Annotated in this window: 45 protein-coding genes and 1 tRNA gene; 27 read left to right on the forward strand and 19 right to left on the reverse strand. The window is 64.5% G+C overall.

The window, feature by feature from the left end:
* The 4 genes from WEB61_RS16345 to WEB61_RS16360 form a co-directional block, all read left to right on the forward strand.
* Positions 1–810 (forward strand): sensor histidine kinase (locus WEB61_RS16345; protein ID WP_368065405.1); only part of this gene is annotated, 810 nt, incomplete at its 5' end.
* A gap of 117 nt (positions 811–927) precedes the next feature.
* On the forward strand, positions 928–2,637 hold the full coding sequence (locus tag WEB61_RS16350; protein WP_368065406.1) for a phosphoethanolamine transferase: 1,710 nt from the start codon (positions 928–930) through the stop codon (positions 2,635–2,637).
* A complete protein-coding gene (locus WEB61_RS16355; protein WP_368065407.1) occupies positions 2,634–3,365 on the forward strand; it encodes a phosphatase PAP2 family protein in 732 nt (243 codons plus the stop codon). The genes WEB61_RS16350 and WEB61_RS16355 overlap by 4 nt, the downstream gene beginning before the upstream one ends.
* Before the next feature lie 134 nt (positions 3,366–3,499).
* Positions 3,500–4,381: a diacylglycerol kinase family protein gene (locus tag WEB61_RS16360; RefSeq protein WP_368065408.1), complete on the forward strand. Its 882-nt coding sequence runs from the start codon at positions 3,500–3,502 to the stop codon at positions 4,379–4,381.
* Here WEB61_RS16360 and WEB61_RS16365 read toward each other — a convergent pair.
* From WEB61_RS16365 to WEB61_RS16375, 3 genes are all read right to left on the reverse strand, one after another.
* Positions 4,378–5,967 carry an FMN-binding glutamate synthase family protein gene (locus WEB61_RS16365; RefSeq protein ID WP_368065409.1) on the reverse strand — a complete coding sequence of 530 codons (1,590 nt, stop codon included), beginning with the start codon at positions 5,965–5,967 and terminating at the stop codon, positions 4,378–4,380. The two genes, WEB61_RS16360 and WEB61_RS16365, sit on opposite strands and share 4 nt — an antisense overlap.
* 38 nt (positions 5,968–6,005) lie before the next feature.
* Entirely contained in the window at positions 6,006–6,962 is a 957-nt protein-coding gene (locus tag WEB61_RS16370) for a hypothetical protein (protein WP_368065410.1), read from the reverse strand.
* Positions 6,963–7,377: 415 nt separating this feature from the next.
* Positions 7,378–8,328 (reverse strand): N-formylglutamate amidohydrolase, encoded by a 951-nt coding sequence (locus WEB61_RS16375; protein ID WP_368065411.1) that lies wholly within the window; start codon positions 8,326–8,328, stop codon positions 7,378–7,380.
* A 269-nt stretch (positions 8,329–8,597) separates the two neighbouring features.
* On the opposite strand from WEB61_RS16375, the gene cpdR reads away from it, so the two are divergent.
* From cpdR to WEB61_RS16395, 4 genes are all read left to right on the forward strand, one after another.
* Positions 8,598–8,960, forward strand: a complete 363-nt coding sequence (gene cpdR, locus WEB61_RS16380; RefSeq protein WP_368065412.1) for a cell cycle two-component system response regulator CpdR — start codon at positions 8,598–8,600, stop codon at positions 8,958–8,960.
* Between the two features lie 129 nt (positions 8,961–9,089).
* Positions 9,090–9,164: transfer RNA gene (locus WEB61_RS16385), tRNA-Val, on the forward strand.
* Positions 9,165–9,346: 182 nt separating this feature from the next.
* A complete protein-coding gene (locus WEB61_RS16390) occupies positions 9,347–10,468 on the forward strand; it encodes an efflux RND transporter periplasmic adaptor subunit (protein ID WP_368065413.1) in 1,122 nt (373 codons plus the stop codon).
* 14 nt (positions 10,469–10,482) lie between these two features.
* Positions 10,483–13,557: an efflux RND transporter permease subunit gene (locus WEB61_RS16395; protein ID WP_368065414.1), complete on the forward strand. Its 3,075-nt coding sequence runs from the start codon at positions 10,483–10,485 to the stop codon at positions 13,555–13,557.
* 284 nt (positions 13,558–13,841) lie between these two features.
* On the opposite strand, the gene WEB61_RS16400 is transcribed toward WEB61_RS16395, so the two are convergent.
* The 3 genes from WEB61_RS16400 to WEB61_RS16410 all read right to left on the reverse strand — a co-directional run bounded on the left by WEB61_RS16400 (position 13,842) and on the right by WEB61_RS16410 (position 17,735).
* Positions 13,842–14,687: a TauD/TfdA dioxygenase family protein gene (locus WEB61_RS16400; RefSeq protein ID WP_368065415.1), complete on the reverse strand. Its 846-nt coding sequence runs from the start codon at positions 14,685–14,687 to the stop codon at positions 13,842–13,844.
* Positions 14,688–14,710: 23 nt separating this feature from the next.
* Positions 14,711–15,322 carry a glutathione S-transferase family protein gene (locus WEB61_RS16405; protein WP_368065416.1) on the reverse strand — a complete coding sequence of 204 codons (612 nt, stop codon included), beginning with the start codon at positions 15,320–15,322 and terminating at the stop codon, positions 14,711–14,713.
* 76 nt (positions 15,323–15,398) lie between these two features.
* A complete protein-coding gene (locus WEB61_RS16410; protein ID WP_368065417.1) occupies positions 15,399–17,735 on the reverse strand; it encodes an RND family transporter in 2,337 nt (778 codons plus the stop codon).
* A 158-nt stretch (positions 17,736–17,893) separates the two neighbouring features.
* Here WEB61_RS16410 and WEB61_RS16415 point away from each other — a divergent pair, with 158 nt between their 5' ends.
* Positions 17,894–19,276 (forward strand): DUF1329 domain-containing protein, encoded by a 1,383-nt coding sequence (locus tag WEB61_RS16415; RefSeq protein ID WP_368065418.1) that lies wholly within the window; start codon positions 17,894–17,896, stop codon positions 19,274–19,276.
* Between the two features lie 290 nt (positions 19,277–19,566).
* Here WEB61_RS16415 and WEB61_RS16420 read toward each other — a convergent pair whose 3' ends face one another.
* From WEB61_RS16420 to WEB61_RS16430, 3 genes are read right to left on the reverse strand one after another with little or no spacing between them, the layout of a single operon-like run.
* Positions 19,567–20,253, reverse strand: coding sequence for a VOC family protein (locus WEB61_RS16420; protein ID WP_368065419.1), 687 nt, complete (start codon positions 20,251–20,253; stop codon positions 19,567–19,569).
* Between the two features lie 15 nt (positions 20,254–20,268).
* Complete coding sequence (locus tag WEB61_RS16425; protein WP_368065420.1) at positions 20,269–21,411, reverse strand: thiolase; 1,143 nt, start codon at positions 21,409–21,411, stop codon at positions 20,269–20,271.
* Between the two features lie 12 nt (positions 21,412–21,423).
* A complete protein-coding gene (locus tag WEB61_RS16430) occupies positions 21,424–21,840 on the reverse strand; it encodes a Zn-ribbon domain-containing OB-fold protein (protein WP_368065421.1) in 417 nt (138 codons plus the stop codon).
* 156 nt (positions 21,841–21,996) lie between these two features.
* On the opposite strand from WEB61_RS16430, the gene WEB61_RS16435 reads away from it, so the two are divergent.
* Positions 21,997–22,311: a hypothetical protein gene (locus tag WEB61_RS16435; RefSeq protein ID WP_368065422.1), complete on the forward strand. Its 315-nt coding sequence runs from the start codon at positions 21,997–21,999 to the stop codon at positions 22,309–22,311.
* A 2-nt stretch (positions 22,312–22,313) separates the two neighbouring features.
* Here WEB61_RS16435 and WEB61_RS16440 read toward each other — a convergent pair whose 3' ends face one another.
* Complete coding sequence (locus WEB61_RS16440) at positions 22,314–22,985, reverse strand: nitroreductase (RefSeq protein WP_368065423.1); 672 nt, start codon at positions 22,983–22,985, stop codon at positions 22,314–22,316.
* 125 nt (positions 22,986–23,110) lie between these two features.
* Here WEB61_RS16440 and WEB61_RS16445 point away from each other — a divergent pair, with 125 nt between their 5' ends.
* On the forward strand, positions 23,111–24,883 hold the full coding sequence (locus WEB61_RS16445) for an arylsulfatase (protein ID WP_368065424.1): 1,773 nt from the start codon (positions 23,111–23,113) through the stop codon (positions 24,881–24,883).
* Positions 24,884–24,890: 7 nt separating this feature from the next.
* Here the strand turns inward: WEB61_RS16445 and WEB61_RS16450 are convergent, their stop codons facing one another.
* Positions 24,891–26,126: an acyl-CoA dehydrogenase family protein gene (locus WEB61_RS16450; protein ID WP_368065425.1), complete on the reverse strand. Its 1,236-nt coding sequence runs from the start codon at positions 26,124–26,126 to the stop codon at positions 24,891–24,893.
* A gap of 184 nt (positions 26,127–26,310) precedes the next feature.
* Here WEB61_RS16450 and WEB61_RS16455 point away from each other — a divergent pair, with 184 nt between their 5' ends.
* A complete protein-coding gene (locus tag WEB61_RS16455; RefSeq protein ID WP_368065426.1) occupies positions 26,311–27,615 on the forward strand; it encodes an MFS transporter in 1,305 nt (434 codons plus the stop codon).
* Positions 27,616–27,644: 29 nt separating this feature from the next.
* On the opposite strand, the gene WEB61_RS16460 is transcribed toward WEB61_RS16455, so the two are convergent.
* Genes WEB61_RS16460 through WEB61_RS16470 form a run of 3 tightly spaced genes read right to left on the reverse strand, consistent with a single transcriptional unit; the run spans position 27,645 to position 29,711 of the window.
* Positions 27,645–28,412: a CPBP family glutamic-type intramembrane protease gene (locus tag WEB61_RS16460; protein WP_368065427.1), complete on the reverse strand. Its 768-nt coding sequence runs from the start codon at positions 28,410–28,412 to the stop codon at positions 27,645–27,647.
* 33 nt (positions 28,413–28,445) lie between these two features.
* Entirely contained in the window at positions 28,446–28,673 is a 228-nt protein-coding gene (locus WEB61_RS16465; RefSeq protein ID WP_368065428.1) for a hypothetical protein, read from the reverse strand.
* 9 nt (positions 28,674–28,682) lie between these two features.
* Complete coding sequence (locus WEB61_RS16470; protein ID WP_368065429.1) at positions 28,683–29,711, reverse strand: alpha/beta fold hydrolase; 1,029 nt, start codon at positions 29,709–29,711, stop codon at positions 28,683–28,685.
* A gap of 277 nt (positions 29,712–29,988) precedes the next feature.
* On the opposite strand from WEB61_RS16470, the gene ykgO reads away from it, so the two are divergent.
* From ykgO to WEB61_RS16495, 5 genes are all read left to right on the forward strand, one after another.
* The gene (gene ykgO, locus WEB61_RS16475) at positions 29,989–30,114 is read left to right on the forward strand and encodes a type B 50S ribosomal protein L36 (RefSeq protein WP_293507940.1); all 126 of its coding nucleotides are present in this window, start codon (positions 29,989–29,991) and stop codon (positions 30,112–30,114) included.
* A 78-nt stretch (positions 30,115–30,192) separates the two neighbouring features.
* Positions 30,193–30,810: an HAD family hydrolase gene (locus WEB61_RS16480; protein ID WP_368065430.1), complete on the forward strand. Its 618-nt coding sequence runs from the start codon at positions 30,193–30,195 to the stop codon at positions 30,808–30,810.
* A 76-nt stretch (positions 30,811–30,886) separates the two neighbouring features.
* Positions 30,887–31,942, forward strand: coding sequence for a trans-acting enoyl reductase family protein (locus tag WEB61_RS16485; protein WP_368065431.1), 1,056 nt, complete (start codon positions 30,887–30,889; stop codon positions 31,940–31,942).
* An 11-nt stretch (positions 31,943–31,953) separates the two neighbouring features.
* Positions 31,954–32,568: a tetratricopeptide repeat protein gene (locus WEB61_RS16490; RefSeq protein ID WP_368065432.1), complete on the forward strand. Its 615-nt coding sequence runs from the start codon at positions 31,954–31,956 to the stop codon at positions 32,566–32,568.
* Positions 32,569–32,570: 2 nt separating this feature from the next.
* Complete coding sequence (locus tag WEB61_RS16495) at positions 32,571–33,608, forward strand: alpha/beta fold hydrolase (RefSeq protein WP_368065433.1); 1,038 nt, start codon at positions 32,571–32,573, stop codon at positions 33,606–33,608.
* Here WEB61_RS16495 and pyk read toward each other — a convergent pair.
* Together pyk and WEB61_RS16505 are read right to left on the reverse strand one after the other, a co-directional pair.
* Complete coding sequence (gene pyk, locus WEB61_RS16500; protein ID WP_368065434.1) at positions 33,593–35,023, reverse strand: pyruvate kinase; 1,431 nt, start codon at positions 35,021–35,023, stop codon at positions 33,593–33,595. The two genes, WEB61_RS16495 and pyk, sit on opposite strands and share 16 nt — an antisense overlap.
* Positions 35,020–36,351, reverse strand: coding sequence for a glycerate kinase (locus tag WEB61_RS16505; protein ID WP_368065435.1), 1,332 nt, complete (start codon positions 36,349–36,351; stop codon positions 35,020–35,022). The genes pyk and WEB61_RS16505 overlap by 4 nt, the downstream gene beginning before the upstream one ends.
* 62 nt (positions 36,352–36,413) lie before the next feature.
* On the opposite strand from WEB61_RS16505, the gene WEB61_RS16510 reads away from it, so the two are divergent.
* From WEB61_RS16510 to WEB61_RS16520, 3 genes are all read left to right on the forward strand, one after another.
* Positions 36,414–37,244: an N-formylglutamate amidohydrolase gene (locus tag WEB61_RS16510; protein ID WP_368065448.1), complete on the forward strand. Its 831-nt coding sequence runs from the start codon at positions 36,414–36,416 to the stop codon at positions 37,242–37,244.
* Positions 37,245–37,264: 20 nt separating this feature from the next.
* Complete coding sequence (locus tag WEB61_RS16515; protein WP_368065436.1) at positions 37,265–37,567, forward strand: DUF1244 domain-containing protein; 303 nt, start codon at positions 37,265–37,267, stop codon at positions 37,565–37,567.
* Between the two features lie 114 nt (positions 37,568–37,681).
* Positions 37,682–37,945 carry a DUF2312 domain-containing protein gene (locus WEB61_RS16520; protein WP_368065437.1) on the forward strand — a complete coding sequence of 88 codons (264 nt, stop codon included), beginning with the start codon at positions 37,682–37,684 and terminating at the stop codon, positions 37,943–37,945.
* Between the two features lie 16 nt (positions 37,946–37,961).
* Here WEB61_RS16520 and WEB61_RS16525 read toward each other — a convergent pair whose 3' ends face one another.
* On the reverse strand, positions 37,962–38,948 hold the full coding sequence (locus WEB61_RS16525; RefSeq protein ID WP_368065438.1) for an alcohol dehydrogenase catalytic domain-containing protein: 987 nt from the start codon (positions 38,946–38,948) through the stop codon (positions 37,962–37,964).
* Positions 38,949–39,103: 155 nt separating this feature from the next.
* Between WEB61_RS16525 and WEB61_RS16530 the strand changes: the two genes are divergently transcribed.
* Both WEB61_RS16530 and WEB61_RS16535 read left to right on the forward strand, forming a co-directional pair.
* On the forward strand, positions 39,104–39,664 hold the full coding sequence (locus tag WEB61_RS16530; RefSeq protein ID WP_368065439.1) for a TetR/AcrR family transcriptional regulator: 561 nt from the start codon (positions 39,104–39,106) through the stop codon (positions 39,662–39,664).
* Between the two features lie 50 nt (positions 39,665–39,714).
* Positions 39,715–40,350, forward strand: a complete 636-nt coding sequence (locus tag WEB61_RS16535; protein ID WP_368065440.1) for a GNAT family N-acetyltransferase — start codon at positions 39,715–39,717, stop codon at positions 40,348–40,350.
* A 21-nt stretch (positions 40,351–40,371) separates the two neighbouring features.
* Here WEB61_RS16535 and WEB61_RS16540 read toward each other — a convergent pair whose 3' ends face one another.
* Positions 40,372–41,697, reverse strand: a complete 1,326-nt coding sequence (locus WEB61_RS16540) for a hypothetical protein (RefSeq protein ID WP_368065441.1) — start codon at positions 41,695–41,697, stop codon at positions 40,372–40,374.
* Between the two features lie 186 nt (positions 41,698–41,883).
* On the opposite strand from WEB61_RS16540, the gene WEB61_RS16545 reads away from it, so the two are divergent.
* Together WEB61_RS16545 and WEB61_RS16550 are read left to right on the forward strand one after the other, a co-directional pair.
* The gene (locus tag WEB61_RS16545; protein WP_368065442.1) at positions 41,884–42,912 is read left to right on the forward strand and encodes an alpha/beta hydrolase; all 1,029 of its coding nucleotides are present in this window, start codon (positions 41,884–41,886) and stop codon (positions 42,910–42,912) included.
* A complete protein-coding gene (locus tag WEB61_RS16550) occupies positions 42,909–43,334 on the forward strand; it encodes a helix-turn-helix transcriptional regulator (protein WP_368065443.1) in 426 nt (141 codons plus the stop codon). Before WEB61_RS16545 ends, WEB61_RS16550 begins: the two co-directional genes overlap by 4 nt.
* A 27-nt stretch (positions 43,335–43,361) precedes the next feature.
* Here the strand turns inward: WEB61_RS16550 and WEB61_RS16555 are convergent, their stop codons facing one another.
* Complete coding sequence (locus WEB61_RS16555) at positions 43,362–43,508, reverse strand: hypothetical protein (protein ID WP_368065444.1); 147 nt, start codon at positions 43,506–43,508, stop codon at positions 43,362–43,364.
* A 162-nt stretch (positions 43,509–43,670) separates the two neighbouring features.
* Here WEB61_RS16555 and WEB61_RS16560 point away from each other — a divergent pair, with 162 nt between their 5' ends.
* From WEB61_RS16560 to WEB61_RS16570, 3 genes are all read left to right on the forward strand, one after another.
* Complete coding sequence (locus WEB61_RS16560) at positions 43,671–44,969, forward strand: hypothetical protein (RefSeq protein ID WP_368065445.1); 1,299 nt, start codon at positions 43,671–43,673, stop codon at positions 44,967–44,969.
* Entirely contained in the window at positions 44,966–45,310 is a 345-nt protein-coding gene (locus WEB61_RS16565; protein WP_368065446.1) for an ArsR/SmtB family transcription factor, read from the forward strand. The genes WEB61_RS16560 and WEB61_RS16565 overlap by 4 nt, the downstream gene beginning before the upstream one ends.
* A gap of 85 nt (positions 45,311–45,395) precedes the next feature.
* On the forward strand, positions 45,396–46,421 hold the full coding sequence (locus WEB61_RS16570) for a permease (RefSeq protein WP_368065447.1): 1,026 nt from the start codon (positions 45,396–45,398) through the stop codon (positions 46,419–46,421).
* Positions 46,422–46,803 lie beyond the last annotated feature (382 nt).

The raw sequence follows: 46,803 nt of genomic DNA on the forward strand, positions 1-46,803 counted from the left end.
TGGACGGTCCGCCGGGCGCTGGCGCCGCTGACGCGGCTTTCGGCGCTGGCGCGGCGCATCGGACCGGGTACGCTCGATCGCCGTTTGCCCGAAAACGGATTGCCGGAGGAAGTGCTGCCGCTGGTCGGCGCGGTCAACGCAGCGCTCGCCCGGATCGAGCAGGGCTATGCGCGCGAACGCGAATTCACGGCCAATGCCGCGCATGAGCTTCGGACGCCGCTGGCCGTGCTCAAGGTGCATGTGGAAACGCTTTCGACCCTCGACGAGGTGCCGCAACTCATCGAGGAACTGGATGGCATCGAGCGTCTCGTCTCGCAGCTTCTCCAGCTGGCCCAGGCCGATGCTCTGGAGCTGCAACCAGACGACACGGCCGATTTGCGCGAGGTGACGCACGCGGTGACGCGGCTGCTGGCCCCTGTGGCGGTCCGCGCGGGCAAGTCGATCGAACTCAACGGTGCCGATGCCGCGCCGCTCCCGGTGTGCGGCAATGCCGGCTTTCTGGCGCTGGCGCTGCGCAATCTTGTCGAGAACGCTCTTGCGCATACGCCGCGTGGCGGCTCGGTCGAGGTCCGGTTGCATGATGTCGGGCGCGTTGACGTCATCGACGAAGGCTCCGGCGTAGCGCCCGGCGACGAGAAACGAATCTTCGAGCGCTTCGTTCGCCTTCAGCCGCACACCTATGGCGGCGCCGGGCTCGGACTTTCGATCGCTGCCCGCATCGCCGCAGCATATGGCGGCCGCATCGAGGTTGCGCGCGCGCCCGGCCGGGGTGCGGCATTTTCACTGATCCTGCCATTGCGCGCTGCCTGACACCGTGCTGTAAGGCGCCTGTAAGCAAACTCCGGTGAATTCCCTGAAACCGTGCTCGAAAAGCCACAACGGCCTGTGCCGGAAGCGGCTGCACGCCGCCAGGGATTTCCGGGTCAGATGGACCTCTACCGATCGTTTCGCCGCGTTTTGGCCGCCATGCCGCGTCTGCCGGCCCTTCATCCGGTCTGGCTGACGCTGCTGGTCTCGGCGGCGCTGGTTCTTTTCTACAACGGCCAGCTCTGGTCGCTGGTTTTCGACGTCTGGCCCGGCCGTTCGTTTCACGATCTTGCCTTCATCGCCTCCATCGCCGTCTTTCTGACCGTCGTCTTCAATCTCGTTCTGCAGATGGTGGCGATTCCGCGTGTTCTGAAACCGGTTCTCGCTCTGCTCTTTCTGACGGCGGCGGCGATCTCCTATTTCGCCTCAAGCTACGGTGCGATGATCGACAAGACGATGATCGCCAATGTGATCGAAACCGATGCGCGCGAGATCGGAGACCTGTTGTCGCTCCGTCTCGTCGCGCAGGTTGTTTTGTTTGGTATTGTTCCGGCACTTCTGCTGTGGCGGGTGCCGCTTGCGCTTCGTTCCTGGCGGCAGGAAATTCTTGTCCGCGGTGGCATTGTCCTTGGCAGCTTTGTGCTTGTCGGCCTCATTGCCGCAATGTTCTTTCAGGATTATGCGTCGCTGCTGCGCAATCACCGTGAAGTGCGCTTCATGATCAATCCGTCGGCGGCGATCTATGCCACCGCGCGTTATGCGACGGCCGTTCCCTCGGCGATGGCGGCGACCTATACGCAGATCGCCGAGCGCGTTGTGCGTGGGCCGGTGCCCGATACGCAGACGGGAAAGAAGACGCTGGTCGTTGTCGTTGTCGGCGAGACCGCGCGGGCCGATCATTTCTCGCTCAACGGCTATCAACGGCAAACCAATCCCGAATTGTCGAAGCTCGATATCGTCAATTTCGGTGAGGTCCGCTCTTGCGGCACGTCGACCGCCGAATCGGTGCCTTGCATGTTTTCCGATCTCGGCCGCGACGATTATTCCGAAGCAAGGGCGTCGATGCGCGAAAACCTTCTCGACATAATCGTCCGCGCCGGTATCGACGTGCTCTGGCTCGAAAACAATTCGAGCTGCAAGGGCGTTTGCGCGCGCATTCCGAGCCAAACGACATGGAGCCTCGGCGACACCGCTTATTGCGACGGCGGCGATTGCCGCGATGATCTTCTGGTTCGGCAGCTCGGCGCGGCGCTTGCCACGGCGGACAATGACCTGGTCGTGGTGATGCACCAGATCGGCAGCCACGGGCCGTCCTACTTCAAGCGCTTCACCGACGCTTTCCGGGTCTTCACGCCAACCTGCGATACCAATCAGCTTCAAACCTGTACGCGGGAAGAGATCGTCAACAGCTACGACAACAGCATTCTCTATACCGACAAGATACTCGCCGAGACGATCGGTGTCCTTGAGGGTGTTTCCGATCGGTTTGACACCGCCATGATCTATGTCTCCGATCACGGCGAGTCGCTCGGCGAGAACGGCATCTATCTTCACGGCATGCCCTACATGTTCGCGCCCGACGCGCAGAAACACGTGCCCATGGTCGTCTGGGCTTCGGCGGGTTACCGCAGGAAGACGATGCTCGACATGGCCTGTCTGGCGCTGGAGGCCGATGCGGCCGTCAGCCACGACAATCTCTTCCATTCCGTTCTCGGCATGCTCGATGTGCGCAGCGATGTCTATCGGCAGGAACTCGATTTTTTCGCGCCCTGCCACCGGCCCGCAGCCGTTGCACGGGTCGTGGATGACAGCGGTACCGCGCATCCATGAGCAATTTCACGGTTGCCGCCGGGCGGCCGGCGGGCTTGCGCGTCGAGACGGAAATCGTCTTCTGCCTTGCCGTTATCGCGCTGCTCAGCCTGTGGCCCTCGGTCCATCTGCTCGACCTCGCGGTTCAACCCTTCTTCTTCGATGCGGGCGCCGGGCGCTGGCTGATTCCGCCCGATGATCGTGGTCCGCAGTTCCTGGTTTTCTACAAGGGCGTAAAAATTGCCTTCGGCATTGCCGGCGGCGGCGCGGTTCTCTGGTTGATCGTCCGCGCCGCGCGGCGGCGCTGGAGCCTTCGCGATACGCGCCTTGCCGCCGCGCTATGCGTGCTCGCCCTGACGCCGCTGATCGTCGGTCTGCTGAAGAAAATGACCGGCGTGTCCTGTCCGGCGCAGGAACTTGTCTTCGGCGGTCCCTATGCGCATACGGCCATCTGGGATCGCCTGATCTTCCTCGTTCCCGGCAATGTGCATTTCCGGTGCTGGCCGGCCGGTCATGCCTCGGCCGGTTTCGGTCTGATGGGACTGCGTCTGCTGGCGCCGGCGGCGCAACGTTTCGGTATCCATTGGCTGCCGGCCCTCGGCGCGGGTTGGGGCATGGGCCTCTATCAGATGGCGCGCGGTCAGCATTACCTCTCCCACACCATCGTCACCATGATGCTGGCGATCCTGCTGTCGGGTCTGGCGCTGGTGATTCTCGAGCGGACGATAGTTCGCGTTGACCGGGGATAAGTTTTCCCGGCTAATTCGCTTGTTCAAAATCCGGGGCATTGCCGGTTTGCGGTCGCGAAGCGAATTCGGGTTTGTGACAGTTTTTTGACAGTTCCGTGACAGAGCGCTCGGAAAAGCTAACGAACGGACGAAAATTGGCCCTTCGCCGCAGCTTCCACATCATCCTCAATCCCACTGCCGGCCGTCGCAATCCAGCCTTGCTCGATCGCGTCGTGGCGCGGCTTCGTGCGTGCGGCGCGGACGTCACTGTCGACCTCACGCGCGCGGCCGGACACGCGACGGAGCTTGCGCGCGCGGCCGCGCGGCACGGCGAGGCGGATGTGATCGTCGCGGCCGGTGGCGACGGCACCATCAACGAAGTGGCGCGGGGCCTGATCGGGCAGGGGGTTCCGCTCGGTATCATCCCGCTCGGTACTGCAAATGTGCTTGCCGTCGAGATCGGTCTTCGTCCGCATGCGGAAGAGATTGTGTCGATGCTGCTCGGCGGTCCGGCCGAGCTGATCGGTACCGGATTGGTCGATGGCGAGATTTTTCTGATGATGGCGGGCATCGGCTTCGATGGCGAAATCGTTCATAATATCGATCCGCGCCTGAAACGCCTGTGGGGCAAGGGCGCGTTCATCTGGTCCGGTCTCAGGACCTGGGCAGGAGGTCCGGGCCGCGACATCCGTCTCGTCGTCGATGGCCGCGAAAAGCGCGCCGCATGGGCGATCGTCACCAATGCGCGGCACTATGCGGGACCCTTCGTTCTCGCGCCGCAAGCCGAGATCGTGTCGCCGGGGCTGACGCTTTTCCTGCTTCACGACGGAAGCCGCTTCGGCTTTGTCCGCTTTCTGGTGGCGCTGGCGTTTGGTTGCGTCGAGAAGTTGCGCAGCGTGGAGGCTTTTCCGGCGCGGCACATCGACGTAACGGGCCCCGCCGGTCTTGCCGTCGAAGTCGATGGCGATGCACGCGGATACCTGCCGCAAACGATCGAGCAGGGCACGCAGTTCCTGCGGCTGGTGATGCCGGCTTAAGCGGCGTCGGCACCGAAGCGCGGACGGCTGATGCCATTGCGCGAGGGGAGCGCGGCCGCATCGGCCCAGCGGCCGTAATAGTCGGCGAGCGATACCGACACCCCGTCCGGCCCCATGATGCGCGCATGTTCACGGTTCAGGCGGCGCGGTTCGGTGACGCCGCAGGAATGCGCGATCACGCAGACTTCCTGTGTTACGCGCTCGGCGTAGCGACGCACGCGTTCGCCCTTGTCGGTCACGTCTAGGCCGCGCTGCAGGCGCTTGTTGTGTGTGGTGATGCCGGTCGGGCAGGTGTTCTTGTTGCATTGAAGCGCCTGGATGCAACCCAACGAAAACATGAAGCCGCGCGCCGAACAGACAAAATCGGCGCCGACGCAGAGCGCCCAGGCGACTTCTGCCGGCGTGATCAGCTTGCCGCTCGCCGTCACGCGAATGCGCGACTTGAGCTTGTGCCGCTCCAGCGTGTCGCAAAGCACCGGCAGGCTTTCCCAGATCGGAAGGCCGACATAGTCGATCAGCGGCATCGGCGCTGCGCCCGTGCCGCCGTCCGCACTGTCGAGCGAAATGAAATCGGGCGCGTTCTCGATGCCGCGGCGGTTGATTTCCGCGCATAGCTCGTCGAGCCAGTCATAGGCGCCGAGCACCAGCTTGAAGCCGGTCGGTTTTCCGGTGATCTCGCGCACATGGCTGACGAAGTCCAGCAACTCGCCGATGCTGTCGACTTCCGGATGCCGGTTCGGACTGATCGAGTCGTGACCAGCGGGAATGCCGCGAATGGCCGCTATTTCCGGCGTTACTTTCGAACCCGGCAAAATGCCGCCCTTGCCGGGTTTTGCGCCCTGGCTCAGCTTGATCTCGAACATGCGGATCTGTTCGTGGGCGGCGAGTGCGGCGAGCTTTTCATCCGACAAGATTCCGTTGTCGTCGCGGCAGCCGTATTTCGCCGTGCCGATCTGGAAGACGATATCGGCGCCGCCTTCGAGGTGGAACGGCGACAGGCCGCCTTCGCCGGTGTTGAGCCAGATGCCGGCCATGCGCGCGCCTTTCGACAGCGCCAGCACAGCGGGCTTTGAAATCGCACCGTAGCTCATGCCCGAAATATTGTAGACGGAGGCCGTGCGATAGGGTTTTCGCGCGTACGGGCCGACTTCGATCAGCGCCGTCTCGGCGGCGTTCCGATCGAGTGTCGGAAACGGGCAATTGGCGAAGGTGACGGTGCCGGCCGGCCGGAGATCGCGTGTCGAGCCAAAGGCGACCGTCGTGTCGACGCCCTTGGCCGCGCGATAAACCCAGGCGCGCTGGGCGCGGTTGAAGGGCAGTTCCTCGCGATCCATCGCAAAGAAATATTGCCTGAAATATTCGCCGAGCGATTCGAAGAGATAGCGGAAGCGGCCAATGACCGGGTAATTGCGCCGGACCGCATGTTTCGTCTGTGTGCTGTCGATGACGAAGAGGACGACGACCGAAAGGACGGCACAACCGATGCCGACGATGAAGAGCGCCGACATGATGTCGACGATCTGCCAGATGACGGAATCGTTCAGCATGTCCGCCAGATTCTTCATCGCCCCGCCGAACGCGCTCATGCCCGCTGCCCCCGAATGTATGATTTCCTGCGCCCGATCTAGGCGCCGGGTATGTCCGCGCCGGCAACGCGCGTCGGCCTCTCCGGTGTCACCGGGTCGAGGACGCGCGGTGGTTCGCGATATGCGGCTTTGCTCGCGACTTCGAACTCGCCGTTGGCGATCGACAAGCGCAAGCCGACGGCCGCGACGGCCGCCTCGCGGACGTTCTGACCCGGTGTCGGATCGAGCACCTTCGGGGCCGGTCGTGCAATACTCGCGGTCGCGATGTCGCCAGCCGGATGTCTCTCCACGGGCCTCTCCGCGGGGTGCTCCGACGACGGCGCGATGGCTGGCTTCAGTTCGCCCGACAGGTCGATCCGCGCCGCGCGATACGGTGCCGGCGTGACATAAGATGCGCTGGCGATGCGGGTGCGTTCGTTTTCCCAGATGCGGACGACGCGGGCGAAATAGTGGCCACCACGCGCGGCTGTCTGCGAATGGTAATGTGCGACGGCCTTCGGCCAGCTTCCCGTTTGTGCGTGAAGACGTTTCAGGAAGTCGGCGCTGTAGGCGACATTGGTCATCGGATCGAAACCGTCTTCGAGGCTCGCGAAGGCGTCGGGGTGATAGCGGAGGTTGATTTGCATGCAACCGATATCGATCGAACGCATGCCGCTGTCGAGCAGGCGCTGCGTTGTGCGCACCGCTTCTTCCTTGGTCTTGAAATAGTAGCCGCGGCCTTCCGCATTGATCGTCCACGGCCAGGCACGCGATTGCCGTGTCCTGGCGTCGAAGCGACCGGATTCGGCGAGGGAGACCGCCGTCAGCAACGCGCGGGGCAGCGCGTTCTCCGTTTCGTGATGAAAAGTGGCGCTTTCGCAGAGTGCGGCCGGGTCGAGCGCGCTATCTGCGTCGCTTGCCTGTGCGGCATCGACCAGCAGAAACGAAATCGACAGTGCCGCCGCGCCAGCGGCGCCGCGTGTTCCGTATTTGAAAAGGCGCGCCCAAGCGGCCATCCGTCCCACCCCTTGCCTCGAGATCGCAAGACCGGCGGCCATGCGACAATTCATCGGTCATCATGGGACAGGGGCGTTAAGGAACGTTTGCAATGCCGTCCGGTGTGGGTCTGCGCCGCCTCGGGGGAGGCATGACTGCAGATTGCGCTGCGCTGCACATAGTTTCGCGAGGGCCAAAAAAGAGCTTTTTTTCCGAGAAATTTGGCAGTCTTCGGCGACTTATCGGGCAAAAAGATTTTGTCCCGGGCTCTTGATTTGTGTGCAGTGCAATGTCATCTTGTGCATTGCGGCATCGGTTGAGCTTTCTCCCGTTGCCGCAGCCCTTCCTGGGCGTTTCCTCCCTAAACTTGGGCCCTGGTTCGCCAGGGCCCCTTTTTTTGGGCGAAGGGGCTGGAGGCAGGCGCTTTTGGTTCGCTCAGAAAGCGGCGCCGCGTGCGCCAAGCGTCAGGGTCGACCAGTCCCAGGCTGCCAGCTCGTCGACGAAGGCGGTCATGTCCTTCTGCATCTGTACAAAGCCCGGTACCGGCTCCAGCCGTGCCTCGTCCATATAGAGGGCCCGATTGACCTCGATCTGCAAGGCATGGAGGCCGTTTCGCGGGCGGCCGTAATGTTCGGTATTGAAGCCGCCGGCATAAGGGTTGTTGCGGATGACGCTGTAGCCCAGGCGCCGCAAGATCCGTTCCGCCTCAGCCGTGATGGTGCCGGCGCAGGAGGTGCCGTAACGGTCGCCAAGAACGATGTCCGGGCGGTCAGCGCCGCTATCGTCGTCGGTCGGACCGCCGACCGACGGCATCGAGTGGCAGTCGATCAGGATGGCGCAACCGAAGCTCTTCAAAGTGCTTTCGAGAAGGTCCCGCAGCGCCTCGTGGAAGGGCATATAGAGGCGCCGGATGCGTTCCTCGGCTTCGGCATAGGACAAGGGCGCGCGATAAATCTCGGTCGAATCGGAAACCACGCGCGCGATGGTTCCGAGACCACCCGCGACGCGCAGCGAGCGCGTATTTACGTGCGGCGGCAGGGGTTCGGTGAACATAGAGGGATCGAGTTCGTAAGGCTCGCGATTCGCATCGAGATAGGCGCGCGGGAAGCGGGCCTGAAGAAGGGGCGCTCCCAGTTCGACCGCGCCGGCAAAAAGCTTCTCCACAAAGCTGTCTTCGCTTCGGCGCAGGGTCAATGCGTCGAGGTTCGAAGCGGCGACGAAAGACGCCGGATAGTGCCGCCCGCTGTGAGGGGAGCTGAAAACAAAGGGAATCCGCTGATTTTCCGGGTTTTCGACGATGATTGGGCGTTCGAACAGGCCGGCCTCGGTCACGTCCGGGCCATCGATGCCCAGCGCGGTGATCATTGTTTCGGGAGACAGGTCCATTTGCAGGTGCGCCGAAATGCCTGTTTTACCTCTGCGGATGGTGGGTGCCGAAACCCATTTTTTCAAGTTTAGCATGACCTTCTTGCGAAGAGCGACCCGCGCGGGCGCCGGGGCAAAATCGCGGGGCGATGCGAATAAAAGGCCTGGCTTCATATCCTGTTTACTATTGAAATCCTAAAGTGGCACCGACAAGGGAAGGGGGCTGGCCGCAAGGTTCCGCACCCGCTTCAGTGTCGAGGGGCAATCAAGGGACGGATCGGGCTGGGCCTATGGCACGCATTCTGCTCGCGGAAGACGACGAATCCATGCGCCGCTTTCTGGCCAAGGCGCTGGAAAATGCCGGCCATGAAGTCGTTTCCTATGGTCAGGGCGACGAGGCCCATCGACGCCTGAAGAACGATGTTTTCGACATTCTGCTGACGGACATCGTGATGCCCGAGATGGACGGTATCGAACTTGCCCGGCTTGCCGCGGAGCTCGATCCGACGCTGAAGATCATGTTCATTACCGGTTTTGCGGCCGTTGCGCTCAATCCCGAAGTGGCAACCCCCAAGGACGCCAAGGTGCTTTCCAAGCCCTTTCATCTGCGCGACCTTGTGGCCGAAGTCGAACGGCTGATGATCGCCGCCTGAGCCTCCCGTCGCCAGCGGTGCGGACCGCGTTTCCGGCTTGTCTTTGAAGGGTATCCTCGTTATAGGAACGGCCTTCGGCGTCGGATCGGCGCCCTGCCGGCGCGTGCCGCCGGCGACCGGAATGGCAACGGGCGTGTAGCTCAGCGGGAGAGCACTTCGTTGACATCGAAGGGGTCACAGGTTCAATCCCTGTCACGCCCACCATTGCCCCTCCGGCGACTCGCAGCGTCCATATTGTGGGCCGATGCTGGCAAATTGCCATTTTCCTGCCCATGTAAATGACCTATTCCAGAACGCCTGAGTCGGCGCGCGCAGCGAGCCGCCGGGCTCTATGTCTGTCGACATGGCGCGTCCCGTTTTCCGGGCGGCCCAACAAGCGATGTTTCATGCGGTCTCTTAAACAGCTTTTTCCGAAACAGCTTACGCCGCGCACGATCGTCATCGGCATTCTTGTCGCGTTCGCTGTCTTGCTGGCCGTGCTCTTTCTCTACCGGCTTTACGATCGCTTCGCGGGACAGCAATCCGGCGGCTTTCCACCGCCGGTCGTCGAGGTGGTCGAGGTGCGCAAGGCGCCGGTCGAAGTTCGCGTTGCGGCGCTCGGCACCTTGCAGGCCGATCAATCGATTGTGCTGACGCCGGAAATTCAGGGCATCGTCACCAGTATCGACTTTACCGACGGGCAACGGATCGAGGCGGGCGAGGTCGTACTTCGGCTCAACGACGACGATCTCAAGGCGCGGCTGGCGCAGGCTGAAGCGCGGCTGACGCTGACGCGCGCCAATTATCAGCGCGCGGAGCAACTCGTGCGGCAGGGGTCGGGAACGGCGCGGGCACGCGACGAAGCCCTCAACGATTTCAAGTCGGCGGAGGCCGAACTTGCCGCCGCTCAGACGGCACTCGACAAGGGGACGATCAAGGCGCCTTTCTCCGGCATCGTCGGCTTGCGGCAAGTGAGCCTCGGACAATATCTCACGGCCGGCGAGCCCATCGCGACACTTGCGGATGTCGACAATCTGCGGATCGATTTCCGCGTGTCCGAGGTCTTCCTGACCCGGATTCGCAAAGGTCAGAAGATCAGCATCACCTTCGACGCGTTGCCGGACAGAACCTATGAGGGCGTGGTCAGCGCGGTCGATCCGGTGGTCAGCATCGAGGGACGGGCGCTCAGCGTTCGCGCGCTGCTCGCAAATGACGGCGGCGAATTGCGCCCCGGACTTTTCGGGCGCGTCGACATCGTGACCGAGACGCGCGAATCGATCCTGCTGCCCGAATCCGCGATCGTCACCGATCAGACCGGCGACCGTGCCGTCTTCGTCGTCGTCGACGGAAAGGCCGCCATGCGCAAGGTGGAGACAGGCGAACGCCGGCCGGGCCAGGTCGAGATCGCATCCGGTGTCGAGCCGGGTGACATGGTGATCGTTGCCGGTCAACTCAAGGTACAGGACGGTGCGCCGGTCGAGCCGGTTCCGGCGGCCGACGATCAGTCCCGTTCCGATCCGGCCCTGTAGCGGAAGGCCGGCGCATGCATATTTCCGAACTGTTCATTCGCCGCCCGGTCTTTGCCACCGTCGTCAGTCTCATCCTGATGCTGATCGGGATCGTTTCCTATGATCGCCTGTCGGTGCGCGAATATCCGGAAATCGACGAGCCGGTGGTGACGGTGACCACGGTCTATCGCGGTGCAAGTGCGGCGGTCGTCGAGCGCGAGGTCACGCAGGCGCTCGAGGACTCGATGGCCGGCATCGAAGGCATCGAGGTGCTGTCGTCGGCGAGCCGTCCTGAAGAGAGCCAGGTGACGGCGCGCTTCACGCTGACGACGGATCCGGACGTCGCGGCGAGCGACGTGCGCGACCGCGTCGGTCGCGCGCGCGGGCTGCTGCCGGACGATGTCGAAGAGCCGATCATCGCCAAGGTCGAGGCCGACGCGCAGCCGATCATGTATATCGCCTTCAAGAGCGATCGCATGAATTCGCTGGAGATCACCGACTATCTGGACCGCATCGTCAGCGACCGGTTGCAGAACCAGCCCGGCGTCGCGCAGGTCAGCATTTTCGGCGGCCGCGAATATTCGATGCGCATCTGGGTCGACCGGGCGCGGCTTGCCGCCTACAACCTCACGGTGCAGGACGTCGAAAACGCCGTCAGGGCGCAGAACGCCGAGATTCCGTCGGGTCGCATCGAGAGCCTCGACCGCGAATTCACGGTGCTCGCAAAGACGGCGCTGCAAACGCCGGAAGAATTCGAAAACATCGTCGTCAAGGAGACGGACGGTTTCCAGGTGCGGCTCGCGCAGGTGGCGCGGGTGGAGGTCGCCGCCGCCGACGTCAGACGGTCGGCGACCTATAACGGCGAGACGTCGATCTCGCTCGGTGTCGTCAAGCAGGCGACGGCCAATCCGCTCGAAGTCGCGGCGGCAGTGCGCAAGACGCTCGACGACCTCGCGCCGACGTTGCCGGAAGGCATGGGTTCGTTTGTCGGTTACGATACGTCGGTGTTCATCGCCGAATCCATCCGGTCGGTCTATGAGACGATTCTCGAAGCCATCGCGCTCGTCGTGCTGGTGATCTTCGTCTTCCTGCGAACCGTGCGCGCGTCTTTCATTCCCGTCGTCACCATTCCGATCGCGCTGATTACGAGTTTCGCGATCATGCTGATGTTCGGCTTCAGCATCAACACGCTGACGCTTCTTGCGATGGTGCTGGCGATCGGTCTGGTCGTCGACGACGCCATCGTGATGCTGGAAAACATCTACCGGCACATCGAGATGGGAAAGACACCCTTCCAGGCGGCAATCGACGGATCGCGCGAGATTACCTTCGCCGTCATCGCCATGACGCTGACGCTTGTCGCCGTTTATGCGCCTGTCAGTTTCGCCGAGGGGCGCACGGGCAAACTCTTTCTGGAATTCGCGCTGACGCTGGCGGGCGCCGTTGCGGTCTCCGGTTTCGTGGCGCTGACGCTGACGCCGATGCTCTGTTCGAAGCTTTTGCGGCACGAGACGAGCCAGGGCCGCCTGCAACGCTGGCTCGGCGACAAGCTCGACGAACTCGATGCCGGCTACAAGAAGCTGTTGCGGCGCGCCCTCGAGCGCCAGCGCGCCGTGGTGGCGCTCGCCGTGATCGTCGGCGTTTCGTGCGCGGGCTTCATGATGCTGCTGCAACGCGAACTGGCGCCGCTCGAAGATCGCGGCACGCTGCTCGTCGTCGGGCAGGCACCGCAAGGCGCGACGCTCGAATTTTCGGCGCGCTATGCAAAGCAGATCGAGAAGATCTATATCGATATTCCCGAAGTCGCCGGCTATCTCGTCGTCTCGGGTTTTCCGCAGATTACCGATCTTGTCTCATTCTCGCGCCTCATTCACTGGAGCGACCGCAGCCGCACGCAGCAGGAAATCGTCAGCGAGATGCAGCCGAAGCTCGGCCGCATTCCCGGCATTCTCGCCTTCGCGATCAATCCGCCGTCGCTCGGACAGAGCGGTCGCTCGCTGCCGGTCGAATATGTGGTGCAGGCATCCGGCACGTATGAGGATCTGGACCGGTATGTGAACCTGATGATGAACGAGATCCGCCAGAACCCCGGTTTCGTCAATCCGGACACCAACCTCAAGCTGCAGAAGCCGCAGCTCGACATCGCCGTCAATCGCGACAAGGTCGTCGATGCAGGCATCGACGTGTCGACGGTCGGGCGGACGCTCGAAACGCTGCTCGGCGGGCGAAAGGTCACGCGTTACGAGCAGGGCGGCAAGCAATACGATGTGATCGTGCAAGTTGCCGACGACGAACGCCAGACGCCGAACGACATCAGCAACATCTATGTGCGCGGCGGGCAGGGCGAAATGGTCCAGCTCTCCAATCTCGTATCGGTGACAGAAACCGTCGCGCCCAACGCGCTCAACCGTTTCAACCAGCTCCGCGCCGCGACGATCTCGGCCAACCTGACGCCCGGATATTCGATGGGCGAGGCGCAGGATTTTCTCGACGAGCTGGCGCTCCGGGTGCTGCCCGCGACCGCGCAGACCGATGTCGATGGACAGCTTCGCGAATTCGTCAAATCGTCCAACACCATCGCGATTACCTTCGTGCTGGCGCTGCTTTTCATCTACCTCGTTCTCTCGGCGCAGTTCGAAAGTTTTCTCGACCCGCTCGTCATTCTGGTCAGCGTGCCGCTGTCGATCGCGGGTGCGCTGCTGCTGCTTTTCCTGACAGGCACGACGCTCAACATCTACAGCCAGGTCGGATTGATCACGCTTGTCGGCCTTATCAGCAAGCACGGGATTCTGATCGTCGAATTTTCCAATCAGTTGCGCGAGCGCGGCAGTTCCGTTTACGACGCGGTGGTGGAAGCGGCGGGCCTCCGGCTACGGCCGATCCTGATGACGACGGGCGCGATGGTGCTGGGTGCAATGCCGCTGGCGCTTGCCGGCGGCGCGGGCGCGGAGAGCCGGCGCTCCATCGGTCTCGTGATTGTCGGCGGGATCAGTTTCGGCACCGTGTTGACGCTGTTCGTGGTGCCCACCGTCTATCTCCTTCTGGCCGGCTGGCAGGAGCGGCGCGTCGCCGCGAAGGCCGGACGGGGCGTCCGCGCGCCGGCGGAATGATCGATCCGTATACGGACGAACATGACGGATATCACCGGTTTTGGACCTCAAAACCGGGCTGAAACACCCCCCTCTGTCACGAAACTGTCAAAAAACTGTCACAATCGGCTTCCGGGCCGGTTTTTACCGCCGTCCGGTGACGAATTCGGAGCCGATTTCGGTGCTTTCAAAAGCACGCAAACGGACGCTTTTGCCTTTTCCTTCGCAGCTGCATGAGGAAGTAAGGCGTGACGCCGCAGCGCATGAAACTTATCCCCGCCTTCCCTTGACGCCGCGACCCGATCTCAGAACGGACGGTCGCCGTCGACCGTCACGCGCTCCATGTGGCGGCGGTGACCGTGATAGTCGTTCAGCGCGAAATGCTGCGCGGCGCGGTTGTCCCAGAAGGCGATGGCGTTTTTGCTCCAGCGGAAGCGGCAGGTGAAGGGTTCCTGCGTGCAATGCTCGAAGAGGAAGTTCAGAAGCGGACGGCTTTCGCGGCGCGACCAGCCGACGAATTTTTCGGTGAAGGCCGGATTGACGTAAAGCGCCTTGCGGCCGGTTTCGGGATGGGTGCGGACGACGGGATGCTCGAAAGACGGCGTATCGTCGCCCGCGACGGCCACTTCCATTCCCTTGCGCGCCTGCGCCGACTGGCCGCGTTCGCTGTATTCGCCCTTTGCGGTGTGGATGGCTTTCAGGCCTTCGAGCGTTTTCTTCATGCCGTCCGAAAGTGTTTCGTAAGCGAGATACTGGTTCGCCCACAATGTATCGCCGCCATAAGGCGGCACTTCCTTCGCATAGAGGATCGAGCCGAGGGCCGGTTCTTCGAGAAACGACATGTCGGAATGCCAGCCGCCGCCGAAATTGACGCGGTCTTCCGGTTCCTTGACGATCCGCATGATCTCGGGATGGCCGTCCATGCCCTTGACGTAAGGGTGAATGTTCAGCGTGCCGAAACGGCGGCCAAAGGCCTTGTGCTGGTCATGCGTGATGTGCTGATCGCGAAAGAAGATCACCACATGATCGAGAAAGGCCTGGTGGATGGCGTCGAAAACCTCGTTCGAGATATCCTTCGACAGGTCCACGCCTTCGATCTCGGCGCCGAGCGCGCCCGATATCGGTTTGATGTCGATTGCTTTGCCGGGCATTCGCTTATCCTCCCTTCGTGCGGTCAGGCCGTTGCCTTCTGGAATGCGGGCCGCCCGCTCAGCCGCGCGAAATAAGCCGAGACGTTCGGGTGGCCGTCCTTCAGGACGCCGAACAGTTTGCAGAGCAGCAGGCTGTAGCCGAGCATGATGTCGGCGGCCGAAAATTCCGCCCCGCCGATATAGTCCTTGCCCTGAAGTTCCTTGTCGAGGATGCCAAGCATCCGCGTGGCGCCTTGCCGCCCTTCCTCGGCGACCTGCGGAACGCGCTGATCCTCGGGGCGCACGAAGGCATGTTGCGCGATATTGCCGAGTGGCCCCATGAAAGTCGCCTCGGCGAAGTGGAACCATTGCAGGTACTTCGCGTGTTCGGGCGAGCCCGGATTGGCCGGTTCGAGCCGGCCCTTGCCATGTTTGGCGAGAAGGTACTGCATGATGGCGCCCGACTCGTAGAGGACCAGCCCGTCATCGTCGATCGAGGGCACCTTGCCGAGCGGGTGGATGGCGAGATAGGCCTCCGACTGAAGCTCGGCGGGCGTGAAATTGAGCCTCTCCAGCTCGTAGGGAATGCCGAGCTCCTCGCAGAGCCAGACAATGCGGATCGAGCGCGTGTTTTTCGCGTGGTAGATTTTCAGCATGACGTCTCCTCATGGACGCCTTTGCCGGCGCCGCTGTTTTCCGTTGGCGGCAGTCTAGCGAAACGGGCGGGCGTGGTCACCGTCCTCTTTGGCGCGGGAAGAGGCGTTCGAGGGTGGCGGCGAAGGCGGGGAGGAAGACGATGGCGGCGATCATGTTGGCGAGGAACATGAAGGACAGGAGAATGCCCATGTCGGCCTGGAGCTTGAGGCCCGAAAAGGCCCAGGTCGAGACGCCGACCGAGAGCGTCAGCCCGGTGAAGATGACGGCGACGCCGATCTGTTTCAGCGCCAGCGGATAGGCCTCGCCGATCGGCATGCCCTCGTCGAGGAAGAGCTGCAGGCGGCTGTAGATGTAGAAGGCGTAGTCGACGCCGATGCCGGTCGCCAGCACCAGCACCGGCAGGGTCGAGACCTTGAGGCCGATGCCGAGCGCGGTCATCAGCCAGTAACCGAGGAAGGTCGCCATCAGCAGCGGCATGCAGCAACAGACGATCGCGCGCCAGTCGCGATAGGCGAAATAGACCAGCGCCACGATGACCGCATAGATCCAGGCCAGCATCGGCAATTCATTGGCCTCGATCACATCGTTGGTCGCGGCCATGACGCCGACGCCGCCCATGCCGAGGCGGAAGTTGACGTCCGTGCGCGAGAGTGCCTCGCTGTCCGTCGAGCGAAAGTTCACGACCGCCGCGATCACGTCCTCGATGGTGCCGGCCTTGTGATCGTCGAGATAGACGATCACCGGCAGGATCGTGCAGGCCTCGTTCAGGAGGCCGCTCGACGGCTCGTAGAGCGACGTCGTGCGGATCAGGTCGGCTTCGGTGCGCGGCAGGGCGACCCATTTGAGATTACCCTCGCGCCAGATCGCCGACGTCTCGCGCGCCGAAAGCGCCAGGGACTGCACCGAATTGACGCCCGGCACGTTGCGCATGACCCAGGAAAAGCGGTCGACCAGCCGCATCGTCGGATAGTCGATGCAGGCATCGGCCGGCGTTTCGACCACAATGATCAGCGCGTCGGCCGAAATCGAGAAGCGGCCGACGATTTCGGCGATGTCGCGGTTGTAGCGCGAGGAGGGCCAGAGTTCGGCGAAGCCTTCCGTCAGGTCGCCGATATGGCGGTTGCGCGTTTCCATGACGGCGGCGGCGAGCAGACCTGCGAAGACGATCAGCGCCGCCGTTGCGGGAACGGGCCGGGCGATGGTGCCGATGACGCCCATGATGCGCTCGCGCGAGCGGCGCAGACGGGTATAGGTCTCGGCGAAGCCGGCGCGCACCGGCAGATAAGAGGCGAGCAGCGGCAGCATGATCAGGTTGGTGACGATTTTCAGCGCGACACCGAGCGCCGCCATCACGGCAAGGTCCTGAATGACCTCGATCGGGATCAGGTAAAGCGTGCCGAAGCCGACAAGATCGGTGAGGAGCGCCAGCGAGCCCGGGACGAGCAGCCGGCGGAAGGTGGTGCGCGCGGCTTCCTCTGCGGATTTTCCGTCGCTGATTTCGGCGGCGATCAGGTTGATCTGCTGCACGCCATGGCTGACGCCGATGGCATAGACCAGAAACGGCACCAGTACCGCCAGCGGATCGAGGCTGCGGTCCATCATGTGCAGGAGGCCGAACTGCCAGACCAGAGAAACCAGCGAACAGAAAACCGCCAGAAAGGTCAGTTGCAGCGAGCGCGAATAGACAAAGACGGCAAGCGTCGTCAGTGCGAAGGCAAGAACGAAGAAGACGATCACGTCGCTGGCGCCGTCGGCGATGTCGCCGACGAATTTGGCGAAGCCGACGATCTGAATTTCGGTATCCGCGTCTTCGTAACGGTCGCGCAACTGGGTTTCGAGGCGTTCGGCGAGGTCGAGATAGTCGAGCTTTTCGCGCGTCAGCGGATCGATTTCCTGAAGCTCGGCGATGACGAGCGCCGCGCGATGATCGTTGGAGACGAGGAAGCCCTTGTGTTTGCCGTTGAGCGCCCGGTCGCGGATCGTTTCGACATCGGCTTCGGAAATATTGCCCGCGGTGACGCCGTTCGGGATTACCGGATAGGCGTTGATGCCTTCCTCGGTGTTTTCCGTCACGCGCGTTGTCGGCGACCAGAGCGAGCGCACGGTGGAGCGGCGCACGCCGGGCAGAAACGTGACTTCCTCGGCGACTTCGTGGAGACGGCGCAGAAAGGGTGCGCTCCAGACGGTGCCCTCACGTGCCTTGACGGCGACGAGGATGAGATTGGCGCCCGGCACCTCGTTTTCATATTCGAGGAAGGTCTGGACGTATTCGTGCCCGGTCGGCACCTGCTTCAGGAAGCCTGCTTCCATGCGGAGCTGGACGGCATAAAAGCCCGTCAGCAGCGTGAAAGCCGCCAGCAGGACAAGGATCAGCGCCCTTGCCTTGAACACAATGAACTCAACGAATTTCACGCCAAACTCCCCCCACACGGCCCTTTATGCAGGCCCGCGCCGTTCCCCTCCAGCCGTCTCTCCCCATCATCCTACGTTGCTGTCGTCAAAAGGGTGGCTTCGGCCCGCCTTTTGAGTCAGGATTAGTAAAACGACGTTATCATTTGGGGGGATTTTCGATGCGTTTGTCAAAGTGTTTCCGGGCGGCGGCCTCTGTCGGGCTGGTGCTTGCCGGCCCGGCGGCGGCCGGGGTGCCGGCAGAGCAGGCGGCGCGGCTTGGGCGCGACCTGACACCGCTCGGCGCGGAACGGGCCGGCAATGCGGACGGTTCGATTCCGGCCTGGGATGGCGGCCTGACCACGGCGCCAGCCGGGCTCGGCTATACGGGCGGCCATTATCCCGACCCCTTTGCCGGCGACGCCGTGCTCTTCACCATCGACAAATCCAACATGGACGCGCATGCGGCGGCGCTGACGCCGGGCCAGCGGGCCATGCTCGCGACCTATCCCGGATACAAGCTCAACGTCTATCCGTCGCGGCGGAGCTGCGCGCAGCCGGAAAGCATCTACGAGGCGACGCGGCAAAACGCCGTCAAGGGGTCGCTCGGCGGCAATGGCGACAGTCTGGCGGACGTGCTGAAAGGCATTCCGTTCGCGATTCCCTCCAATGCCTATGAGATCGTGTGGAACCACAATCTCCGGTATCGTGGCTACAAGGTGCGCCGCACCTTCGTGTCGGCGGCGCCGACGCGGGAGGGGACGTTCACGCCGGTCCGGGTGCGCGACGAGCTGGTGTTCGACTATTCGTCGCCGCTCGTCACGTCGTTCGACCAGCTCAACAACACGTCCTTCCGCTACCTGCAGGAAACGACATCGCCGGCGCGGCGGGCGGGCCAGCTTCTGCTGGTGCATGAGGTCGTCGATCCCGCCAAGGGCGACCGCCGGTCATGGCAGTACACGGTCGGGCAAAGCGCTACGGCGCCGCGCGTGCAGCGCACCAGCGCGATCGCCTATGACACGCCGCAGATTTATTCCGACGCGATGTCGACGGCCGACAGCTTCGACGTTTTCAGCGGCCCGCTCGACCGTTTCGACTGGACCGTGAGCGGCCGGGAGGAGCGCTATGTCGCCTACAATTCCTACAGGCTGAGTTCGCCCTCGCTCACCTATGCCGAGATCATCAAGCCCGGCCATATCGACCAGGAACTGGTGCGCTACGAAAAGCATCGCGTCTGGGCGGTCGAGGCGGTGTTGAAGCCCAACCAGCGCCATATCTATCAACGCCGCACCGCCTATTTCGACGAGGACGGCTACAACATGGTTGCGGGCGAACTCTATGATGCGCGCGGCGGGTTGTGGCGCGTGCAGGAAGCGCATCTGATGCAGTATTACGACGTGCCGACCTGTTTCAACGCATCGGACGTCGTTTACGATCTCGTGGAAGGCCGTTACGTGATCCAGAACCTCAAGAACGAGGAAGACGGGATCGACTTCAACGCCAGCGACATCAGCGACAACACCTTCCTGCCGGAGGAAATGCGCCGCCGCGTCGTCAGGCGGTAAGGGGGCCGCAACTTTCCTTCCACCCTCCCCCTGTGGGAGGGTCAAACAGCCCATTTGCAGCTTGTCTGCAAATGGGCTGTTTGGGGAGGGGGACTCCGCTCTACGCGAACGCAGGTGTGCCGATTATGCGCTGACGTTCCATGCTTACCCCTCCCCGAAATTTACCTCGCTTGCGCTCGGCAAATTTCGACCCTCCCACAGGGGGAGGGTGGGAAGAACGGGCTGGCTGCATATGAAATATATACTGCCGCAGGGTCCGGAGAGGCGCTTGACCGGAAAATGCGGCGGGTTCAGTCCAGCGCGCCGGTCAGGGAGGCGCGCTGCGACATCTCGATCCAGTTGCCGTCGGGATCGCACACGAAAGAGATGCGCGCGACCTTGCCGAGCGTTTGCGGGGCGCGGCCTTCCATGCCGCCACGCGCGAGAATGCGCGTGTGCTCCTCGTCCACGTTTCGTATCTGGATGGTGATGTAGCGGAAGCCCTTGCCCTCAAGCGGCGGGCCGCCTTCAACGCCGGGCGCTTCGTCGAACAGGATCACGCTGTCGCCGCAGAGAAAGCTCAGACCGCCGCGTTCGGGCAGGTCGGGCAGGCCGAGCGCCACCGCATAGAAGCGGCGATGCGCGGCCACGTCGCGGACGGCGAGGCGGATGCCGATGCGCTCGATGCCGTGGGCGCCTGGCGGCACCAGCGTGACGCGGTTGCCGTCGGGATCGGTCAGGCGCTTCGGCCCAAGCAATCCCTCGCGCGCGATCAGGAGTTCGCGATAGCCCGATGGCGGCTCCTCGGGCAGCGGGTTTTTCGCGTGGTTGATCTTCAGGACCGAGCCCAGAAGCTCGTGGCGGTGCTGCCGCATGCCGCCGCCGAGCGGCAGAAGATGATCGAAGGGGAGGCCCACCTCGTTCTGCCAGAAATCGAGCATCGGCTCGAGGTCGTTGGTGAAGAGGCCGATGTCGATACGCGGTTTCGCGAGGTCCATCGGCCTCTCCTTTTTTCAGGGCGCTTCGTTGGAAAAGACGATGGTGCCCGACGCCGCGAACATGCCGCCGACGCCGTGGGCGATCGAGATTTTCGCGCCCGGCACCTGCGCGGGCGCGATGCCCCGCATCTGGCGCACGCTTTCCTGCAGCGCATACATGCCGTACATGCCCGAATGCATGTAGGAAAGGCCGCCGCCATTGGTGTTCAAGGGCAGCTTGCCGCCGGGCCGCGTGTTGCCTTCGCGGATGAAAGCCGCGCCTTCGCCCTTGTCGCAGAAGCCGAGATCCTCGAGGCCGTAGACCGGCAGATGCGCGAAGGCGTCGTAGATCATCAGATGATCGACATCGGAATGTTTGATGCCGGCTTCGTCGAAGGCTTTTTTGCCTGAGACGCGGAAGGCCTTCGACGTCGTGAAGTCTTCCATCTGGCTGATCACCGGCGTTTCGCAGCTTTCGCCGGTGCCGAGGATATAGACCGGCTTTTGCGGGAAGTCCTTCGCGCGCTCCGCACTCGTCAGAATCAGCGCGCCGCCGCCATCCGTCACAAGGCAGCACATCAGCATGCGGAAGGGCCAGGCGATCATCTTCGAGTTCAGCACGTCATCGACCGTGATCGGATCGCGGAAGGAGGCGCGCGGGTTTCTGCCTGCCCATTCGCGCTGGACGACGGCGACATGGGCGAGGTCTTCCTCGGTGACGCCATATTGCTTCATGTAGCGCAGCGCGGGAATCGTGAACATGGTGGGCGGGCTGGTGATGCCGAAGGGAACCTCAAACTGGCCGGACTGGCTTGCCGGATCGCGGGAGAAGCGCCGCGCGCCGACGCGCGAGCGGCCACTTTCGGCATGGGTGATCAGGACGGTGTTGCAGAGGCCTTCATTGATCGCGGCGGCCGCATGACGGACATGCAGCATGAAGGAGCAGCCGCCGACGCTGGTGCCGTCGACCCATGTCGGCGTGATGCCGAGATAATGCGCGACCTCGACCGGGCTGTCGCCTGCGGTGGCGATGCCGTCGATGTCTTTTGCGGTGAGGCCGGCATCCTTCAGCGCGTTCAAGGCGGCATCGGCATGCAGCATCAGTTGCGAGGTGTTCGGGATCTTTCCCATTTCCGTCGTTTCGGCGGCGCCGATAACGGCGACTGATTTCCGTTTCATCGCGTTATCCCTTTATGCCTTTGGCGCCGGCCTGAACTTCGGCAGGCTGATTTCGTCGCTCGCCTTTTCGAAGGTCACATGGAGCGGCATGTCGAGGGTGAGCGCCTCCGGCGTTTGCGGGCAGCCGACAATGTTGGTCATCATGCGCGGGCCTTCGGCGAGTTCGACCACCGCGATCGAATGCGGCTCGGTGCCGAAATCGGGACGGGGACGGTGATTGATGATGTAGCTGTAGAGCGTCGCCTTGCCGCTCGCCTTGTAGATCTCGACGCTGCGCGAGCCGCAGGCCGGGCAGAAGGGGCGGGGCGGGAAATAGGTTTCCTTGCAGGCCGTGCAGCGCTGCAGCCTCAATTCGCCGTTCCGGGCGCCCTCCCAGAAATGCTGCGTTTCGGGCGTGGGCAGGGGCAGCGGGCGATTGTAGTCCGCCATGAAACTCTCCTCGTTCGCGTGGATTCGATTTCGGTGGCGGCGAGGATAGCGGCGCGCCGGGCTTTGGCAAAGCGGCAGAATTCCTCAGGTTTTACGTGTTGATTCCGCGACGTCAGCTTCCTATGTTTCAATATGGGACAACCATTCGGAATACCGATGACCGCGCTTCGCTTGATGCCTGCACTGCTGATCGTCGCTCTTGCCGGGCCGGCGATGGCGGGCGAGCGTGTGCAGTGGATCGACCCTTGGGCGGTCGGCGCGCCGGCGGACGAGGCGGGCAACGGCGCGGCGGCGGACGGGCGGATCGAGATTACGGGCGAGCTGCAGACATTCGGCTTCACCGGCGGCGTCGAGCGCCAATTCGCCTTCGTCCCCGCGGCGGCGCCCTTCGCGTTTCGCAGCTTTCCGGCGGGGCAGCGCCCCGTCACGGGCGACAGCGTGCGGATGGTCCGGCCGCGGCCGCGGTTTTAATTTCATTCAAAGCCGTGAAAAGTCGCGAAGCTTTCGAGCGGTTCGCGCTCGGAGACCAGCGTGTTGACCGGCGCGGTTTCGTCGGCATAGCCGAGCGACATGCCGCAGATGATATATTCGTCGTCGGGCACGGCGAGCACGCGGCGCGTCACCGACCAGAAATTGTTCCAGGCGCCTTGCGAGCAGGTGTCGAGGCCGCGCGCTTTCGCCGCCAGCATGATCGACTGCATGAAGATGCCGATGTCGATGAAGCTCATCGCATCGAGATCCTTGTCGATGGTGAAGATGAGGCCGACCGGCGCGTCGAAGAACCGGTAGTTGCGGCCCCATTGCGCCCAGTTCGCCGCCTGGTCGCCCTTCGGAATGCCGATGAGCCCGTACATTTCCTTGCCGAGTGTGCGCATGCGCGTCGTGTAGGGCTCCTTGCGCTTGGATGTACGCGGAAACTCGGCGGCCTTGTCGGCGGGGTCGGTCTCGCGATGCGCCAGCACCTCGGCCTCGAGGCGCGCCCGCACCTCGCCCGCCGCCACATGGACCTTCCAGGGCTGGATGTTGGTGCCGGACGGCGAGAGGCGCGCGACTTCGAGGATTTCGGCCACCAGCGAAAGCGGCACGGGATCGGCTTTGAAGGCGCGCACGGATTTCCGCGCCTTGATCGCATCGTCGACTTGCATGAAGGTCGCTCCGGAGAAGATGATTTCGATGGCCGGAGTGGTAGCACAAGGGCTTGCCGGGCGCGACGGGGCCAGTATATTGGCATATATAATGTCATAACAGAGCGGGCGGGAGCGTAATTCGAATGAGGGTGTTGCAAGTCGTGAAGACGGCGCTGGTGCTGTGGCTCGCCGCCCTGTTGCCGGCGGCCGCGCAGGAGGCGCGCCCCAACATCGTGCTTATTCTCGCCGACGATGTCGGCTTCAGCGATTTCGGCGCCTATGGCAGCGAGATTTCGACGCCGAATATCGATGCGCTGGCGGCGCGGGGTACGCTCTTTTCCAATTTTCACGCTTCGCCGATCTGCGCGCCGTCGCGCGCGATGCTGATGACGGGGGTCGACAGCCATCTGGCGGGGATCGGCAATCTGCCGGAATCGGCGCCGCCCGAACATCGCGGGCAGCCGGGCTATCTCGGGCGTCTTGCCGACGATGTGGTGACGGTCGCAAGCCGGCTCGGCGCCGCCGGCTACCGGACCACCATGACCGGCAAGTGGCATCTCGGCCATGACGAGACGTCGCTGCCGCCGGCGCATGGCTTTGCGCGGTCCTTCGCGCTCGATGCGTCGGGCGCCGACAATTGGGAAAAGAAAACCTATCTGCCGATCTATGACGACGCGCCCTGGTATGAGGACGGCAAGCCCGCCAATCTGCCCGACGATTTCTATTCCTCCCGATTTCTCGTCGACAAGACGATCGAATATCTGGAAGAGAGCAAGGACCAGGGCCGTCCGTTCTTTTCCTATGTCGCCTTTCAGGCCGTGCATATTCCGGTGCAGGCGCCGCGCGAATTCATCGAGAAGTATGAAGGCGTCTATGACGAGGGTTGGGATGCGCTGCGCGAGGCGCGCTTTCTCGCCGTCATCGAGCGCGGGCTGCTGCCCGACGGCATGGCGCTCGGGGCGATGCCGGAAGGGCTTCGCGACTGGAACGAACGGAGCGAAGAGGAGAAGCGCTTTCTCGCCAAGAGCATGGCCGTCAATGCCGCGATGCTCGAGGCCATGGATTTTCATATCGGCCGATTGGTCGATTATCTGAAAGAGACCGGACAATACGACAACACGGTCTTCATCGTGCTGTCGGATAACGGGCCCGAACCCGGCGATCCGACGGCGACGCCCGGGTTCTCGCAATGGCTGTGGTGGACGGGCTATGCGCGCGACTACGAGACGCTGGGCGAGAAGGGTTCCTATGCGTTCATCGGGCCGGAATTTGCGAGCGCGGCCGCTTCGCCCGGCGCCTTCTTCAAGATGCAGGCGGGGGAAGGCGGTTTGCGCGTGCCGCTGATCGTCGCCGGGCGCGGCATCGCGCGCGAAGGGACGACGAGCGCCTTCAGCTACATCACCGACATCGCGCCGACCATTCTCGATCTGGCGGGCGTCGCGGCCACGCCCGATTTCGGCGGCGCGCCCGTGCGGGAGATGACGGGGCGTTCGCTGGCGGCGCTGCTGCGCGGCGATGCCGGCCGTGTTCGCGGTGAAACGGAGGCTGTCGGCATCGAGGCGGCGGGTAATGCGGCGCTTTTCCGCGGCGACCACAAGCTGGTGCGCAATGCGCGGCCCTATGGCGATGGGCAATGGTATCTCCACGATCTCGCGCGCGATCCCGGCGAGACCAGGGATCTGTCAGAGGCCGAGCCGGCGCTCCTTGCCGAGATGATGGCGGAATACGAGGCCTATGCCGCGCGGGTCGGGGCGCTGGAAGTGCCCGACGGCTATGACCAGACGGCGCAGCTCACGACCAACCGTGTTAACGATCAGCTTGCGGAAAAATGGCCGGTCCTCGTGCTGATCGTTCTCGCACTTGGCGGTCTTGTCTGGGCGGGCATCCGGTTCGGCCCGCGTCTCTGGCGCGGCTGAACCGTTTTCACAGCCCCAGCACGGCCTTGGCCATGATGTTGCGCTGGATCTCGTTGGTGCCGGCATAGATCGAACCGGCGCGGTCGTTGAGATATTTCGCCGCGACGGGCCATGAATAATCGGGGCCGACGGGCTTTTCGTTGCCGCTCGGCTTCGGCACGCCGGGCACGGGGCCGCCGGGCCGCGTCGCATGCGGCTGGAAGGGCAGGGCGTAGTATGCGACCGCATCGAGGGCGAGTTCGGTCAGGTGCTGGCTCACTTCGGTGCCGCGCGTTTTCAGAAGCGACGATTCGGCACCCGGCGCCTCGCCGTTGCTCAAGGCCGACATGATGCGGTGCTCGGTATATTCGAGCGCGGTGATTTCGACCGAGGCGGCCGCAAGCTTTGCCGCAAAGCCGGCATCGTCGGCAAGCCTGGCGCCGTCGCCGCCGCGTTCCTCGGCGGCCATGCGGGCGATGCGCGCCAGCCGGTTGTGCAGACCCGGCGCATAGGCGTGGCCGCCGCGTTCGAACTGCATCAGATATTTCGCCACCGTCCAGCCCTCGCCGACCTTGCCGACGACATTTTTTTTCGGCACGCGCGCATCGGTGAAGAAAATCTGGTTCTGGATGTGCTCGCCCGACAGCATCACCAGCGGTTCCACTTTCACGCCGGGCGTGTCCATGTCGATCAGGATGAAGGTGATGCCGCGCTGGGGAATGTCTTCCTTCGAGGTACGCACCAGATTGAAAATCCGGTTGGCGTAGTTCGCATGCGTCGTCCAGATTTTCTGGCCGTTGCAGATGAAGTCGTCGCCGTCCTCGACCGCGCTCATCTGCAGGCTGGCGAGATCGGACCCCGAGCCCGGTTCCGAATAGCCCTGGCACCAGAAATCCGCGCCATTGAGAATGCGCGGCAGGTAATGGGCTTTCTGTTCCGGCGTGCCGTAGCCGATCAGCACCGGTCCGCACATGCCGAGCCCCATCGGCGAGAGCGAGGGCGCGCCGGCGGCGGCAAGCTCGCTGGAAAAGATGTAATGCTGCGTCACCGTCCAGTCGCAGCCGCCATACTCGACCGGCCAGGCGGGCGCGACCCAGCCCTTTTCGAAGAGCGCCTTGTGCCAGGTCATGGTGGTTTCGTAGTCGGCATAGACGCTGGTCATCAGCTTGCCGGTCTCGCGCAGTTCCGGCGTCAGCTTTTCATCCAGAAAAAGCCGTACCTCGTCCCTGAAGGCCGCGTCCTTCGCGCTCAGTCCCAGTTCCATCCCGTTTCTCTCCCCGCGTTCTTCAATGGTTGTTGCGTGAAGTAGGCGCCGGGCGGCCCGGACCTGTCAAATTTTCGAGAGCATTTGCGGCGGCGGGCATTGGCGGCGGCGCCTGTTTGACGTAAAGGAAGGGCCGCCCCCCGCGCCCGCCAAGCGGCGCCTGCATCCCGGAAGGCCTTTCCCGATGTCCGACAACGGCGCGCCGACAACGCCCGAAGCCAACCGCCGGACGACGCCGAAGGAACGCCAGCGCGCTTTCGGCATTCTCTTCGTCTGCCTGCTTTCGGTCGGCATGGGGCAGACGCTGGTCTTCGCGGTGCTGCCGCCGATCGCCGCCGATCTCGGCATGAGCGAGTTCGAGACGACGATGATCTTCTCGCTCTCGGCGGCCTTGTGGATTCTCACCAGCACCTTCTGGGGCAAGCGCAGCGACTTCATGGGGCGCAAGCCCGTCATCCTGATCGGCGTGTTCGGCTTTGCGATTTCGACTTCGCTTGTCGGCGTCGTGCTGCTGGCCGGCTACCAGGCCTGGATTTCGATGGCGCTGATGTTCCCGCTGGTGATGGGCGCGCGGGCGATTTTCGGCATATTCGGGTCGGGCTCGATGCCCGCCTCGCAGGCTTATGTCGCCGACCGGACGACGCGAGCCGAACGCGCCGGCTCGATCGCGCAGATCGGCGCCGCGTTCGGCCTCGGCACGGTGGTGGGGCCGGGCGTCGCGGCGGCCTTTGCCGAAATCCACATCCTCGCGCCCTTTTTCGCGGTTGGCGCGCTCGCCTTTGTCAGCGGCGTCGCGATCTGGATCCTGCTGCCCGAACGCACGCGGCCGAAAAAGATGCTCGGCGAGAAGCAGGAAAAGCGCGCCGAGCTCAAATGGTCGAGCGCCAATGTCCGGCCGTGGCTGGTGATGGGCGTCATTCTGAGCCTCAGCCAGTCGATCATGATGCAGCTTTTCGCCTTCTATCTGATGGCCGAGCTCGACATGAAGGGATCGGCGGCGACGCAGCTCGTCTCGGTCGGCATGATGGCGATGGCGATGGCGACGCTCATCGCCCAGCTCGGCCTGATCCAGCGCTTCGACTTGTCGGTGCAGTTCCTGCTGCGCTGGGGCGCCGTCACGATGATCGTTTCCTTCGGCATGCTGATCTTCGGCGGCTCCTACGGCGTGCTCGTCTCGGCGCTGGCGCTGGCGGGTCTCGGTTTCGGCTTCCTGCGTTCGGGGCTTTCGGCGGGCGCGTCGCTGTCGGTTTCGCTCAAGGACCAGGGTGCGATGGCGGGGCTGATCGGTTCGACGGCGGCGACCGGCCATATTCTCAATCCGGCGATCGGTATTCCGCTGTTCTATCTGATGCATTCGGCGCCGTTCATGCTGGGCGCCGCGCTTTCGGCGCTGGTGCTCCTCTTTGCGGTCTTTCATCCGGTGCTGAAGAACTTGCGCGCGACCGATGGCGGCTTCGACGAGGAAGACGAAGAGATCGGGTTGCACTAGAGCCGTTTCGCTTTTCGCCTGAAAACGCTCTAGCTCCGCGCGAAGCGGAAGCGGGCGAGCGTTTGCGGCCCCCAGAGAAAGACGATCGCGGCGACAGCGATGCCCAGAACGAAAAAGGCGATCGCCGGATCGTAATGCGATCCGTAAACGGGATAGAGGAAGAAGGCGACGTTGCTCATCGCGTGGAACAGTGCCGCGATGAAGACGCTGCGGCCGCCATTGACATAGAGCCAGACCGTCACGACCCGCAGCAGGATGGTGACCATGCAGTGCCAGACGACCCAGGCGGTATCGTGGCCGGTCTGGAAATAGGGAACGATGTGCCAGACCATCCAGACGGTGGCGATGATCAGTGCCGTCTCGAGGGCACTGCCTTTCATGCGGTCCCAGGCATAGCCCTGCCAGCCGATTTCCTCGCCGAGCCCGGCCGCGAAGAACATCGCGAAAAAGACCGGGATTGCCAGAAGATCGATGCGGAGTTCGGGAAGTTCAACGCCGATCAATTTCTGGACCGCATAGGCGATGGCGAGTGCGGCCGGCATGAAGAGGACCGCCGGCAGATACCAGAGCTTGTTGCCGGTTCGGCGCCAGTCGAAAGAACGGGCGAGGAGGTGTTTCGCCGCGCTCGCGCCGCCCTCGCGCCAGACGAATATCAACGCCAGTACCGCCGGCACGAAAGCCATCAGCGCGCTCACGGGCAGCGCGATCGGCAGAAGCGGAACGGCGTCGATGAAATAGCCGGCGATCCAGAGGGGCACCGAAGCCACGATCACGAGCGCGAAATAGCGGTAAACCAATCGGGCCTCCTCTCACTTGTCCGCAGGTTGCGATCAGAAAGGCCGCCGCCCGCCCGTCGGATCGGCGCCCATCAGCGTCAGCAGATGCACGATCATCACGACGGCGACGATCAGTGCAATGAAGATCAGCGGCGTGGTGGGGAAGAAGCGTATCCGGCCGGGGGTTACCGGACGTTTTTCGAGCCAGACAAGCCCGGCCGCGCCGGCAAGGCTTGCGGCCAGCACGATCAGCGTCACGGTGAGCGAGAGCCCTTGTCCCATTGTTGTATCTTACTCGAACACGCCCTCGGCGCGCCATTGGGCCATCAGGGTGCCGACAGCGGCGGCGAAGGCATGGGGCTGATCAAGCATGATGTGATGCTGCGCGCCGGGGATCGTGAAGACCGGCTTTTCGGGCGAAAGACCGCGCAGGAAGGCGAGGCTCGCGGGCTCGTAATCCTTGCTTTCGATGCCGAACATCGTCGCGCCGCGGCAGGCGAGGTTTGCATAGATGTCGGCGTGGTCGCTGCCCATGCGCAGGCCGTCGAAGATCGAATGATCGAATTTCCAGGTCCAGCCGCTTTCCTCGAAGCTGCGCTTGCCGCGCGTCTCGCCCTTCGACACCTCGCGCAGGCTCAAGGCGCCGATGTAATCGAGAATGAAGCCGTTGGCGCAGGGTTGCAGCGGCGCCAGACGGAAGCGCGCCTTCGCCGTTTCCAGATCGGGATAGATGCGCGTCGGCTTGCGTTCGGGGCCGTCGAGGAACCATTCGCGGACTTCCTCGGGCGGACGCACCGTGAAATCGCAAAGGATCAGCCCACCGAGCCGGTCGCCATAGTGCTTCGCGGCGATCAGCGAGACGAAACCGCCGAAGGAATGGCCGACCACGACGGGCTTCGGGCCGAGGCCGGCGGCGAGCGCCACCTCGCCGATCTCGCGGGCAAAACTGTCGCGCGAATAGGAAAGGCGCCAGTCGCTGTCGCCCATGCCGCCAAGATCCATCGAGGCGACGTTGTAATGCTGGCTGAGCAGCGGCGCGATGAAGGCGAACCAATAGGCATGGGCGCCATTGCCATGAACGAACAGGATGCCCGGCCGGGCCGGGTCGTCGTTCTGGTTCACTGGGCCCCAGCGCAGATAGTGGATTTCGGCGCCATCCACCGTCAGGCGGCGGCTTTCGGGGGCGACCGCCAATGCCTCGCGGAACCATTGCGGCCGATGACGGATCACATCTGCGTCGGGGATCGTCCGCGACGCCGGTTCCTTCAAATAATCGGCTTTTTCCGCCGAATTGTTCTCTTGAGGCTTGTCATACGCCATGAAACTGTCCGCCAAACTCGGGATTTCGGGCCAAAAATGACGCCTGCGCCATGTTCCGGCCGGGCCATGGTCTAGCCCGATTTGGGCCAAGTGAAAAGGCGGGTGAAAAGACGGCCGAAAAGAGAGCCGGAAAGGGGCGGTCTGGTGGGGCCTCGCCGGTTGACAGGCCCGGCTCCGCCGCTTAGGTTCCGCGCCAACTTAAGGGCATTTTCCGGCATCGGGCCGGAGGCGGGGCGGCGATCGTCGCCCGCCGGAGAGCCCGGTCCGAGGTAGAACCATGAAAGTCCGCAATTCCCTGAGGTCGCTCCGTGGCCGTCACCGCGACAATCGTCTGGTGCGCCGCAAGGGCCGCGTCTACATCATCAACAAGACCAACCGCCGCTTCAAGGCGCGCCAGGGCTGAACCCCGGCACATGCGCTTCGGCGATGAATATCCAAGGCCGCGCTTCACCAGCGCGGCCTTTTCAATTGGGGCAGGCCGATGAACCGCATCGACACCGTCGTTTTCGACATCGGCAATGTGCTGATCCAGTGGGACCCGCGGCACCTCTACCGCAGCGTTTTCGCCGACGCGGCCGAGATGGAGCATTTCCTCGCCCATGTCTGCACGATGGAGTGGCATGTCGAGCATGACCGGGGCCTTTCCTTCGCCGACAATGCGGCGCGGCTGAAGGCGGTTCACCCCGATCATGCCGATCTGATCGACATCTGGGGCGCGCGCTATCCCGAGATGACGCCTGATCGCGTGCCGGGTACGGCGGCGCTGCTGCGCGGGCTGAAGGAGGCCGGCCATGCCGTTCACGGTCTCACCAACATGCCGCCGGATTTCTTCCCGGTGCTTTCGGAGCTCTATCCGGAGCTTCATTTGCTCGACGAGACGGTTATTTCCGGCGATGAGGGCATCATCAAGCCCGATCCGAGAATCTACGAAATCCTGATCGGCCGCACCGGGCTCGATCCGGCGCGTACCCTCTTTGTCGACGATTCAAGGTCCAATGTGGAAGCGGCGGCGCGGCTCGGATTTGCCGTTCATCGCTTTGAGCACGCCGAAGGCCTTGGCTGTGAATTGCGCCGGTTCGGCCTTATTTCTCTCGAATGAAGCCGGCTGGCGGGTTTCGGCGCCTCGCCGTGCGCTATAGTGTGCAGGCGGATGAGGCCACGCGGAGGCAGGCGGCATGAGCGACCGGTTTATGATCTACGGCGCGACGGGCTATACGGGCAAGCTCGTGGCGCGGACGGCGAAGGCGCTGGGGATGAAGCCGCTTCTCGCCGGCCGCAACGAAGCCCGGCTGAAATCGATAGCCGCACAACACGGTTTCGAGTACCAGGCCATTTCGCTCGATGACGAGGCGGCGCTCGACGCCGGCCTCGCGCAGGTCGATGTCGTTCTCCACATCGCCGGACCTTTCTCGCAGACGTCGCGGCCGATGGTCGATGCCTGCATCCGCACGGGCGCGCATTATCTCGACATTACCGGCGAGATCGACGTCTTCGAGGCTTGCGCCGCGCGCGACGAAGAGGCGAAAGAAGCCGGCATCATGTTAATGCCCGGCGTCGGCTTCGACGTGGTGCCGAGCGACTGTCTTGCCGCTCACATGAAGCGCCGGCTGTCCGACGCGACCGAACTCACGCTCGGCATTTCGGGTCTCGGCCAGATGTCGCACGGCACGGCGAAGACCGGTGTCGAGAGCATCGGCAAGGGGACGCGGGTTCGCCGCGAAGGGCACATCGTCTCCTTGCGAAAAGCCCCCCGCCGCGAGATCGATTTCGGCGGCGGCGCGAAAAGCGCTATCGCCATCGGCTGGGGCGATGTCGCGACTGCCTGGCATTCGACGCATATTCCCGACATCACCGTCTATTTCGAAGCAAGCCCGCAGCTCGAACAGATGGCCGGCATGGGCGGTTTCATGCGCTGGCTGATGAGCCTCGGGCCGGCGCAGCGCGCCTTGAAAAAGCGTGTCGAGCAAATGCCCGAAGGGCCGACCGATGCGCAGCGCCATGAAGGCTATTCGGTGCTCTACGGCGAGGCGGTCAATGCGGCGGGCGAAAAGGCGGTGTCGCGTCTGAGAACGCCGGAAGGCTACTCGCTGACCGCCATGACCGGTCTTGAAATCGTGCGCCGCGTGCTGGCGGGCGATGCGAAGCCGGGCTTCCAGACGCCGTCATCGCTCTTCGGCGCCGACTTCATCACCGAATTCGATGGCTGTGTGCGGACCGATATCAACAGTTGAGATCGTCGCCCATGAGGTTCTTTCCGCTCACGACTCTGGTCGCCGTTGCGCTGTTTGCGGCGATTGCCGCACGCGCCGGAACCGAACTGCGAAGCTACGATCTTCCGAACGGGGATGCCGAGAGCGATGTCGCGCCGGCGGGGCGCGAGGAGGTGCTCGACATGTTGTTCGAGCGGCTGGCGGAGGCGGACAACGAGGCCGAAAGCCGGGCCTTCGAGGAAGCGATCCGCGAAATCTGGCTCGATTCCGGAAGTCCCAGCATCGATCTCCTGATGGAGCGCGGTTTCGATGCGCTGCGCGAGGAGAATTACGACCGCGCCTATTTCTATTTCGATGAAGTGGTGACGCTGGCACCGGGTTTCGCCGAAGGCTGGGACAAGCGTGCCGCGGTCCATTATATCCGCGAAGACTATGCCGAGGCGTTGCGCGACATCGAACAGGTGTTGCGTCTGGAACCGCGCCACTATCAGGCGATGGCGGGCCTCGGTATCATTCTTGAAGAGCTTGGCGACAAGAAAGGGGCGCTGGACGCCTTCCGGCGCGCGCTTGCGCTCAATCCGTGGCTTGACAGCATCGACGAGCGCATAGCCCCGCTCGAACTCGAGGTCGAGGGGCGCGGCATCTGACGATGGTCCTGTTTCTTCTTCTCGCGTTTTTCATTGCGGGCCTTGCGCTCTGGTCGGCCGTCGCTGCGGCGCGGGCCGCGCGGGCCTTTCCGCCGCTTGGCGGCTTTGTCGAGCTCGATGTTCCTTTCGCACCCGCCCGGCTTCACTATATCGATCGCGGCGCCGCGGCGGCCGGCGTCGCGCCGGTCGTTCTCATTCACGGCGCCAGCGGCAATCTGCGCGACATGACGGCGAGCCTCGTGCCAGCGCTCGAAGGCCACACGCGCGTTGTCGCCGTCGACAGGCCCGGACATGGCTGGAGTACGCGCGGGGGACATCCTGAAATTTCGGATCCGGCGGCGCAGGCGCGCGCCATTCATGCGGCCTTGTGCCGGCTCGGCGTCGAGCGCCCGGTCGTGCTCGGGCACAGCTGGGGCGCCTCGGTCGCGGCGGCTTATGCGCTCGAATTTCCGGATGAGGTTTCAGGCGTGCTGCTGCTCTCCGGCGCGCTCTATCCCTGGCCCGGCGATATCGCCTGGTATCACAAGGTTGTCGGCACGCCGCTCGCCGGTCCGCTTTTCCTCCGTACCCTGACGGTTCCGGGCGGGTCGCTGCTCGCGGACGCCGGCATCAAGGGAAATTTCCACCCCGATTCCGCGCCCGCGAACTATGCCGGTGCCATCGGTCTGCCGCTTCTTTTCCGTCCGTCGCATTTTCGCGCCAACAGCGCCGACACGGCGGGGCTGAAGGCCCGGCTGGCGGTGCAGAGCCGCCGCTACGGCGGGATTTCCGTTCCGGTCATCGTTGTCACCGGCAATGCGGACTACACCGTCTCGCCGAAAATCCACTCCTATGCCTTCCACAATGCGGTCAGGGGATCCGAACTGATCAAGCTCAGGGGCGCGGGCCATATGCCGCATCATTCACGGCACGAAATCGTCGTCGATGCGGTGCTGCGCCTTGCGCGCGGCGAAGCGCCCTTCGATGGCATGGTGACGGTTTTCGAGGACGGCCGGGTCGAGCGGCAGGCGGCCGGGGTGCGCGCTCAGTCGCCGCGCTGACGCCCGACAAAGGAGACGCGCAGCATGTTGGTCGCACCCGGTGTGCCGAGCGGTACGCCCGCGGTCACGACGATGCGCTGGCCCGGTTGCGCGAAGCCTTCTTGAAAAGCGATGCGGCCCGCCCGATCCGTCAGGTCGTCGAGGTCACGGGCATCTTCCGTCAGGACGCAATGCAGGCCCCAGACCAGGGCGAGGCGGCGTGCCGTCGCCGTGATCGGGGTCAGGACGACGATCGGCAAGAGCGGCCGCTCGCGCGCGGCGCGCAGGCCCGTCGAGCCCGAATTGGTCCAGCAGACGATCGCGGCGGCTTTCAACGTGTCGGCGACCGAATGGGCGGCGGCGCTGATCGCGTCGGCGCCGGTCGCTTCGGGTTCGGTGCGTTGTGCATAGATGATGCCGGGATAGGTCGGATCGGCCTCCACCGATTGCGCGACGCGGTTCATCATGCGCACGGCCTCGACCGGGAATTGTCCGGCGGCCGATTCCGCCGAGAGCATGATCGCATCGGCGCCTTCGAAGACAGCGGTGGCGACGTCGGAGACTTCGGCGCGGGTCGGCACCGGCGAGGAAATCATCGATTCCAGCATTTGTGTTGCGACGACGACAGGCTTGCCCGCGCGCCGCGCCGTGCGGATCAACCGCTTTTGCCAGCCCGGCACCTGTTCGAGCGGCAGCTCGACGCCGAGATCGCCGCGGGCCACCATGATCGCGTCGGCGATGTCGATGATTTCATCGAGATGTTCGAGGGCTTGCGGCTTTTCGATTTTCGCCAGAATGGCGGCGCGCCCATGTGCGATCTTGCGCGCTTCGGCGACGTCGTCGGCGCGCTGGATGAAGGAAAGCGCGACCCAGTCGACGCCGAGATCGAGCGCGGCATCGAAGTCGCGCCGATCCTTTTCGGTCATCGCCTTCACCGGCAAAAAAGTGTCGGGCAGGCTGATGCCCTTGCGGCTGGTCAAAGTGCCGCCGACCAGCACCTCGGTATCGGCGAAATCGCCGCCGCACTTCGTCACGCGCAGCCTGATGCGGCCATCGTCGAGCAGCAGCATCTGCCCATCGGCCAGCGCCTCGAAAATTTCGGGATGCGGCAGCGGCGCGCGCTCGCGCGTCCCCGGCGCGGCGTCCATGTCGAGGCGGAAGCGATCGCCGGGCTGCAGTAATGCCCCATTGCCCTGCATTGCGCCGATCCGGAGTTTCGGCCCCTGCAGGTCGACCAGAATACCGATCGGCCGGCCGGCATCCGCCTCGACCTCGCGCACCGCGGCGTGAACGCGGCGCAGGTTCTCGTGGTCGAGATGGCTCATGTTGAGGCGAAAGACGTCCACGCCCGCGTCGAACAGCGCGCGGATCATTTGCGGCGTGTCGGAGGCGGGCCCGAGCGTGGCGATGATTTTGACGTTTCGGCGGCGAATCAAGACGGGCTTTCCTCTTCGGGCGGGGGATTGTCGACCAGTATGATCCTGAAGTCGTTGACATTCGTGTAACTTGGCCCGGTCACGAGCAAATCGCCGAGCGCGGAGAAGAAAGTGCCGGAATCGTGCTGATCGAGCGCGGCCTGCGGATCAACGCCCGCGGCGGCCGCACGCGCAAGTGCATCCGGCAGCATATAGGCGCCGGCCGGGTCGTCGGCCGCGCCGGCGCCGCCGTCGATCCCGTCGGTGTCGCCTGCGAGCGCTGCAATTCCCGGTGCGCCCTTGAGCGCGAGCATCAGCGCCAGCGCATATTCCTGGTTCGCGCCGCCTTTTCCCGCGATTGCAGCATCGCGGAAGGTGACGCTCGCCTCGCCGCCCGAAATGATGGCGAGACGGCGGCCTTCGCCCTGCGCCATGCGGGCGAGGCCGGCATGTTCCCGTGCCAGTATACGCGCTTCGCCTTCGATGTCGTCGCCCAGCACCAGCGTATCGTATCCTTCGCTTCGCGCCAGTTTCGCCGCGGCGATCAGGGACTCCGAGCCGCTTGCGATCCGCTTCCAGGTTGCCGATGCAAAAAAATCGGCCCCGGGCTTCGGGGTCTCGGGCGCTGCCTCGATCGCGGCGCGGATATGCGGCGGGAGATCGGCATCGAGCGCGTCGATAATCGCCAGCGCACGCTCCTTGCTTGTCGTGTCGGGCACCGTCGGTCCCGATGCGATGGTCGAGGGATCGTCGCCGGCGACGTCGGAGATCGCCAATGTCAGCGATCGGGCGGGGTGCATCGCTTCGGCCAGCCTGCCGCCCTTGATGCGGCAGATGTGTTTGCGCACGCAGTTGATGTCAGCGATGTGCAGCCCCGAGGCGAGCAGGGCGCGGGTCAGCATCTGTTCGTCGGCAAGCTCGATGCCGGCGATGGGCAGCGCCGCGAGCGCCGAGCCGCCGCCCGAGAGCAGCACCAGCGCCAGATCGTTCGGTCCCAGCCATTCGGCCATGCGCATCAGGCGTTTGCTGGCCGCCGCGCCGGCCTCGTCGGGAACGGGATGGGCGGCCTCCACCACGTCGACATGGCGGGTCGGACGGGCGTGGCCGTAGCGCGTCAGCGCCACGCCCTCGATATGGGTGCCGGGCCAGTGACGGTCGTAATGGTCTTCCGCAACGGCCGCCATGGCGGCGGCTGCCTTGCCGATGGCGAAGATGACGAGGCGGCCCTGCGCGGGATCGGGCGGATCCGGCAGGTGCGGCGGCAGGCAATGGATCGGCAACGCGGCCGCAACCGCCGTGTCGTAGAGGCGGCGCAGCCGGGCTCGCGTTTCGTCATCGCCGCGCGTCATGGTCGGCCGTTCTCCAGCATCCCTGCCTCCTGTATAAAGTGATGATGGATGATTTGTCACTCGTGGCCCTGCCGTCGGCCGATGCGGTTTGCCCCTACGAACTTGTCGACGCCCAGGCCGATCCCGGTTTTCTGGTGATCTGCGACCATGCGTCGAACGCGCTGCCGCCGGGCTATGGAACGCTTGGCCTTTCGTCCTCGGCGTTTTCGCGCCACATCGCCTTCGATATCGGCGCGGCGGGTGTCGCCCGGCATCTGGCGCGGCTCCTTGGCGCGCCGGCGGTGCTGGCGCGCTTTTCGCGCCTTCTTGTCGATCTCAATCGCGGGCCGGACGACCCGACCATCGTGATGAAACTGTCGGACGGCGCGATCGTTCCCGGCAACCGCGATGTCGATGCGACCCGCGACGCGGATGAGTTCGCGCGCCGCATCGCCCTGTTTCACGCGCCCTATCATGCGGCCATCGCCGCCGCGCTGACGCGGGCCGAGGAGGCGGGTGTCGTGCCGATCGTCGTTTCGGTGCACAGTTTCACGCCGGCCTGGCGCGGCCGCGCGCGGGCCTGGCATACCGGCATTCTCTGGGACCGCGACGACCGCGTCGCCCTGCCGCTGATCGAGGGCCTGCGCGCCGAGCCCGGTCTCGTCGTCGGCGACAACGAACCCTATACGGGCCGCCTCAGGAACGATTGCCTCTACAGGCATGGAACGGCGCGCGGGTTTCCCCATGCGCTGATCGAAATCCGGCAGGACCTGATCGAGAGCGACGACGGACAGGCGGCCTGGGCGGTACGCTATGCACGCCTGCTGCGCGCGATTGCGATGCAGCCCGCTATCCGGGAAATCCGTCATTTCGGCTCGCATACGGACGCCGCCGCGCCTATATCCGGCGGGTGAGACAGGCGAGGAGAGCGATCATGGACGAAGCGACCCAAACGGAGCTCGAGGCGGCGGCCTTCCGCCGGCTTCTCGATCATCTGAGATCGCGAACGGATGTGCAGAATATCGATCTGATGATCCAGGCCGGCTTCTGCCGCAACTGTCTTGCCGACTGGTATCGCGAGGCGGCGGAGGCCAAGGGCTTGCCGCTGACGAAGGAGGCGGCGCGCGAGATCGTTTATGGCGAACCTTTCGCGGCCTGGAAGGCGAAACACCAGCCGGACGCGACGCCCGAGCAGCTTGCCGCATTCGAGGCGGTGCAGAAAAAATCGCACGGATAGCGGCGCGGAACGGCGACTATCCACAGCTTTCTTGCGCGGCGATATTGCGGGCGCTGACGCGCGCGGATAGGGTCGCGTCCTTCAAATTTTAGTACCCGAACGGAGCGGCGCATCATGGCGGACGGCAATACACCGGCGAGTACAGGCGGCGTCGCGCGCGACCAGTTGCGTTCCATCGTCGAGCGCATCGAGCGTCTCGAAGAAGAAAAGACAGCGCTTTCCAACGACATCAAGGAAGTCTATGCCGAGGCCAAGGGCAATGGTTTCGACACCAAGACGCTCCGTCAGGTTGTGCGCATCCGCAAGCAGGACAAGGCCGAGCGTCAGGAGCAGGAAGCCATTCTCGAGCTTTATCTCAGCGCGCTGGGCATGGTCTGAGGCCGGCACATCTCCGTCACGCGCCCTTCGAGAACACGATCTTCGGCGCCGGGTCGAACATCGCGTCGATCGCCTCGTCGAACGAGGCTGTGCGTGCCGTCAATGTTTCCGGGTGCAGCGTGCCGTCGCAGACATGGCCGAGCACATGCGTCAGCGTGGCGCGCGAATGGACCCGGCTCACCTCATAGGTAATGCCCCTGATCCAGCTTCCCGAAAGCGGCAGCGGCGTCATCGCGCCGAGGCCTCCCGAAACGCCGGTACAGAAGCCGCAAGGCGCTGTCGAGCGGAAGGCATAGGCCGTTCCCTCCGCAACCGACGAGGCATCGACCGTGATGAGGAACGTGTCGTCGTGGCGGCGCGTCTCGGCATAGTCGACCTTCAGCGCCTCCACGCCAGCCGCGCGGGCGAGCGCCAGGCGCGCATCGTCGCTGTCGGCATAGACGACGCGTTCGGCGCCAAGCGCCAGCGCCGCCTGTGCCGCGTAGAGCCCGACGCTTTGCGCAAGCCCGCCCGCCACCAGCACCGGCGCGCCGGGAAAGCGCGCCAGATGCGAAGCGACCGTGCGGTAGCCGTCGGCCACATTGTCGGAGAGGAGGCAGGCCGTTTCGGGCGCGAGCGCTGCGGGCAGCGGCACCAGCATCGCATCGGCGAAGGGCACGCGCAGGCGGTCGGAAAAGGCGCCGCCGAAATCGCGGTCGATACCGGTGCCGAGGCCATAGGAAGCGGCCGAGGGCACGGCCGCGCAGGCATTGGTCCAGCCGCGCCGGCAGTTCGCGCATTCGCCGCAATTGATCTGGAAGGGCACGATCACCCGGTCGCCCGGCGCAACGCTCTTCACCGCGTCGCCCACCTCGCGCACCACCGCCACCATCTCATGGCCGAAGGCGTAAGGCCCGGGCCGGCCATAGGCGCCGATGGCGATGTAATAGTCGAGGTCGCAGCGCGCGACCGCGATCGGCTCCACGATCGCGTCCTTGCCGGTCTCGATCACGGGCGCGGGCACGTCCCGCCATTCAAATCGCTTCGCCTCGACGAAAGTGAGCTAACGCATGGCGGCCTCCTGATTTATATAGACTGGTCTATTATAACCATTGTCGTCATGTAGACCGCCCTCTATAGACTGTCAAGAACGGAGCGACGGACCCGGGAGGACAAGCGATGGGCGCGGCGGCACGGCACAGGGAGAAGCTGATCGGCAGCGCGATTACGCTGTTCCGGCAGAAGGGCTATGCGGCGACGGGCCTCAACGAGATCCTGGCGCGGAGCGGTGCGCCCAAGGGTTCGCTCTACCACTATTTCCCGAAGGGCAAGGAAGAGCTCGGCGCCGAGGCCGTGGCCCAGGCCGGCGCGGTCGTCAGCGCGACGCTCCGCCAGCTTCACGACACGACGCAGACGGCGGCGCAATTCCTCGATGCCTATTGCCGGCTGCTTGGCGACTGGGTCGAGAAATCGGGCTACAGCGAGGGTTGCCCCATCGCGACGACGCTGCTCGAAACGCTGCCGCAATCGGAACGGATCGGCGCGGCCGGCCGTGCGGCCTTCGACGACTGGACCGCGATCATCGCCACCGTCCATGAGCGCGACGGCATGGCGCCCGAAGCGGCGCGGGCGCGGGCCGAGTTCGATCTCGCCGCCATCGAGGGCGCGCTGCTGCTGATGCGCGTGCGGCAATCGACGGCGCCGCTACAGAATGTCGCCCGCGCGCTTTCGGCGCTCTGACATTCCCGCCATGTGCTAGCGTCGCCCCGAAAAATGCGAGGAGGCGGCCCATGACAGTAATGAATGCGGAGACGGTCACCCTGGCGGAAGCCGAACCCGCCGAGGAAGAGACCGCCGCGCGGCTGATCTACGACACCGGTTCTTATGTCTTCGACTGTCTCTACGATCGCGACTTCGCCACCTTCCTGAAAATCACTGCGGCGCTTTGGCTGCGCGAGGGCGGCGCCTTTTCGCATGTCCATGCAAAGGCCGCGCTGCATGACGGCCGTCTCGCCGGCATTGCGCTCGGTTTCCCGCAAGCGCTTTACGAACAGGAATTCGGCACGGGCATGATGGCGATGGCCGAAATGGGCTCGCCCGAACTCCTCGCCCATCTGCCTTCCGTCGCCGGCCACATCCCCTGGCTCTTTCCCGAAGTGCCCGACGATGCGTGGTATCTGCTCTTTCTCTCCGCCCACCCCGAGGCGCGCGGCCGCGGCATCGGCGAAAAGCTGCTTGTCGATTGTTTCGAGCGCGCGCAGGCGGCCGGCTGTGCTTCGCTCCATCTCGACGTCTCGGCGGTCAATCCGGCGGTGCGCTTCTACGAGCGCATGGGGCTCGAGCGCCTTGCCGAAACGAATGTGCCCAAAATCGCGGCCTCGCACGGCGTGCCGCCGCATATCCGCATGGTCAAGCATCTGGTGTGATGCCTGACCCGGACGGCCCTCTCAGAAGCGGAACGCCGCCCTCAGCGATCCGACGATCGCGTCCGCATTGTCCATGTCGAGCCGCGTTGGGTTGACGCCGTCACGCGTGATGTTGGGCACGTTGCCGGCATGGACCCAGGCGAAATCCACCGACAGCGCGAAGGGCGAGGCTGCCGTGCCGAAGGTTACGCCCACCCAGGCGCGGCCACTCACCGTCGTGTCGTCGTTCTCGAGTGCGGCCTCGCTGTCGGGGAAGCCGGTGAAGGAAAGCCGGTCGTGCCCGTCGGCGTCATTGAAGTCGACGGCCACAAGGCCGCCGGCGCGCAGCGAATAGCCGCCGAAATCGCGCACCGCTTCTATGCCCGCCATCGGGCTTATCGCGTCCACATCGATACTCGTCGCATAGGCGAAGTCGCGCGCGAAGCCGGGAATCGCGCCTTCGAAGCGGGCGTCGAAATCCGTTCGCGTATAGCCGACGCCGGCGAAGGGGAAGAGCAGCAGCGTCTCGCACTCGACCGGCATGACGAATTTCGCGTGGATATTGGTCCAGTCATAGCTGGCGGAAAAATTCGCCCGGCTCACCACATTGAGGCCGCCGGCGCTCGGCAAGGCAAAGCCCGAGGCACCGCCCAGCGGTCCGGGGATCAAGAGCCCGTCGCCCGCCGGATCGATGTTGGTGAAGCTGCTGCTCGCATCCGCGCCCGTTCTCTCGACGGTCATTTCCCACCAGGTTTTCGAATTGCCGAGGCGGCCGCCCCCGCTGATCGAGCCGCCGGCCACCGCGGCGTCGTCCTCGCCGTCCACCACGCCGATCGCCTGGTCGAGCGTGATCGCGTCTTCAAAGCCGAGATAGCGGAGCGTCGGCAGCGAAATGCGGCCCGCATGAAGGCCGGCGCCGGCGCTGAACGAATGCCGGGCGGCTTTGGCTTCCTTCTTGTCCGCACATTTCAATTTCCACTCGGCATCCAGTTCCCACCCGATCCTTTCGAGAACATCCGCGTCGTCATTTCCCGTATTGGCGCCGGCGATGGTCTCGATATAGCCGCCGCCCGGTTCGTCGCGTGCGTAATTCTCTCCATGGAAAACGTCAAACCGTGCCTTGTTGAACCCCCCCTCGTCGCAACGGGCAATCGCGGCGCGTGCCTGGCGTACATGCTGCACCATTTCCTCGGCGCGCACCGAATTGTGCAGCATATAATCCGTGCCCGTCACATTGAATTGCGGCAGGGCCGGGTTGTGGCTGTTGTCGGGCGGCGCGGCCACGGCCGGCGCGGAAAGCGCCGCGGCGCCGAGCAGCGCTATGCCCGACAGGGCCGATGCGAGATGGACGGAATTCGATATGGTCATGCCCCTTGTCCCCTGTTCGCGGCGCGACGCGCGCCTGATCTCTCGGGAAAAAACTAGGGGCGGGGATTTGGCGTTTCGTCATACACTTGTATGAGGCGGCGGCCCGCCGGCGGGAATAGACAGGACATGCGGAATTAATGCCGGTCTTTAAAAGCGCGGGGGAGCGGCGTGCGAGGGGAGATGCCGATGGCGCAGGTTCTCGAAGCGGGTCTCGACCGCACGGCGCGGAGCTGGCGCCGGCCGCGCGCGGAAGCGAGCTGGCAGGCGCGCTTCTGGATCGGCTTGATGCACCTCGTCAACGGTGCGCTCCGCCGTTCGGTCGGCGTCGGTTCGGCAAAGCCCTTCAACGTCGCCTCGGCGCGGCGGCGGGCGAAGTTTCTCGAAAACGCCATCGCGATGGTGCCGCCCCACACCCTCTTCGGTGAGGCCGCGGATGCGCCGGTCGCCGGCGAATGGGTCGAGGTCGCGGGCGCCGCCGCATCCGATCGCACGCTCCTTTACGTGCATGGCGGTTCCTTCATTCTCGAGCGATCCGACGTGCACAACGCGCTGATCGCGCGCATCTGCAAGGAAACCGGCGCGCGCGCCTTCATCGTCGATTACAGGCTGGCGCCCGAGCATCCGTTTCCGGCCGGCATCGAGGATGTGAAAGCGGCTTACCGCTGGCTGATCGACAGCGGCACCGATCCGGCGCGTCTCGGCATCGTCGCGGATTCGGCCGGCGGCGGCCTCGTGCTGTCGGCGCTGGTCGCCTTGCGCGACGAGGGCGTTCCGATGCCCGGCGCCATGGCGCTGCTCGGCCCCTGGGTCGATCTCACGCTGTCGGGCGATTCGATCCTCGGCAACATGCAGAACGAGGCGATGGTCTCGACGCTTGAAGGCATCAGCATCTGCACCCGGCTTTATTTGCAAGGCCACATGGCGGGCGATCCGGCCGCCTCGCCGCTCTTTGCCGATCTCAAGGGCCTGCCGCCGACGCTCATCCATGTCGGCGCGCCTGAAATGCTGCGCGACGACGCGACGCGGCTTGCGACCCGCATGCGCGAGGCGGGCACCAGGGCCTGGTGCGATGTCTATCCGCGCATGCCCCATGTCTGGCACCGGCTCGGGCCGCTGCTGCCCGAAACGCGGCGCTCCATCGGCGAAATCGGCGAATTCATCCGCGAGATGATCCCGGATATGCAAGCGCGGCGGCAGGCCGGAGAGCGGCGATGACGAAGCGCAAAGCCGGCGGCCGTCTCGACGCGCGCGTCTGGCCCGGCATTCTCGAAACGCTGGTGCCGGCGACCGACCGGCGGCTCGTCGAGATTATGGCCTGGGCCGAGGCGCATGATCAGAAATGGCTGTTCGATTTTCTCGAAGCACGCGCTGCCAACCTCCGCGCGGACACGGACGAAAACTTCCGCGGCAAAATTCCACCCGAGGATCATCTGGCGCAGCGCTTCGGTCTCACGGTCGCGCAGGCGCGCGTGCTGAGCGCCTTCCTTGCCGGCCAGAACTTGCGGGAAATTGCGCGCCTGCAGGGCGTTTCGATCACCACCGTGCGCACGCATTTCGTGCAGATGCGCGAAAAACTCGGCGCCCGCGACCAAGCCGATGTCATCCGCATCGCGCTGCTGGGCGGCGACGCGGCCTGAGCCCGCGCCGGGCCGCAAAGGCCGCGTTCAAATGCGGGTTTCCGCCGCCCGTTCCGCCAGCGCGCGGATGTCGTGTTCGCGCACGCCGTCGCGGTTCATCACCAGGCGCACCAGCGGGTCGATCAGCAATTCTTCCAGCGTCAGCTCCCTGACGACGCTTTCCCTCGGGGACATGGCACACCTCGCGCTCTCGGATTATGTCTAGTTGCGAATAATTCTCAACTAGGAGATGGGGTCGCCATCCGCCGGGACAAGGGCGCGCCTGCAAAAAAACCTTGCCGCCGCCCGCCGGCATCCCATATAACGATAATTCCGGTTATATCGTCAGAGTGCCCCATGCAGCCCATCGGCCCCGCCGCCATCGCCCGCCTCAACGAGGAATGTTTCTGCCTGCCGCTGGAGCGTGCCGCCCTTCAGGCCGCCGCCGCCGCGCGGCTGGGCGCGCAAGAGGCCCCCTGGGCGGCCGGCGCGCTCGAGGGACTTTCGGCCGGGCAGCCGATATTCCTGCCCGCCGCGATGCGCGACGATCTCTTCCAGCGCGCCCGCGCCGTAGGCGCGCTGCTTCTCGCCCTTGCCGCCACGCGCGCCTCCTTCGACCGCGAGGCGCTTGCCGCGGCCGGCATCTACAACAGTTTCGATTTCCACCTCGCCGCCACCGGCCCGAAGCTCATCGAGGTCAACACCAATGCGGGCGGCGCCTTCCTGCAGCCGCTTTTCCTTGATGCGGTCACGCCCGCAAGGGCCATGCAGGGCTTCGCGCCGGAAGAGATGCTGCTCGACGCCTGGGCGCGGCTTCGCCCCGGCCGCCCGCTTCGCCGCGTCGCGATCGTGGACGAGGCGCCGGAAACCCAGGCGCTTTATCTCGACATGCGCCTTGCCGCCGCCGCGCTCGAAGGGCGCGGGCTCGCGGTCGATATTCTCGACCGCAAGGCGCTCCGCCGCGAAGGGGGCGCGCTTCTCGGCCCGCGCGGCCCCATCGACATGGTCTATAACCGGCTCGTCGATTTCCATCTGCGCGAACCCGAAAGCGCCGTGCTCAACGACGCATGGGCCGCGGGCGAGGCCGTCGTCGCGCCCAATCCGCAAGTCTACCGCGCCTTTGCCGACAAGCATCTGCTGGTCGCCTTGAGCGACCCGGAAGCCGTCGCCGCGCTCGCCGCCGAAGCGCATGCCGACGCCGCCCTCGTCCTCGACACCGTTCCGCACACGGAGCTTGTCGACCGCGCCAGCGCCGACCGGCTCTGGGCGGCGCGCCGCGACTATGTCTTCAAGCCGGCGGAAGGCTATGCCTCGCGCGGCGTCTATCGCGGCGACAAGATCAGCCACAAGAAATGGGGCGAGATCGCGGGCGCGGGCTATCTCGCGCAGCGTTTCGCCGAGCCTTCGCAGCGCGCCCTGCGGCTTGCGGGCGGGCCCGCCGCGCACAAGGCCGATATCCGCGTCTGGGCGCATGGGGCGGAACCCCTCTTCTCGGCGGCGCGCCTTTATGGCGGCCAGGTCACGGGCTTCCGGGGCGAGGGTGCCGGCTTCGCGCCGATCCTCTGGCTCGAAAGCGCCTCGGCGGAGGCGGGCTGCGCCGAAGCCGGCTGCGCCGACACGAAATCTGCGGACACCACTTGCGGAGTACCAGCATGAGCGCGAGAAATTTGGCCGTGAAAGCCGCCCCGAAAACATCCGCCGATCTCGACCGCACGGCCCAATGCCTCGAGGCGCTGGGCCAGCCGGTCAGGCTCGCCGTCTACCGCGCGCTGGTCCGCGCCGGGCCCGAAGGGCGCTCGGTCGGCGAGCTGCAGGAAATGCTCGACATTCCGCGTTCGACGCTGTCCTTCCATCTCAGGCGTCTGATCGAGGTCGGGCTCGTCGGCCAGGAGCGCCAGGGCACGACGCTGATCTGCCGGGCCGATTGCGCCGTCATGGATGCGACGCTCGGCTTCCTCCTGCGCGAATGCTGCGCCGACCGCCGCCGTCCCGGCTGACAATCACGAGGTTTGAACCCACCGGCAAAACCGGATTTTTCGCACCCTCAAATAACGGTAAAACTGGAAATATGGAGATAACAAAATGACTGTTCTTGTCCGCCGCATGGCCGATGCGGCAATCGGTTTCGATCGTGTCGTCATCGCCTTTCTGGCGGTTCTCGCGCTCGTCGCGCTCGCGGCGCCCGCGCAGGTGGCGCTGAGCCTCGGCTTCACCGCGCAAAACCTCCTCAAGATCGCGCCTTTCCTCGCCTTTTCGGTGCTGCTGGCGGGCTACGCCAAGGCCAGCGGCATGGACAATCTGATTGCCCGCGTCTTCACCGGCGCGACGCCGCAGATGATCGTGGTGGCGGCGCTGTTCGGCGCGCTGTCGCCCTTCTGCTCCTGCGGCGTCATCCCGATCATCGCGGCGCTGCTCGCGATGGGCGTGTCGCTCCCGGCCGTCATGGCCTTCTGGCTCGCCTCGCCGATCATGGACCCTTCCATGTTCGTGCTCACCTCGAGCATTCTCGGGCCGGAATTCGCGCTCTACAAAACCTTCGCCGCCGTTTCGATCGGCCTCTTCGGCGGCTTCCTCACCTGGGGCGTGCAAGGCGCGGGCGGCTTCGCGCAAGTGCTGCGCGCGGGCGTCGGCGATGGCGGTTGCGGCGGCGGCGTGGTGCGCGATCCGAAGCCCGTCGTCTGGCGCTTCTGGCACGACGCCGAACGGCGCGAAAAGTTCCGCGTGGCCGCGCTCGACATCGCGCTCTTTCTCGGCAAGTGGCTGGCGCTCGCCTTCCTGCTCGAAAGCCTGCTGGTCGCCTGGCTTCCCGCCGAAACGGTGATCCGCTTCGTCGGCACCGACGGCTTTGCTTCCGTCGCCATGGCCGTCCTTGTCGGCGTGCCGGCCTATCTCAACGGCTATGCCGCGTTGCCACTTGTCGCGGGCTTCATCGATCAGGGCATGGCGCCCGCCGCCGGCATGGCCTTTCTGCTCGCGGGCGGCGTCACCAGCCTGCCGGCCGCCATGGCCGTCTTCGCGCTGGTGCGCCTGCCGGTCTTCGCCCTCTACCTCGCCGCCTCGCTGGCCGGCGCCTTTCTGCTCGGGCTGGGCTTCATGGTGGTGGGGTGAGCTGTTGTCCCTCCCGGAGAGGAGAGGGATTGAAGCGCTGCAGTGATTTGATCAAACTGGAGAAATGAAAAGGGCGACACCACATCTCCCTCTCCCCGGAGGGGAGAGGGAGATATAAGTCCACCTCTTCTTCCTCAAACGCCGCCCCGAACACGATGCCGTGATACGGCGCGGCTCTTCTGGCCGCCGCCGGGCGCCGCGGGTTAGCCTGTCGCGAAGCCGCGCGGGCGCGGACAAAAACGGGAGGGAAAACATGCGGCACGGCAGATGTCTTTGCGGCGCATGCAGCTACGAGATCGACGGCGATCCCATCGTGGTCGCGCATTGCCACTGCAGGGATTGCCAGCGCCTCAGCGGCGCCCGGCACACCACCGGCGCGATG

The sequence above is a fragment of the Parvibaculum sp. genome, from assembly GCF_040882025.1.
In the GTDB taxonomy this organism is placed as follows: domain Bacteria; phylum Pseudomonadota; class Alphaproteobacteria; order Parvibaculales; family Parvibaculaceae; genus Parvibaculum.

Excerpts from the sequence above, each read along its gene's own strand:
- WEB61_RS16405 (WP_368065416.1), bottom strand. The coding sequence starts at position 15,322 with ATGCTGAAAATCTACCACGCGAAAAACACGCGCTCGATCCGCATTGTC.
- WEB61_RS16355 (WP_368065407.1), top strand. The coding sequence starts at position 2,634 with ATGAGCAATTTCACGGTTGCCGCCGGGCGGCCGGCGGGCTTGCGCGTC.
- WEB61_RS16365 (WP_368065409.1), bottom strand. The coding sequence starts at position 5,967 with ATGAGCGCGTTCGGCGGGGCGATGAAGAATCTGGCGGACATGCTGAAC.
- WEB61_RS16465 (WP_368065428.1), bottom strand. The coding sequence starts at position 28,673 with ATGGGACAAGGGCTCTCGCTCACCGTGACGCTGATCGTGCTGGCCGCA.
- WEB61_RS16530 (WP_368065439.1), top strand. The coding sequence starts at position 39,104 with ATGGGCGCGGCGGCACGGCACAGGGAGAAGCTGATCGGCAGCGCGATT.
- cpdR (WP_368065412.1), top strand. The coding sequence starts at position 8,598 with ATGGCACGCATTCTGCTCGCGGAAGACGACGAATCCATGCGCCGCTTT.
- WEB61_RS16420 (WP_368065419.1), bottom strand. The coding sequence starts at position 20,253 with ATGGACCTCGCGAAACCGCGTATCGACATCGGCCTCTTCACCAACGAC.
- WEB61_RS16395 (WP_368065414.1), top strand. The coding sequence starts at position 10,483 with ATGCATATTTCCGAACTGTTCATTCGCCGCCCGGTCTTTGCCACCGTC.
- WEB61_RS16565 (WP_368065446.1), top strand. The coding sequence starts at position 44,966 with ATGAGCGCGAGAAATTTGGCCGTGAAAGCCGCCCCGAAAACATCCGCC.
- WEB61_RS16440 (WP_368065423.1), bottom strand. The coding sequence starts at position 22,985 with ATGCAAGTCGACGATGCGATCAAGGCGCGGAAATCCGTGCGCGCCTTC.
- WEB61_RS16455 (WP_368065426.1), top strand. The coding sequence starts at position 26,311 with ATGTCCGACAACGGCGCGCCGACAACGCCCGAAGCCAACCGCCGGACG.
- WEB61_RS16415 (WP_368065418.1), top strand. The coding sequence starts at position 17,894 with ATGCGTTTGTCAAAGTGTTTCCGGGCGGCGGCCTCTGTCGGGCTGGTG.
- WEB61_RS16495 (WP_368065433.1), top strand. The coding sequence starts at position 32,571 with ATGGTCCTGTTTCTTCTTCTCGCGTTTTTCATTGCGGGCCTTGCGCTC.
- WEB61_RS16435 (WP_368065422.1), top strand. The coding sequence starts at position 21,997 with ATGACCGCGCTTCGCTTGATGCCTGCACTGCTGATCGTCGCTCTTGCC.
- WEB61_RS16535 (WP_368065440.1), top strand. The coding sequence starts at position 39,715 with ATGACAGTAATGAATGCGGAGACGGTCACCCTGGCGGAAGCCGAACCC.
- WEB61_RS16370 (WP_368065410.1), bottom strand. The coding sequence starts at position 6,962 with ATGGCCGCTTGGGCGCGCCTTTTCAAATACGGAACACGCGGCGCCGCT.
- WEB61_RS16505 (WP_368065435.1), bottom strand. The coding sequence starts at position 36,351 with ATGACGCGCGGCGATGACGAAACGCGAGCCCGGCTGCGCCGCCTCTAC.
- WEB61_RS16570 (WP_368065447.1), top strand. The coding sequence starts at position 45,396 with ATGACTGTTCTTGTCCGCCGCATGGCCGATGCGGCAATCGGTTTCGAT.
- WEB61_RS16560 (WP_368065445.1), top strand. The coding sequence starts at position 43,671 with ATGCAGCCCATCGGCCCCGCCGCCATCGCCCGCCTCAACGAGGAATGT.
- WEB61_RS16375 (WP_368065411.1), bottom strand. The coding sequence starts at position 8,328 with ATGGACCTGTCTCCCGAAACAATGATCACCGCGCTGGGCATCGATGGC.
- WEB61_RS16450 (WP_368065425.1), bottom strand. The coding sequence starts at position 26,126 with ATGGAACTGGGACTGAGCGCGAAGGACGCGGCCTTCAGGGACGAGGTA.
- WEB61_RS16555 (WP_368065444.1), bottom strand. The coding sequence starts at position 43,508 with ATGTCCCCGAGGGAAAGCGTCGTCAGGGAGCTGACGCTGGAAGAATTG.
- WEB61_RS16430 (WP_368065421.1), bottom strand. The coding sequence starts at position 21,840 with ATGGCGGACTACAATCGCCCGCTGCCCCTGCCCACGCCCGAAACGCAG.
- WEB61_RS16545 (WP_368065442.1), top strand. The coding sequence starts at position 41,884 with ATGGCGCAGGTTCTCGAAGCGGGTCTCGACCGCACGGCGCGGAGCTGG.
- WEB61_RS16425 (WP_368065420.1), bottom strand. The coding sequence starts at position 21,411 with ATGAAACGGAAATCAGTCGCCGTTATCGGCGCCGCCGAAACGACGGAA.
- WEB61_RS16400 (WP_368065415.1), bottom strand. The coding sequence starts at position 14,687 with ATGCCCGGCAAAGCAATCGACATCAAACCGATATCGGGCGCGCTCGGC.
- ykgO (WP_293507940.1), top strand. The coding sequence starts at position 29,989 with ATGAAAGTCCGCAATTCCCTGAGGTCGCTCCGTGGCCGTCACCGCGAC.
- WEB61_RS16485 (WP_368065431.1), top strand. The coding sequence starts at position 30,887 with ATGAGCGACCGGTTTATGATCTACGGCGCGACGGGCTATACGGGCAAG.
- WEB61_RS16515 (WP_368065436.1), top strand. The coding sequence starts at position 37,265 with ATGGACGAAGCGACCCAAACGGAGCTCGAGGCGGCGGCCTTCCGCCGG.
- WEB61_RS16445 (WP_368065424.1), top strand. The coding sequence starts at position 23,111 with ATGAGGGTGTTGCAAGTCGTGAAGACGGCGCTGGTGCTGTGGCTCGCC.
- WEB61_RS16540 (WP_368065441.1), bottom strand. The coding sequence starts at position 41,697 with ATGACCATATCGAATTCCGTCCATCTCGCATCGGCCCTGTCGGGCATA.
- WEB61_RS16480 (WP_368065430.1), top strand. The coding sequence starts at position 30,193 with ATGAACCGCATCGACACCGTCGTTTTCGACATCGGCAATGTGCTGATC.
- WEB61_RS16390 (WP_368065413.1), top strand. The coding sequence starts at position 9,347 with ATGCGGTCTCTTAAACAGCTTTTTCCGAAACAGCTTACGCCGCGCACG.
- WEB61_RS16550 (WP_368065443.1), top strand. The coding sequence starts at position 42,909 with ATGACGAAGCGCAAAGCCGGCGGCCGTCTCGACGCGCGCGTCTGGCCC.
- WEB61_RS16350 (WP_368065406.1), top strand. The coding sequence starts at position 928 with ATGGACCTCTACCGATCGTTTCGCCGCGTTTTGGCCGCCATGCCGCGT.
- WEB61_RS16470 (WP_368065429.1), bottom strand. The coding sequence starts at position 29,711 with ATGGCGTATGACAAGCCTCAAGAGAACAATTCGGCGGAAAAAGCCGAT.
- WEB61_RS16490 (WP_368065432.1), top strand. The coding sequence starts at position 31,954 with ATGAGGTTCTTTCCGCTCACGACTCTGGTCGCCGTTGCGCTGTTTGCG.
- WEB61_RS16520 (WP_368065437.1), top strand. The coding sequence starts at position 37,682 with ATGGCGGACGGCAATACACCGGCGAGTACAGGCGGCGTCGCGCGCGAC.